Raw genomic sequence first — 57108 nt, forward strand, 5'->3', positions numbered from 1 at the left:
CCAGCAGGGCGACGAGGCCGACGAGCAGCAGTTCAGAGAAGCTGATACCAAACATTAGTCAGTGCTCACACGTCTTTGCGGATCGGCTCTTCGACTTTCTGCGCCTGCACGTCGATGGTGTGCGGCGGGTTGGCCTGAGCGGTGGCTTGCGGCTGCACCGGCGGTACCGGTTGCGCAGGCGTTACGGTCGGATCGGCGGCCGGTTTTTCGTCATCGTTCATGGCTTTACGGAAGCCCTTGATTGACTCGCCGACGTCGGTGCCGAGGTTTTTCAGTTTCTTGGTGCCGAACACCAGCACCACGACTACCAGAATGACGATCCAGTGTTTCCAGTCAAAAATGCCCATGTTGCTGTTCCTCTCTAAAAATTGTTCAGGCGGATGGACGCGAGGCTTTCTCGACGTGTCCGGACAGACCGAAGCGACGATCCAGTTCATCCAGCACGGCCTGCGGATGCTGCCCCAGTTGGGCGAGCATGACCATGCTGTGGAACCACAGGTCGGCAGTCTCGTAGATCACATCGCTGCAGTCACCGCTGATGGCGGCGTCCTTGGCGGCAATAATGGTTTCGACCGACTCTTCGCCGACTTTCTCCAGAATCTTGTTCAGGCCCTTGTGATACAGACTAGCTACATATGAGCTGTCGGCCGCTGCGCCTTTGCGCTCTTCGAGTACCTGAGCGAGGCGGGTCAGGGTGTCACTCATGTTTGTGTCCTGCGGAATAGATTGCGTGCGGGTCTTTCAAGACAGGGTCGACCGTTTTCCAGTCGCCGTTTTCGAAGACGCGGTAAAAGCAGCTTTGACGGCCGGTATGGCAAGCGATGTCGCCGATCTGTTCGACCATCAGGATGATCACGTCGGCATCACAGTCCAGGCGCATTTCATGCAGGGTCTGTACGTGGCCGGACTCTTCGCCCTTGCGCCACAGCTTGCCACGGGAACGTGACCAGTAGATTGCACGGTTTTCCGCAGCGGTCAGTTCCAGCGCTTCGCGGTTCATCCAGGCCATCATCAGCACGCGCCCGGTCTTGTGATCCTGGGCAATCGCCGGCACCAGGCCATCTGCGTCCCACTTGATCTCGTCCAGCCAGTTTTTCATCTTCGACTCCGACAGCGAACCCGTACTTCAATTGTCAGGTTCAGGCGTTGAAACAGTGTGCCAGCCGATCAGCAAACTGGCTATCGGCGAACGACCAGATACAAGCCGACTGCCACCATGATGCCCGCCGGCCAATGCCCCAGTTCGTGCAACGGGCCGCCGGCGGCGAGGATCGTCCCGCCAGCCAGATGCGCGCAACCGAGCAGGCGCAGAAACCAGTCGTCCTTGCGTTTGTGCCACGGTGGTGGCGGGTCGTAGGCGTGCGGTTGCGACATGCGTTCGAGCAGGTCGCGGGCCATGTTGGCCAGGTGCGGCAGCTGCTCGAACTGGCTCTGCACGTTGCCGAGCAAGGCTTTGGGGCTGACGCGCTCGCGCATCCAGCGCTCGAGGAAGGGCTGCGCGGTGTTCCACAGATCCAGATCCGGGTACAGCTGACGACCGAGGCCCTCGATGTTCAATAGAGTCTTCTGCAGCAACACCAGCTGCGGCTGGACTTCCATGTTGAAGCGCCGTGCGGTCTGGAACAGGCGCATCAGCACCTGGCCAAATGAAATATCTTTTAACGGTTTTTCGAAGATCGGCTCGCACACGGTACGGATCGCCGCTTCGAATTCATTGAGTTTGGTTTCCGCCGGCACCCAGCCCGAATCGATGTGCAATTGCGCCACGCGGCGGTAGTCGCGCTTGAAGAAGGCGAACAGGTTGCGCGCCAGATAGTCCTGGTCTTCCGGGGTCAGGCTGCCGACGATGCCGCAGTCGATCGCGATGTACTGCGGGCTCCACGGGTTGACGGTGCTGACGAAGATGTTGCCCGGGTGCATGTCGGCGTGGAAGAAACTGTCGCGGAACACCTGGGTGAAAAAGATCTCCACGCCGCGCTCGGCGAGCATTTTCATGTCGGTGCGCTGGTCGGCGAGGGTCGCCAGATCCGTCACCTGAATCCCGTAGATGCGCTCCATCACCAGCACTTTCGGCCGGCACCAGTCCCAATAGACTTGCGGCACATAGAGCAGCGGCGAGCCTTCGAAGTTGCGCTTCAACTGGCTGGCGTTGGCCGCCTCGCGCAGCAGGTCGAGCTCGTCGTAGATGGTTTTTTCGTAGTCCTGCACCACGTCCACCGGGTGCAGCAGGCGGGCGTCGGCGGAGACCTTTTCGGCGGCGCGGGCGAGGATGAACAGCCATGCCAGATCCTGGGCGATCACCGGTTTCAGGCCCGGGCGGATCACCTTGACCACCACTTCTTCGCCGGTCTTCAGTTGCGCGGCGTGCACCTGCGCCACCGAGGCCGAGGCCAGCGGCTCGACGTCGAAACGGCTGAACACTTCGCTGATCTTCTTGCCCAGCTGTTCTTCGATCAGCTTGATCGACAGCTGCGAATCGAACGGCGGCACGCGGTCCTGCAGCAGCATCAACTCATCGGCGATGTCTTCCGGCAGCAGGTCGCGGCGGGTCGAAAGAATCTGCCCGAACTTGATGAAAATCGGCCCCAGATCCTGCAGCGCCAGGCGCAGACGCGCACCACGGCTCAGCTCCAGCGGCTTGCGCGGCAACCAGCGCCACGGCAGCACGTAACGCAGCGCCAGGAGAAACCAGGGCAGCGGCAGCTCGAACAGCAGGTCATCGAGGCGGTAGCGGATCACGACGCGCTGGATGCGCAACAGACGGCGGACGGCAAGCAGCTTCATGCGTTATCGCTTGGGTCGAGGGATCGGGAAAGGCGCTCGAAACGCGCCTCGAGACGTTCCAGATCAAGTTTGATCCGGTCCAGTTCGCTGAATCGCGCTTCGGCTTCGCGCTGCCCGACGAGGGTGCGCGATTCTTCGGCGAGGTATTCGGCGAGGTTCTGGTTGAGGCTGGCAAATCCTTGTTGATACCAGCGTGCGCGGCTGCGCAGGTGACCGCCAATCAGTTGCGTGGCGACCGGTCCGAGCCAGCGCGAGAGTTCGTACTCCCAGTCCAGCTCGAGGTCCTGCAGCACCCCGGCCAGTTCCAGCAGCACGCCGCTGTCACCGTCGAGCTCGACTTCCGGGGCATGCAGCACCGCGGTCTTGTCTTTGCTCACGGCCAGTTTCACCAGGCTCGATGCCGGGGCGCGCAGCGTGCAGTCGACACCGGTTTCCCAGTGCGAGGCGAGCATCAGGCCCTCATCGCTGGGCAGGATGAACAGTTGCAGCGCCGGGCTGCGGCAATCGACGGCAATCACTTTGCCAGTCAGATGCGCCAGCCGCGGCAGCGCCGTGCTGTCGAGACGCAGCACCCGGTTCAGACCGAGTTCGACGCTGGCAAGCAGCCCGGTGAGCAACATCAGGGCTTGATGCCGCGGTGCAGGGCGACGATGCCTGCGGTCATGTTGTGATAGGTCACGCGGTCGAAACCGGCGTCGACCATCATCGACTTCAGGGTTTCCTGATTCGGGTGCATGCGGATCGATTCGGCCAGGTAGCGATAGCTTTCCGAATCGTTGGTGATCAGCTTGCCCATCAGTGGCATGAAGGCGAACGAGTAGGCGTCGTAGGCTTTCGACATCAGCGCGTTGGTCGGCTTGGAGAACTCCAGCACCAGCAGGCGGCCGCCGGGCTTGAGCACGCGCAGCATCGAGCGCAGGGCGTCTTCTTTATGCGTCACGTTGCGCAGGCCGAAGGCGATGGTCACGCAGTCGAAATGGTTGTCCGGGAACGGCAGTTTTTCCGCGTCCGCCTGAACGAATTCGACGTTGCTCGACACACCCAGATCCAGCAGACGGTCACGGCCGACCTTGAGCATCGATTCATTGATGTCGGCCAATACCACCTGACCGGTCGGGCCAACCAGGTGCGAGAATTTTTTGGTCAGATCACCGGTACCGCCGGCGATGTCGAGCACGCGGTTGCCTGCACGCACGCCAGACAGTTCGATCGCAAAACGCTTCCACAGACGGTGCATGCCGCCCGACAGAAGGTCGTTCATCAGGTCGTACTTCGCGGCTACGGAGTGGAACACCTCAGCGACTTTTTCCGCTTTCTGGCTTTCCGGAACGTTTTTGAAGCCGAAGTGAGTGGTGGGTTCGGCATCGCTGCCTTTGCGCTGATCAGTCATATCGCTGTCACCAAAAGAGAATGCGCGACATTCTAATCCCCAAGCCATGCTTTGTCTTGGAATGGCTAAAGGTAAGATGGGCGACCTTCGGGACGATTTGCCGCAGACGCGGTCAAGATTTACCGTCATCTATTCATCAAGCAGGAGTCATTCGATGGCCAAAATCAGTGTTGAGCGTGCCCACAGCCTGGGCAAGGAAGCCGCCCGCGAGAAGGCCGACAAGCTGGCGCAGAAACTCTCCGATCAATATGGCCTGGAGCCGCAGTGGTCGGGCGACACCCTGAACCTCAAGCGCTCGGGCGTGAAAGGCGCGGTGCATGTGGCCGACGACTCGATCCGTGTCGACGTGGAACTGGGCATCATGATGTCGGCCATGAGCGGCATGATCAAAGCCGAGATCGAGAAGGCTTTGGATAAAGCGCTGGTCTGATCGCGATTCTTCGGTAACCCGAGATCCCTTGTGGGAGCGAGCCTGCTCGCGAAAGCGGTGTGTCAGTCGACTCGAATATTGACTGATACACCGTATTCGCGAGCAGGCTCACTCCTACATTTGTTCTGTGGCGCTCCCGCTGTTTATGTCAGTTGTTAGGGTGCCGTTTCTAATTTTTCTCCCTACTTTGTGCCTGAGCCCGACACTTTTGCGGGCAGTTCCTCAAACCTTCTGCGCGTGAGGTGCACCATGGCCAAAGTCATTCTGAAGAAAAAAATCGACGCTTCGACTTCTGCTCTGAGCGACGTCAAATCCTATGCCCGCAAGATCTGGCTGGCAGGCCTGGGTGCCTACACCAAGGTCGGCCAAGAGGGCAGCGACTACTTTCAAGAGCTGATCAAGGCTGGTCAAACTGTTGAAAAGAAAGGCAAAAGAGTCGTCACCGAAAAACTCGAAGCCGCCAATGCCGAGATCGATGAAGCCAAGGATGAAGTCAGCTCGTTCAAAGGTCGCGTCGAAGTTCAGCTCGACAAGGTCGAGAAGGCGTTCGACTCCCGTGTAGCAAGCGCCTTGAATCGTATCGGCATTCCGTCTAAACATGACGTTGAGACACTCTCTGCTAAGCTCGATGAGCTGACGGCATTGCTCGAACGCGTCGCGCGTAAATCTTAAGGAGAACGGGATGGCTGGTAAAAAGAACACCGATAAAGAAGGCAGCTCGTGGATTGGGAAAGTCGAAGACTACTCCCGCAAAATCTGGCTGGCTGGTTTAGGCGTGTACTCGAAGATCGACACTGACGGCAGCAAGCTCTTCGAGTCACTGGTCAAAGACGGCGAGAAAGCCGAGAAGCTCACCAAGTCGGCAGTCGGCAAGAAAGTCGATGCCGCCAAGGATTCCGCTTCTTCGGCCAAGTCGCGCATCAGCGGTGTGAAAGATCGCGCACTGGGCAAGTGGGACGAGCTGGAAGGGGCTTTCGACAAGCGCCTGAACAGCGCGATTTCGCGCCTGGGTGTGCCTAGCCGCAATGAAGTCAAAGCGCTGCACAGCAAGGTCGAGACCCTGACCAAGCAGATCGAGAAACTCACCGGTCTGAAAACCCAACCGGTCGCGGCGAAAACCGCAGCGGCCAAACCGGCAGCCAAAACCGCCGCCAAGCCACTGGCTAAAGCGGCTGCGAAACCAGCTGCCAAAGCTGCGGCCAAGCCAGCGGCAAAAACCGCTGCCGCCAAGCCTGCTGCTAAAACGGCCGCTGCCAAAACAGCCGCCAAGGCTGCCGCGAAACCGGTTGCTGCCAAAGCGGCTGCGAAACCTGCGGCCAAGTCCGCGGCCAAGCCAGCCGCCAAGCCAGCAGCGAAAACCGCTGCCGCGAAACCGGCTGCCAAACCTTCGGCCAAACCGGCTGCGGCGAAAAAACCGGCAGTGAAAAAACCGGCCGCGCCGAAGGCCGCTGCGCCGAAGCCAGCTGCACCCGCAGCAGCCAAGCCAGCCACCCCGGCAACCCCGGCCAGCGCGTCGAACTCCGCCGCTGCACCGGCTCCGGTAGCCACCCCGACTGCTGCATCGACCCCGTCGACGCCAACCAGTCAGTCCTGATTTTTCAGGGCAAAACAAAACGCCCGGCCTGTGAAGGTCGGGCGTTTTTGTTTGTGCAGAGAATCGCTGGAACAGCGCCATTCTCCTGTGGGAGCGGGCTTGCTCGCGAAGGCGGTGTGTCATTCAGCATTGATGTTGGCTGAGCCACCGCTTTCGCGAGCAAGCCCGCTCCCACTGGGGGAGGACAATGTGTAGCCCATTCATTCGTGATCTTCGAGGTATTGCAGGGCCATCCGCTCCGTCGCCACTTTCACCGGCGGCAGCAGATGCGGCGCCACCAGCATCATGATCTGGTACACCACCAGTTTGACCTCGCCTTCACGATCGAGAATCCGTTGATAGTCCAGCGAGAACAGCAGGGTCAGGGTGATCTGTTCCACCAGTTGCCCCAACGCCTGGGTGTCACTGACCAGTTGCCCCGAAGCCTTCAACCGCGCCAGCAAGGACGCCAGCGTACGCTTGAGCGCGTTGAGCAGGTTGCGAATGCCCTTGGCCAGTTTCGGCAGGCGCCCGGCGAGGTTCGACAGGTCCTGGAACAGAAACCGGTACTGCGCCAGGCGCTCGACGATCAGGTGCAGAAACAGCCAGTAATCCTCCGGCGCCAGCTCGGCATCCGATGGCGGATCGAGCAGCGGCGCCAGTTCGTTCTGGAAGCGTTCGAACAGGCCGAGAATCAACGGCTCCTTGCCGTGAAAGTGGTAGTAGAGATTGCCGGGGCTGATCCCCATTTCGTTGGCAACTTCCATGGTGGAGACGTTGGGCTCACCCTTTTCGTTGAACAGTTGCAGGGCACATTCGAGAATCCGGTCGCGGGTTTTCATCCAGTCTTCTTAGAAAAGTTCGGTTAAGCGTCAGCGCACATGCACGTAGGTGCCGGGTGCTGCCTCCATCGGTGGATAATTCGGGTTGCCGAGGGTAAACGTGGTTTCGTGCTGCGTGCCGGAGCGCTGCTGTATCCACTCCAGCCACTGCGGCCACCAACTGCCGTCGACGCGCTTGGCGTCGTAGTACCAGGCGCGCGGATCGCTGCTCAGCTTGCCGTTCTCGACGTAATTGGCTTTCGGGTTGCTCGGCGGGTTGAGGATGCTCTGCACGTGCCCACTGTTGGACAGTACGAAACGCCGCTCGCCACCGAGCAGCAGGGTCGAGCGGTACACCGCGTCCCACGGCGTGATGTGGTCGTTCATGCCGGCCACGCTGAAGCTGTCGACGGTGACTTTCTGCAGATCGATCGGCGTACCGCAGACTTCCAGCCCGCCCGGGTGGGTCAGCGGGTTGTGCTTGAAGAAGTCCAGCAGGTCGCCGTGGAACGCGGCGGGCAGGCGAGTGTTATCGTTGTTCCAGTAGAGAATGTCGAAGGCCGGCGGCTCTTTGCCGAGCAGGTAGTTATTGACGAAGTAGCTCCAGATCAAATCGTTGGGCCGCATCCAGGCGAACACCTTGGCCATGTCGCGACCGTCGAGCACGCCTCGCTGGTAGGAGCGGCGTTTGGCCGCTTCGATGGTCTGTTCGTCGGCGAACAGCGTGGTCGGGGTTTCGATCTCACTGTCGAGCAGGCTGACCAGATAGGTCGCACTGGAGATCCGTCGCAGTTGCCGTTTCGCCTGCAGATGACCCTGCAGCGCGGCGATGGTCAGGCCACCGGCGCAGGCACCCATCAGGTTGACCTCGCGCGCGCCGGTGATCGCCCGGCAGATGTTCATCGCTTCTTCCACCGCTTCGACGTAGGTCGAGAGGCCCCATTCCCGGTGGCGTACGTCCGGGTTGCGCCAACTGATCATGAAGGTCTGCAGGCCGTTTTTCAGCGCGTACTGGACAAAGCTGTTCTGCGGGCTGAGGTCGAAAATGTAGTACTTGTTGATTTGCGGCGGCACCACCAGCAACGGCTTGGCGTACTGTTTTTCGCTCATCGGCTTGTACTGGATCAGCTCCAGCAGCTCGTTGCGAAACACCACCGCACCGGTGGTGGTGGCGACGGTCTTGCCGACCTCGAACGCCTGCTTGGTAACCTGGCGTGGCAGGCCATCGTTGTGCAGCAGATCATCAAACAGATGGCTCAGGCCGCGCACCAGACTCTGGCCGCCGGAATTGAACAGCTCCTTGACCGCCAACGGATTGAGCAAGGTATTGGAGGGCGCGACGGCATCGTTGAGCAGGGTGAACGCGAAGTGCGCGCGAGCGCGATCGTCCTCGCTCATGCTGCTTTCATCGATCCAGCTCTTGGCCTGTTTCTGCCAGGCCAGATACGCCTGCAGACTGCGCCGGTAGAACGGATTGAGGCTCCACGCCGGATCGGCGAACCGCGCGTCCTGCGGGTTGGTCGGGTGCAGGGTTTCACCGAGCAGCACGCGACCGAGCTGGCCACCGAGTTTCAAGGCGTGCTTCGCGCTGTGAATCGGGTTGCGCAGACCGTGGGCGGCGACGCTGCGCAAGGTCGAGAGCAGGTCCCGCCCACGCAGGCCGGTCATTGCACTTTGTGCATTGATGAACACGGCGGGACTGGGCACTACGCCCGTCGCAGGTTTGTCGCGCATGACTCAACACTCCTTCGTCTTCAGGTCAAAAACAAACTCACCGAACCAGAACACCATAGTCGCTGTTACGGGTTGCTGCCTGCGCGGCGTCCTGCCGCGCACTTTGTTCAAAACCTTGCATAAAGCCTGCCGCCGTGATTTATCCGCCCAGCGGGGTCGGGTGCGGGTGCATCACGGCGCGCTGCCGTTCCTCCTCAAGGAATTTCATGATGATCGGCGCCACGGCTTCGGCGCGGGTGATCAGGAACAGATGACCGTCGTCGATGATGTGCAGTTGGGCGTTGGGAATCCGCCAGGCGAGCATGCGCATGTTGATCAGCGGGATCAGTGGATCGTCGTCGCCGGCCAGCACCAGGGTCGGCTGATGGATCTTGTGCAGCCAGTGAATGCTGGTCCAGCCGAGGCCGGCGAACAGCTGCCAGTAGTAACCGAGCTTGCCCGCCGAACGCACTTTCGCCGCATGGCTGGCGGCCAGCGTCGGGTCGCGGCGGAACGAGCCGCCGTAGATCAACGGCGCAATGCGGATCACGTGCGATGGCTGGATGTAACGGCGTGGGCTGGCCATCATCCACAGCACTTTCGGCTTGCCCGGCACCATGAAGGCGCCGGCCGCGGTCGCCGCCAGCACCAGTTTCTTGCAGCGTTCGGGGTAGTCGTGGGCGAATTGCTGCGCCAGCGCACCGCCCCAGGACACGCCGATCACGTTGACCTGACCGTAGTCGAGGTAGTCGAGCATCCGCGCCGTCAGCTTCGCCAGCCCGGGAAAGCGATAAGGCCGGTTGGGCGTCGACGAGCCGCCGACACCGGGCACGTCGAAGGCGATCACTTCCAGATCCGGGTCCAGCGCCGCGACAAACGGAAACACCAGCTCCAGGTTGGCGCCGATGCCGTTGAAAATCAGCAAGGGCGTCAAATGAGGCTTGCCGGGGCGTACCGCGGTGCGGAGGGTCTGCCCATCCAGATCGACGGTACGGAAAATGAACGGTTGCGGCATGCTTCAGGCCCTGTGGGTCAATCTCAATATCACCTCCAATCCCTTGTGGGAGCGGGCTTGCTCGCGAAGGCGTCGTGTCAGCCAGCATCAATGTTGATTGCATGACCGCTTTCGCGAGCAGGCTCGCTCCCACAATGACAGGGTGGTGTCAGTTACCGCTCGTGAACATATGTGCCCGGCGATGCTTCACCTGGCGCGTACGCCTTGTTGCCGAGTTTGGTTGGTGCTTTTTTCAGATTACCCGAGCGCTCGGCCTGCCACGCCTGCCAGTACAGCCACCAGGAATCGGTGTGCTTGGTCGAGTTCTCTTGCCATTCGTCGGCATTGGCGGCCATGCCTTCGCTGGTCATGTAGCGCGATTTCGGGTTGCCCGGCGGGTTCAGGATGCTCTGGATGTGCCCGCTGCTCGACAGCACGAACTCGACCTTGCCGCCAAACAGCTGCGCCGACTTGTAGCAGGATTTCCACGGGGTGATGTGGTCGTTGGTGCCGGCCAGCGAGAAGATGTCGGCGGTAACCTGTTTGAGGTCGATCGGCGTGCCGCACACTTCCAGTGCATTGGGGCGAATCAGTGGGTTGTTTTTGAACATCTCGATCAGGTCGCCGTGAAACGCTGCCGGCAACCGGGTGGTGTCGTTGTTCCAGAACAGGATGTCGAACACCGGCGGCTCGTTACCGAGCAGGTAGTTGTTGACCCAGTAGTTCCAGATCAGGTCGTTGGGGCGCATCCACGCGAAGACCTTGGCCATGTCTTTGCCTTCGAGCACGCCGGCCTGATATGAGTGACGCTTGGCGGTCTCGAGGGTCTGCTCGTCGACGAACAGGGCGACGTCGCTGTCCAGCGTGGTATCGAGCACGCTGACCAGCAGGGTCAGGGCGTTGACCTTCTTTTCGCCGAGGGCGGCATAGTGGCCGAGCAGGGCGGTGCAGGTGATGCCGCCGGAGCAGGCACCGAGCATGTTCACGTCTTTGCTGCCGGTGATGGCGGTGACCACGTCGACTGCTTCCTTCAGCGCATCGATGTAGGTCGACAGGCCCCACTCGCGCTGGGCCTTGGTCGGGTTGCGCCAGCTGACGATGAAGGTCTGCACGTTATTGCGCAGGCAGAAGCGCGCCAGACTCTTGTCCGGGCTCAGGTCGAATACGTAGAACTTGTTGATCTGTGGCGGCACCACGAGCAGTGGCCGCTCATGGACCTGTTCGGTGATCGGCTTGTACTGGATCAGCTCCAGCACGTCGTTGCGAAACACCACTGCGCCTTCGGTCACGCCAAGGCTCTTGCCGACCTCGAACGCGCCCATGTTGACCTGGCTCGGCATGCCGCCGTTGTGCACCAGATCCTTGGCCAGATGCGAGAGGCCATCGAGCAGGCTTTTGCCGCCTGTCTCGAAGAAGCGTTTGACCGCCGCCGGGTTGGCGGCGGTGTTGGTCGGGGCCATGGCTTCGGTCATCAGGTTGATCACGAAGTGGCCGCGCGCGATGTCTTTGGGTGACAGGCTGCTATCGTCGATCCAGGAATGGAGCTCCTTGCGCCACGCCAGGTAAGTTTGCAGATAACGTTTGTAGAGCGGGTTCTGACTCCACGCCGGATCAGCGAAGCGACGGTCATCGCTGGCCGGTTGCAGTTCGGATTTGCCGAACAGCACATTCTTCAGTTCAAGACCGAAATGGGTCACGTGCTTGACGCTATGGATCGGTTGTTTGATGGCCTGGGTCAGCACCATTCGAGCAGAGGCCAGCAGATCCTTTCCGCGCAGCCCAACGACGGGATTAAGCCCCAGGGTGTTTTCCGAGGCTTGGTACTTCAGGTCATCGTTATTCTTGTTACTCATCTACGACGCTCCATTGTCCTGAGACGAGTACCCGTTTTCTGCTGTGCAGTTCCACAGCGAATGCCAGGTACTACTGCTCGGGTGACCGTTAATTCTGCATAGCTGCTTTACAGTCGTAGAGCACTGCAGGGAACTTGCCAGCTCCATTGGTTACCCGAGTTTAATTTTTTTCGCAAGCAGGCCGATCCTCGGCCACACAGCAGAGCATTCAAACAGATGAATTTAGAAAATGCCCTCTAAAGAGCAAGAGTCTCGGACTAGAGCATCAGCTTGACGATTGACTCGTCCGGATCGCGGGTTTTCCCGGCCGCTTTGAGCTCGGCCAGATAATCGGCCCAGAGTGCGTCATGACGTCGCCCCAGCTCGTAGAGATAATCCCAGGTGAACAGGCCGCTGTCGTGACCGTCGTCGAAGGTCAGTTTCAGTGCGTACTGACCGGCCGGTTCCAGGCCGCTGAGGCCGACATTGAGCTTGCCGAATTGCAGGATCGGTTTGCCGTGGCCCTGGACCTCGGCGGAAGGGGAATGCACGCGCAGGAATTCGGCGGGCAGGGTGTACTCCTCGCCGGACGCGTATTTGAGCGTCAGGGTTTTCGAGGCTTTGTGCAGTTTGATGTCGGTGGGGATCATGAGCAGGTTTCCGTCTTGTGCGGAACCTTGTGGGAGCGAGCCTGCTCGCGAATGCGGTGGTTCAGTCAACGCAACGGTTGAATGTACTGCCGTCTTCGCGAGCAGGCTCGCTCCCACAGTTCCATTACATCTGTAAGAGTGACCTACAGGATATAACGGGACAGATCTTCGTTCTGCGCCAATTCGCCCAGATGGCTGTTGACGTACGCAGCGTCGATCAGGATCGGCTTGTCGTCATGCGCACTGGCCAGGTCGCCGGCACTGAACGACACCTCTTCCAGCAGGCGCTCAAGCAATGTGTGCAGACGACGGGCACCGATGTTCTCGGTCTTCTCGTTGACCTGCCAGGCGATCTCCGCCAGACGCTTGATGCCTTCCGGCTGGAACTGAATGTTCAGGCCTTCGGTTTTCAGCAGCGCGCAATATTGCTCGGTGAGCGAAGCGTGCGGCTCGCTGAGGATGCGCTCGAAGTCTTCCGGGCTCAGCGCCTTGAGCTCGACACGGATCGGCAGACGGCCCTGCAGCTCCGGCACCAGATCGCTCGGCTTGCTCAGGTGGAACGCACCGGAGGCGATGAACAGGATGTGGTCGGTCTTGACCATGCCCAGCTTGGTGTTGACGGTGCAGCCCTCGATCAGCGGCAGCAGGTCGCGCTGTACGCCTTCACGGGACACGTCGGCGCCGCCGACATTGCCGCGCTTGGCGACCTTGTCGATTTCGTCGATGAACACGATGCCGTGTTGCTCGACCGCTTCCAGCGCCTTGGCCTTCAACTCTTCTTCGTTGACCAGACGCCCGGCCTCTTCGTCGCGCACCAGTTTCAGCGCTTCTTTGACCTTGAGCTTGCGAGCTTTCTTCTTGCCCTTGCCCATGTTGGCGAACAGGTTCTGCAGCTGGCTGGTCATTTCTTCCATGCCAGGCGGCGTGGCGATTTCGATGCCGGCCACTTCGGCGACTTCGATCTCGATTTCCTTGTCGTCCAACTGCCCTTCGCGCAGGCGCTTGCGGAACAGCTGACGGGTGTTGGAATCGCTGCTCGGTGCTTCTTCATTGCTAAAGCCCATGCGCGCCGGTGGCAGCAGTGCGTCGAGGATACGGTCCTCGGCAGCGTCTTCGGCACGGTGACGCACGCGGGTCATTTCCTGCTCGCGGAGCATCTTGATCGCGGCGTCGGCCAGATCACGGATGATCGATTCGACGTCACGGCCAACGTAGCCGACTTCGGTGAATTTGGTCGCTTCGACCTTGATGAACGGCGCGTTGGCCAGTTTCGCCAGGCGACGGGCGATCTCGGTTTTACCGACACCGGTCGGGCCGATCATCAGGATGTTTTTCGGGGTCACTTCAACGCGCAGCTCTTCAGGCAGCTGCATGCGGCGCCAGCGGTTGCGCAGGGCAATCGCGACGGCGCGCTTGGCATCGTCCTGGCCGATGATATGGCGGTTGAGTTCGTGGACGATTTCGCGGGGAGTCATGGACATAGTAATTGACGGTCCTCAAGCAGAAACAAGCCGTGGCACTTTGGCCGCGTCAGGCTTATTCAGCGAGATCCTGCTCCTCAATGGTCTGGGTGTGGTTGGTGAATACACAGATGTCGCCGGCGATACCGAGGGCAGTTTCGACGATCTCACGGGCCGACAGGTCGGTCTTTTTCAACAGCGCGCTGGCTGCGGCTTGCGCGTAGGCGCCGCCGGACCCCATGGCGATCAGGCCGTCTTCGGGTTCGACCACGTCACCGTTGCCGGTGATGATCAGCGAGGCGTCCTTGTTGGCGACCGCGAGCATGGCTTCGAGGCGGCTCAGGGAGCGGTCGGTGCGCCATTCTTTGGCGAGTTCGACAGCGGCGCGGATCAGGTGGCCCTGATGTTTCTCGAGCTGGCCTTCGAAACGTTCGAACAGGGTGAAGGCGTCGGCGGTGGCACCGGCGAAACCGGCGATGACCTGGCCGTGGTACAGGCGGCGAACTTTTTTCGCGTTGCCTTTCATCACGGTGTTGCCGAGAGAAACCTGGCCGTCGCCGCCCATGACGACTTTGCCGTGGCGGCGGACTGAAACGATGGTGGTCAAGGGAAGAGTCTCCACGCAGCGGGGCGAAAATGCCTTATGCCCATTCATATGGGGGTGCTGGATAGGATTTCAACCGGGGAGGGCGCAGGGGGACGAACGGCGGAGGACAGACCGGGAATATGTTGTGCCGGTTATGACGCCTTCGCGAGCAGGCTCGCTCCCACAGGGACTGCGTGATTCCTGTGGGAGCGAGCCTGCTCGCGAATGAACGATGACGCGATGCGACTGACGGAATCAGCGGCTCTGGCGTTGTTGTAACAACAGGTTGCTGAAGCCGCTGCCGGCCAGTTGTTTTTGCGCAGTCGTCAGCTGTTCGCGGTTGCTGAACGGGCCGACCAATACGCGGTACCAGGTTTCATCCTTCACCGTGCCCGACTCAACCGAAACAGCCTGGCCCAGCAGAATGATCTGCGCCCGCACCTTGTCCGCGTCCGCCTCTTTGCGGAACGAGCCGGCCTGGAGGAAGAACTTGGTCACCGGCGCCGCTTTCGCCACCGGTGGCGCTGGCGGCGGGGTAATACCTGACAGCGCAGCCTGCGCCCGCGCGGTGTCGATCTTCGCCGCTTCCGCCGGGGTGACCGGCGTGGTCGGCACTTGTGGCGTCGGCAGGGTTTTCTCCGGCACGGCATCCGGCGGCACGATCACTTCCGATTCCGGCAGCAAGGTGTAAAAGTCGTACTTCGGCTTCACCGGTTGCGTCGGGCTCGGCGGAGTCTTGTTGGCCTCGGCGATCTTCGACGCTTTCTGCTGCGCCTGCTCGACTTTCTCGCGCTTGACAGTGTCGCTGCCCTTGCCTGGCTCCAGTTTCATCAGGAATACGATGAACGCACCGACCGTCAGGCCGATGGCCATCCACAGCCAGCCCGGGATCGGTTGCTTTGCAGGAGCTTGGTAACGGCTGGCGCCACGCTTGGGTGCAGGTTTTTTCTTGGCAGCCAACTTACATTTGCTCCAGGACTTTCAGGCCCAGCAGCTCCAGGCCTTGTTTAAGGGTTCGACGCGTCAACTCGGTCAGACGCAGACGGCTTTGCATCTGTTCTGGTGTTTCAGCTTTCAGGATCGGGCAGTTCTCATAAAAGCTGGAGAACAGGCTGGCCAGATCGTAGAGGTAAGTGCACAGAATATGCGGAGTGCCTTTTTCCGCGACGCCGTTCAGCACTTCACCGAATTGTGCCAGTTTGGTGCCCAGCTCCTGTTCCAGCTCGGCTTCGAGGACAATTTGGCCCTGGACCTCGCTGAAGTCTTTGTCCAGTTTGCGGAATACGCCGGCAGCGCGGGTGTAGGCGTACAGCAGGTATGGCGCGGTGTTGCCTTCGAAATTCAGCATCAGGTCGAAGTTGAAGCTGTAGTCGCTGGTGCGATGCTTGGACAAGTCGGCGTATTTCACGGAGTCGATACCGACGACTTTCGCGATTTCGTGCAGAGTTTTGACCGGTAATTCCGGGTTCTTTTCTTGTACGAGTTTGAACGCCCGATCCTCTGCTTCGATCAGCAGGTCAACGAGTTTCACGGTGCCGCCATCACGGGTTTTGAAGGGACGGCCGTCGGCGCCGTTCATGGTGCCGAAGCCCATGTGCTCCATTTCCATCGGATGGGTGACGAAGCCGGCCTTGCGCGCCACGGCGAACACTTGCTGGAAGTGCAGGGCCTGACGCTGGTCGACGAAGTACAGCGCGCGATCGGCTTTCAGCTTGCCGCTGCGGTAGCGTACGGCTGCCAGGTCAGTGGTGGCATAGAGGTAGCCGCCGTCAGCCTTGACGATGATCACCGGCAGCGGGTCGCCGTCGGCGTTCTTGAACTCGTCGAGGAACACGCACTGGGCGCCGTTACTTTCGACCAGCATGCCCGCCGCTCTCAGGTCGTTGACCACGTTGATCAGGTCGTCGTTGTAGGCGCTTTCGCCCATCACGTCGGCCATGGTCAGTTTGACGTTGAGCCTTTCGTAGATGTCCTGGCAGTGAGAAAGGGAAATGTGGGTAAAGCCCTTCCATGCCTTGATGCACTCTTCATCTCCTGCTTGTAGATCGACTACCAGCTTCCTGGCGCGATCGGCAAACACTGGATCTTCGTCGAAACGTTTTTTCGCGGCGCGGTAGAATTCTTCCAGATCCGACAGTGCGCTTTTGAGCATGTCTGGATGATCTTCCAGCATTGCCATCAGCATGCCGAACTGGGTGCCCCAGTCGCCCACGTGGTTCTGGCGGATCACTTCGTCGCCGAGGAACTCAAGTACGCGCGCCACGCCGTCGCCGATGATGGTCGAGCGCAAATGACCGACATGCATCTCTTTAGCCAAGTTCGGTGCCGACAAATCGACCACGGTGCGCTGTACAGGACCAGCCTTGCGCACGCCAATGCGCTCGTCAGCCAAAGCGGCTTCGAGGCGATTGGCCAGCGCCTGAGTGTTCTGGAAGAAATTGATGAAGCCCGGACCGGCGATTTCGGCCTTTGTGACGTTCTCGTCGGCCGGCAGCGCAGCGATGATTTTCTCTGCCAGATCGCGCGGCTTCATGCCCGCAGGCTTGGCCAACATCATGGCGATGTTGCTGGCGAAGTCGCCGTGGGTCTTGTCACGGGCGTTCTCCACCTGAATCGCCGGCGACAGGCCTTCAGGCAACACACCTTCGTTGACGAGTTGGGTGAGGGCTTGTTGGATCAGCTGGCGAATGGTGTCTTTCATGGTCTTCTCTTTCGACCGCAAGCGCGGCGGCGCATCGATGCGCGGGTGGAAAAACTGGGCATTATCCGTTGCGAAGACGGGCTTGCCAACCTTAGCAGGCAGCTTATGGATATGTGGTGACAATTCGGGCCTCTTCGCGAGCAAGCCCGCTCCCACAATGGATCAGCGGCGTTCATTTGTCTGGCTCATACCCTGTGGGAGCGGGCTTGCTCGCGAAGGCGATTTTCAGATCAATACAGATCCACGGGATCGACATCCAGCGACCAGCGCACCGCCCGCCCGCTCGGCATCTGCTCCAGCTCCAGCAACCAGCTGGCGAGCAACCGATGCAGCGGGGCTCGGGCTGCCGCCTGCACCAACAACTGTGCACGATAGCGACCGGCGCGGCGCTCCATCGGCGCCGGCACCGGCCCGAGCAATTCGATGCCGCTCAGATTCTGCTCGACCAGCAAGCGTTCGGCCGCGCTGCATGCCTCATCGAGAAAACCTTCGGCCTGCCCCGGTTTGTGCGCTTCGGCACGCAACAGCGCCAAGTGTGAAAACGGCGGCAGTCCGGCGGCACGGCGCTCGCTCAAGGCCTGCTCGGCAAAGGCGAAGTAGCCCTGCTCAGTCAATTGCACCAACAAAGGATGGTCTGCCAGGTGGGTCTGGATGATCACTTTGCCCGGCTCTTCCGCCCGCCCGGCGCGCCCGGCCACCTGCACAATCAACTGCGCCATGCGCTCGCTGGCGCGGAAGTCGCCGGAGAACAGTCCGCCGTCGGCATCCAGAATCGACACCAGCGTAACCCGGGGGAAGTGGTGCCCCTTGGCCAGCATTTGCGTGCCGACCAGAATGCACGGCTGACCCTTCTGAATCGTTGCGAACAGTTGATTCATCGCGTCTTTGCGCGAAGTGCTGTCGCGGTCGACGCGCAGCACCGGGTAGTCCGGGAACAGAATCGCCAGGCGCTCCTCGGCGCGTTCGGTGCCGGCGCCCACCGGCCGCAGATCGACCTTGTTGCACTTGGGGCATTGGCGCGGCGTGCGTTCGACGTTGCCACAGTGGTGGCAGCGCAGTTCGCCGTAGCGCTGGTGCACGGTCATTCGCGCATCGCAGCGCGAGCACTCGGACATCCAGCCGCAATCGTGGCACAGCAACGTCGGCGCAAAGCCGCGCCGGTTGAGAAACACCAGCACCTGCTGGCCGGCCGCGAGGGTCTGGCCGATGGCTTGTTGCATCGGCCCGGAAATGCCGCTGTCCAGCGGACGGCTTTTCACGTCCAGCCGCAGGAAGCGCGGTTGCCTGGCACCGCCGGCTCGCTCGTTGAGACGCAGCAGGCCATAACGACCGGTGTAGGCGTTGTGCAGGCTTTCCAGTGAAGGCGTGGCGGACCCGAGGACGATCGGGATGTTTTCCTGTCGCGCGCGCACCAGTGCCAGATCCCGGGCGTGGTAGCGCAGGCCTTCCTGCTGTTTATAGGAGCCGTCGTGTTCTTCGTCGATGATGATCAGCCCCGGGTTCTTCATCGGGGTGAACAGCGCCGAGCGAGTGCCGATAATAATGTCGGCCTCGCCGTCGCGGGCAGCGAGCCAGGCGTCGAGGCGCTCGCGGTCGTTGACCGCCGAATGCAGCAGGGCGATGCGCGCATTGAAGCGCTGCTCGAAACGCGCCAGGGTCTGCGGGCCGAGGTTGATCTCCGGGATCAGCACCAGCGCCTGCTTGCCGGCTTCGAGGGTTTCGCGGATCAGTTGCAAATAGACTTCGGTCTTGCCGCTGCCGGTGACGCCCGCCAGCAGAAACGCGTGATAACTGTCGAACCCGGCGCGGATCGCTTCGTAAGCGGCGCGTTGTTCGGTATTGAGCGGCAGTTCCGGTTGCGCCAGCCAGTGTTCATGGCGCACGCCGGGGGCGTGCCGGCGGATCTCCACCTGCACCAGGCCCTTGGCCAGCAGCAGGTCGAGGCTGTCTTTGCTCAACATCAGTTTGCTCAACAACTGATGGGCGACGCCGTGCGGGTGCTGCGCCAGCGTCGCCAGCGCTTCCCGTTGCCGTGGCGCGCGGGCGATGCGCGGATCATCAAGGCTGGCGCCCGGCGCGACCGACCAGAAACGCTCCTGACGGGCTTCGGCCGGTTCGCCCTGACGCAGCAATACCGGCAGTGCCCAGCTCAAGGTGTCGCCGAGGCTGTGCTGGTAATACTGCGATGTCCACAGGCACAGCTTGAACAGCGCGGGCGGCAGCGGCGGCTCGGTATCGAGCAGGGCCAACGCCGGCTTGAGTTTCTCCAGCGGCACGTCGCTGGTATCGGCGATCTCGACCAGAATCCCGATCATCTCCCGCCGCCCGAACGGCACCCGCAGGCGCATGCCCGGCTGCAACTGGGCACGCGACACCCCGGCCGGGGCCCGATAATCGAACAGGCGGCGCAGGGGCGAAGGCAGGGCGAGGCGCAGAATGGCGTCGGGCACGCGGGGGATCTCGATCAGCAGGCGATTAAAAGGACTGCGTATATAACCTGTGGGAGCGAGCCTGCTCGCGAAAGCGGTGTATCAGGCGGCTGATATGCTGGCTGATAGATCGTCTTCGCGAGCAGGCTCGCTCCCACAGGGACAGCGCAATGGGCCGGGAGCCTAGCAGACGGTCGGTCTCAGGGACAGCTTGCGCGATTGACATTGTCTGGTAGAATCCGCGGCCTAATTACGTGCGGTATTCAACAATAGTGTTGGGTGGCGGCACGCTAGCTGAGGAAGACATCATGAAAGCTGATATCCACCCGAATTACCCAGAAGTTGCAGTAACCTGCAGCTGCGGCAACAAGTTCGAAACCCGTTCGACCTTCGGCAAAGCCCTGGCGATCGACGTTTGCAACGAGTGCCACCCGTTCTACACCGGTAAGCAGAAGACTCTGGACACCGGTGGCCGCGTTCAGAAGTTCGCCGACCGTTTCGGTGCCTTCGGCGCCAAGAAGTAAGATTGGTCATTCTGGAAAACTTCGACGGTTTCTCCAGGCTGATGAAAAAGGCGTCCCTTGTGGGCGCCTTTTTTGTGTCCGCGATTTGGCTGTCCGCTGCCCAGGCATTTTGCCCCACGCCTGCCGGCCTGAGCAGCGTCAGCGTCCAGCGCGTGGTCGATGGCGACACGCTACGCCTGAGCGATGGGCGCAGTGTGCGGATGATCGGTCTCAACACGCCGGAGCTGGGCAAGCAGGGCCGCAGTGACGAACCCTTCGCCGTGGCGGCGCGCAAACGCCTTGAAGTACTGGTGGCGGACAGCGGCGGTCGGGTCGGTCTGCTCCCCGGCAAGCAGGCCAAAGACCATTACGGTCGTACCCTCGCGCATGTCTACAGCACCAACGGCACCAATCTTGAAGCGCAAATGCTCGCCGACGGCCTTGGGTTTCAGGTGGCGGTGGCGCCGAATGTCGATCTTGTTGCCTGTCAGCAGGCGGCCGAACGCAGCGCCCGTCAGGCCGGTCGAGGCCTCTGGCGCCAGTCGCCTGTACTGAAAGCGGAGCAGATCCGCACTTCGGGTTTCGCCGTGGTCAGTGGGCGTGTGAGCAAGGTTCAGCGCAATCGCGGCGGAATCTGGATCGAGTTGCAAGACTCGGTTGTACTGCGCGTTGCACCCAATCTCGTCGGACAATTTGACAACGCCCGGTTGCAGACGCTGCAGGGAAGGCAGATCGAGGCTCGCGGCTGGGTCGTCGACCGTTCGCGGCGTGGCGGGTTGAAACCGGGTCAGCCGCGTTGGCTGCTGCCGTTGACCGATCCGTCGATGCTGCAAAGCGCGCGCTGAAGAAAAATTGTAGACATTTTTTATGTCGATTGTGAACAGTCAATCCCTTGTGCGCCGTGGCTCTTGGCCCAAAGTCGTAGGACAGGGCGCTTGACAGGGGTGACCGCTCAGTCTTGTGGGGACTTTGCGAGGCGCGTATCCTCGCTGACCAGTCTGTCCAACAGTAAAAAGCGGAATGCCAAAATGTCTGATCTGAAAACTGCCGCTCTCGAATATCATGCCAATCCTCGTCCAGGGAAGCTGAGTGTCGAGCTCACCAAGGCCACTGCTACCGCCCGCGACCTGTCGCTGGCCTACAGCCCCGGCGTAGCTGAACCAGTGCGTGAGATCGCCCGCGATCCTGAACTGGCCTACAAATACACCGGCAAGGGCAACCTGGTTGCAGTCATTTCCGATGGCACCGCGATTCTGGGCCTGGGTAACCTCGGCCCACTGGCCTCCAAGCCAGTGATGGAAGGTAAAGGTGTACTGTTCAAGCGCTTCGCCGGTATCGACGTATTCGACATCGAAGTCGACTCCGAAAGCCCGCAAGCCTTCATCGACACCGTAAAACGCATCTCCATCACTTTCGGCGGCATCAACCTGGAAGACATCAAGGCGCCTGAGTGCTTTGAGATCGAACGTGCTCTGATCGAGCAGTGCGACATTCCGGTATTCCACGATGACCAGCACGGCACCGCGATCGTGACCGCTGCGGGCATGATCAACGCCCTGGAAATCGCCGGCAAAACCCTGCCGGAAGCCAAGATCGTCTGCCTCGGCGCCGGCGCTGCGGCCATCTCCTGCATGAAGTTGCTGGTGAGCATGGGCGCAAAAATCGAAAACATCTTCATGGTTGACCGTACCGGCGTGATCCACTCCGGCCGTGATGACCTGAACCAGTACAAAGCCGTGTTCGCTCACGCCACCGACAAGCGCAGCCTGGCTGATGCTCTGAAAGGCGCTGACGTGTTCGTCGGCCTGTCCGGTCCGAACCTGCTGAGCGCTGAAGGTCTGCTGTCGATGGCGGCCAACCCGATCGTCTTCGCCTGCTCGAACCCGGATCCGGAAATCTCCCCGGAGCTGGCGCACGCCACCCGCAGCGACGTGATCATGGCCACCGGTCGTTCCGACTACCCGAACCAGGTCAACAACGTTCTGGGCTTCCCGTTCATCTTCCGTGGTGCCCTGGACGTTCGCGCCAAGCGCATCAACGAAGAAATGAAGGTGGCTGCGGCCAACGCCCTGCGCGAACTGGCCAAACTGCCAGTGCCACAGGACGTGTGCGACGCCTACGGTGGTGCGCCTCTGGAATTCGGTCGTGAGTACATCATTCCGAAGCCAATGGACAAGCGCCTGATCACCCTGATCTCCGACGCTGTGGCCAAGGCCGCGATCGAGACCGGTGTGGCGACCCTGCCGTATCCGAAGAACTACCCGCTGAAAAGCGTGGATGACGTGTTCAACGGCTAAGCCGTTGTAGCGCTTCAACGAAAGCCTCGGCTTGTGAGAGTCGGGGCTTTTTTGTGCCTGTGTGATTTGTGGTGTTCTTCAGTGCCTCTTCGCGAGCAAGCCCGCTCCCACAGGTTTTGTGGCTACAACTCGCTCACTGTGGGAGCGGGCTTGCTCGCGAAGAGGCCGGCCCAGACAACATAAAATCACAGCCATGAAAAAGCCCCGCACTTCAATCGAAGGCGGGGCTTTTCAATGACGCTGGATCAGAACAGATCGATCGGCGCCTGCTCATCCGCCGGCAGCGGACTGCCCGGTACGGCGCCGTTGCCCAGCTCATTCACCGAGGGCGGCGTGTCTTCGGACTTGAACAGCTCGAAGTAGGCGCCCGGCGTGCTCGGCGTTGCCGCACGACCGCTGACCGGATCCACCCGCAGGCTGAGGATGCCTTCCGGCTCAGGCTGCACGTGCGGCGGCTTGTCCTTGAGCGCGGCAGACATGTAGTTCATCCAGATCGGCAACGCCACGGTGCCACCAAACTCGCGGCGGCCGAGGCTTTCCGGCTGGTCGAAGCCGGTCCACACGGTGGTCACGTAATCGGCGTTGTAACCGGAGAACCATGCATCCTTCGATTCGTTGGTGGTACCGGTCTTGCCGGCGATGTCGCTGCGGCCCATGGCCAGTGCGCGGCGCCCGGTGCCGAGCTTGATCACGTCCTGCAGCATGCTGTTGAGGATGTACGTGGTACGTCCATCGACGATCCGCTCGGCCACGGCCGGCGCTTGTGGCGCAGTGGCAGCGCCCGGTGCTTCACCCGGAACCGGAGCGGCGTTGACGGTGATCGGCTGATACTCCGGCGCGGCAAGGCCATCGGTCGCCGAGCCACCCTGTGGCACGGTCGGCGGGTTGGCGACGAACAGCGTGTCGCCGTTGCGGCTTTCGATCTTGTCGATGATGTACGGGGTGATCTTGTAACCGCCGTTGGCGAAGGTACTCCAGCCGGTAGCGATTTCCATCGGGGTCAGGGTCGCGGTGCCCAGTGCCAGCGACAGGTTCGGCGGCAGATCCTGCTTGTTGAAGCCGAAACGGGTGATGTAGTCGATGGTCTTGCCCACACCCATCGCCTGCAACAGGCGGATCGACACCAGGTTACGCGACTTGTACAGCGCTTCGCGCAGACGGATCGGGCCGAGGAAGGTGTTGGTGTCGTTCTTCGGCCGCCAGACCTTGTCCAGGTACTCGTCGACGAACACGATCGGTGCATCGTTGACCAGCGTCGCGGCGGTATAACCGCTGTCCAGTGCAGCACTGTAGACGAACGGCTTGAAGCTCGAACCAGGCTGACGCTTGGCCTGCAGGGCGCGGTTGTAGTTGCTCTGCTCGAACGCAAAGCCGCCGACCAGCGAGCGAATCGCGCCGTTCTGCGGATCCAGCGACACCAGCGCGCCTTGCGCCTGCGGGATCTGGCTGAATTTCAGCGAATTGTTCGGCTGACGCTGCACGCGAATCAGGTCGCCGACCTGCGCCACATCCGACGGCTGACGCGGTGCGGCGCCCATGCTGTTGGTGTTGAGGAACGGCCGCGCCCATTTCATGGTGTCCCAGGCGACGTGTTCTTCGCCGGTACGGGTCAGCACCTGCAAGCCATTCTTGTCGACCTGGGTAACGATGGCCGGCTCCAGGCTGCTGATGGTGCGCTGCTTGGTCAGCTCTGTCGCCCAGGCTTCGTGAGTCTTGCCCGGCAGGCGCGACTCGGGTCCGCGGTAGCCATGGCGCTGATCGTAGGTCATCAAGCCTTCGTGCAGCGCGGTGTTGGCCATTTCCTGCAGGTTGCTCGGCACCGTGGTGGTGACGCGGAAACCTTCGGTGTAAGCGTCGCTGCCATAGCGACCGACCATTTCGGCACGGGCCATCTCGGCGATGTACGGCGCGTTCACTTCCGGGGTCGGCACGTGATAGCTGGCGTTCAGCGGCTCGTTGATCGCGGCGGTGTAGTCAGCCTCGGAAATCTTTCCGAGCTTGTACATGCGTCCGAGAATCCAGTCGCGGCGCTCCTTGCTGCGCGCCGGGTTGGCCAGCGGGTTGAAGCGCGACGGGGCTTTCGGCAGGCCGGCGATCATCGCCATCTGCGCCAGGCTGACATCACGGATCGACTTGCCGTAATACACCTGCGCCGCCGCCTCGATGCCATAGGCGCGGTTACCCAGGTAGATCTTGTTCACGTACAGCTCGAGGATCTCGTCCTTGGTCAGCTGCCGCTCGATCTGCAGGGCCAGAAGAATCTCGGTGGTTTTGCGCGAGAAGCTGCGTTCGCTGGTCAGGAAGAAGTTCTTCGCCACCTGCATGGTGATGGTGCTGCCGCCGGACTGAATGTGCCCGCTTTTCACCAGTTGGGTCGCGGCACGCATCAGGCTGCTCGGATCGACGCCATAGTGGTTGGCGAAATTGTCGTCTTCAGCACTTAGTAACGCATTAATGAAATTGGGTGGAATGTCGGCGAAACGGATCGGAGTACGGCGCATTTCGCCAAATTCTGCGATCAACTTGTTGTCGCTGCTGTAGACCCGGAGCGGAATCTGCAACTGAATGCTTCTCAGCGCCTCCACAGACGGCAAACCCGGACTAAGGTAAAGAAACGCGCCGCTGAGACCTAAAAGCAGTCCGCAGAAAACGGCGACGATGGACCAACCGAAAAATTTCAGCAGACGAATCAAGGCTTTTGAACATCCAGGGCAAAGAATGAATTGGGCGACAGGGTTCCGGTAACACACAGAACAACCTGGGCCGGCAGTAAAAAGCGGAAAAAAACGCTGGGCATTATAAGCACTTTTCTGCTGGGGGCGTCATTTGCGCTTCTGTCAAGACGGGGTGAAGGAACGCAATGCGTATTACAGAGTCCGTAACTCACGGAAAGTCATAGGGAATTGGTAGTGCTGGGACTCTTCAAGAAAAAGACCAATACGTTACTGGGGATCGACATCAGCTCCACTTCGGTGAAGCTGCTGGAGTTGAGCCGTCAGGGCGACCGCTACCGGGTCGAGGCCTACGCGGTAGAGCCGCTGCCGCCCAACGCCGTGGTCGAAAAGAACATCGCCGAGCTCGAAGGCGTGGGCCATGCCTTGTCCCGGGTGCTGGTCAAGGCACGCACAGGGCTCAAGAGCGTGGCGGTGGCGGTGGCCGGTTCTGCGGTGATCACCAAGATCATCGAGATGGACGCCGGGCTGACCGATGACGAGCTGGAAAACCAGCTGAAGATCGAAGCCGACCAATACATTCCCTATCCACTGGACGAAGTCGCCATCGATTTCGAAGTCCAGGGCGTGTCGCCGCGCAACCCGGAGCGGGTCAGCGTGCTGCTGGCCGCCTGTCGCAAGGAAAACGTCGAAGTCCGCGAGGCGGCGCTGGCGTTGGCCGGGCTGACCGCGCGAGTGGTCGATGTCGAGGCCTATGCGCTGGAGCGCTCGTTCGGCCTGCTCGCCACTCAACTGGCAGCCTCGCAGGAACGCCTGACCGTGGCGGTGGTGGACATCGGCGCGACCATGACTACCCTCAGCGTCCTGCATAACGGCCGCATCATCTATACCCGCGAGCAACTGTTCGGTGGCCGGCAACTGACCGAGGAAATCCAGCGCCGCTACGGCCTGACTGTCGAGCAGGCCGGGCTGGCGAAAAAGCAGGGCGGTCTGCCGGATGACTATGTCAGCGAGGTATTGCAGCCGTTCCGTGATGCTCTGGTGCAGCAGGTCTCGCGCTCGTTGCAGTTCTTCTTTGCCTCCGGGCAGTACAACGCGGTCGATCACATTCTGCTGGCCGGCGGCACCGCCTCGGTGCCGGGGCTGGATCGGCTGATCGAACAGCGTCTGGGCACCCCGACCCAGGTCGCCAACCCGTTTTCCGACATGGCCTTGAACAGCAAGGTCAACGCCGGGGCCCTGGCCAGTGACGCGCCGGCCCTGATGATTGCCTGCGGGCTCGCGCTCAGGAGTTTCGACTGATGGCGCGGATCAACCTTCTCCCCTGGCGTGAAGAGCGCCGCGAAGAGCGGCGCAAACGCTTTCTGCTGATTCTGATCGGGGTCTTCGTCGGCTCGGTGGGCGCGGTGTTCATCGCCGATCAGATCGTCGGCACCGCCATCGAGCGGCAGACAGCACGCAATGACTACATTGGCAAACAGATCGCCGTGGTCGACGAACGGATCAAGCAGATCAGCGAACTCAAGGCACGGCGCCAGCAACTGGTCGAGCGCATGCGCATCATCCAGGACTTGCAGGGCAACCGGCAGATCAGCGGGCGGATCTTCGACCAACTGGCGCGCACGCTGCCGGACGGGGTGTATTTCACCAGCGTGAAATTGCTCGGCAAGACGCTGTCGATCAGCGGCGCGGCGGAGTCGAACAACCGCGTTTCGGAGCTGATGCGCAATCTGGATGCTTCCGACTGGTTCGATGCGCCGAGTCTTAATGAAGTGAAAGCGACGACTGCCGGTCAGGTGGATCAGGCCAACGTCTTTCAGCTGACCGTGCGTCAGACCCAGCCAGCCGCGACGGAGGGCGACAAATGAAGCCGTCCGAATGGCTGCAAAGTCTGCGCAACATCGACTTCAACGATCTGGATACCAGCAACATCGGCTCCTGGCCGGCCGCGGTGAAAACTATCGCGGGAGCATTGCTGGCGGTGCTGGTGTTGGCGCTTGGCTATAACTTTTTCATCAGCGACATGGAAAACCAGCTGGAAGCCAAGCGTCAGGAAGAGGACACCTTGAAGGAGCAGTTCGCCAGCAAGGCGCACATGGCCGCCAACCTGGAGCTGTACACCCAGCAGATGAAGGAGATGGAGAACTCCTTCGGCGTACTCCTGCGGCAGTTGCCCAGCGACACCGAAGTCCCGGGATTGCTCGAAGACATCACCCGCACCGGGCTGGGCAGTGGTCTCGAATTCGAAGAAATCAAGCTGCTGCCGGAGGTGACCCAGCCGTTCTACATCGAGCTGCCGATCCAGATCACTGTCACCGGGGCTTACCACGACCTCGCGACCTTCGTCAGTGGCGTCGCCGGGTTGCCACGGATCGTCACCTTGCACGATTTCGAACTGGCACCGGCCAATCCCGACGGCGGGACGAAGCTGCGCATGAGCATTCTCGCCAAGACCTACCGCTATAACGACAAGGGGTTGGACAAATGACCCCGATCCGTTATTTCGCCCTGTCGGTGCTGTTGCTGGGTCTTGGCGGATGCTTTGGTGGAGATGACTTCAGCGACCTCGATGCCTACATGAACGAAGTGCGTCTGCGCCCGGCCGGCCGGATCGAGCCGACGCCGACGTTTCATTCCTATCCTACTTTTACCTACAGCGCGGCCAACCTGCGTAGCCCGTTCTCGCGCCAGGTGCGCGTCGATCTGGCCGGGCAGCAGCGTGGCTCGCGCAACGTCAAACCCGACCCCAACCGGGTCAAGCAATACCTCGAAGGTTTCAACATCGAGCAGTTTGAAATGGTTGGCACGATCTCCAATGCCAGCGGCTCCTTTGCCTTGCTGCGCGGGGCGGGTGCAGTGCATCGGTTGAAAGTCGGCGACTACCTGGGGCGCAACGACGGGCGCATTGTCGCCATCAGTGCCACTCAGGTCGATGTGGTCGAGATCGTGCCCGACGGCGAAGGCGCCTGGCTGGAACGTCCGCGCACCATTCCTTTGAAAGAGCACTCATAGTGGAAGTCGAACAATGAACAGGATTTTCTCCACCCTCGGTTTTTCGCTATGGATAGCGCTGCTTTCACCGATGGTTCAGGCGGCCAGCCTCAAGACGCTGGATGTCGCGGCGTTGCCGGGTGACCGCATCGAGTTGAAGCTGTCGTTCGACAGCCCGCCACCGCAACCCAAGGGCTACACCACCGAATCGCCGGCGCGAATCGCCCTGGATCTGCCGGGTGTCGCCAGCCAACTGACGAACAAGACCCGCGATCTGGGCAGCGGCAACGCGCGAACCGCTACAGTGGTCGAGGCCAACGACCGCACGCGCCTGATCATCAACCTGACGCAACTGACGCCGTATACCTTTCGGGTCGAAGGCAACAATCTGTTCGTGGTGGTCGGGCAGGGCGCCAAGCCTGCTGCGCCACGGCCAGCCGCTGTTGCGCCGCGACCGGTCGCGGCTCCAGCGCCGGCGAAGGCTTATACCCCCGTCGCCAAAACCATTCGTGGTGTCGACTTCCAGCGCGGCACTGCGGGGGAGGGCAACGTCGTCATCGACCTGTCGGATCCGACCATCGCCCCGGACATCCAGGAGCATGACGGCAAGATCATCCTCAGCTTCGCCCGTACGCAGTTGCCGGACAGGCTGCGGGTGCGCCTCGACGTCAAGGACTTCGCCACCCCGGTGCAGTTCGTCAATGCCGCCGCCACCGGTGATCGTGCGGTCATCACCGTCGAACCCAGCGGCACGTTCGACTATTCCACCTACCAGACCGACAACAAACTGACCGTCAGCATTCGCCCGATGACGGTCGATGACCTGCAAAAGCGCAACGCTGACCGCAACAGCTACAGCGGCGAAAAGCTTTCGCTGAATTTCCAGGACATCGACGTGCGTTCGGTGCTGCAACTGATCGCCGACTTCACCAACCTCAATCTGGTGGCCAGCGATACGGTGCAGGGCGGGATCACCTTGCGTTTGCAAAACGTGCCGTGGGATCAGGCGCTGGACCTGGTGCTGAAAACCAAAGGCCTGGACAAGCGCAAGATCGGCAACGTGTTGCTGGTGGCGCCGGCCGACGAAATCGCCGCCCGTGAACGCCAGGAACTGGAGTCGCAGAAACAGATTGCCGAACTGGCACCGCTGCGCCGCGAGCTGTTGCAAGTGAATTACGCCAAGGCCGCGGACATCGCCAAGCTGTTCCAGTCGGTGACCAGCGCCGAGGCGAAAATCGACGAGCGTGGCTCGATCACTGTCGATGAACGGACCAACAACATCATTGCCTACCAGACCCAGGATCGCCTCGACGAACTGCGGCGGATCGTGGCGCAACTGGATATTCCGGTGCGTCAGGTGATGATCGAGGCGCGGATCGTCGAGGCCAACGTCGATTACGACAAGAGTCTGGGCGTGCGCTGGGGCGGTTCGATCCAGAACAAGGGCAACTGGAACACCTCGGGGGTCAGCAATGGCTCGTCGACCACCATCGGCACACCGGGCAGTACCAGTACCAACTCGCCGTTCGTCGACATGGGCACGGTCGGTAATACCTCGGGGATCGGCATCGCCTTCATTACCGACAATGTGCTGCTCGATCTTGAGCTGACCGCCATGGAGAAGACCGGCAACGGTGAAATCGTCTCGCAGCCCAAAGTGGTCACCTCCGACAAGGAGACGGCAAAGATCCTCAAAGGCACCGAGATTCCGTATCAGGAGGCGAGCTCTAGCGGCGCGACGTCGGTGTCTTTCAAGGAGGCTTCGCTGTCGCTGGAAGTGACGCCGCAGATCACCCCCGACAACCGCATCATCATGGAGGTCAAGGTCACCAAGGACGAACCGGACTACCTGAACAAAGTGCAGGATGTACCGCCGATCAAGAAGAACGAGGTCAACGCCAAGGTGCTGGTGAACGACGGCGAGACCATCGTGATTGGGGGCGTTTTCTCAAATACTCAAAGCAAGGTCGTAGATAAGGTGCCATTTCTTGGCGATGTGCCGTATCTTGGCCGCCTTTTCCGGCGTGATGTGGTTTCGGAGAAAAAATCCGAGCTGCTGGTATTTCTCACTCCGCGTATCATGAATAACCAGGCGATTGCTGTGAGTCGTTGATTCTGTGCGAAATTTGATTCTTGTAGGACCGATGGGCGCTGGAAAAAGCACCATCGGCCGGTTGCTGGCCAAAGAGCTGCGCCTGCCGTTCAAAGATTCCGACAAGGAAATTGAACTGCGCACGGGCGCCAATATCCCGTGGATCTTCGACAAGGAAGGCGAGCCCGGCTTTCGTGACCGTGAGCAGGCGATGATCGCCGAGCTGTGCGCGTTCGACGGCGTGGTGCTGGCGACCGGCGGCGGTGCGGTAATGCGCGATGCCAACCGCAAGGCCCTGCACGCGGGCGGGCGGGTGGTGTATCTGCATGCCTCCGTCGAGCAGCAGGTCGGGCGTACGTCGCGCGATCGCAATCGTCCTTTGCTACGCACCGCCGATCCGGCGAAAACCCTGCGAGACTTGTTGGAGATCCGCGATCCGCTCTATCGAGAGATCGCCGATCTGGTGGTGGAAACCGACGAACGGCCACCGCGCATGGTGGTGCTCGACATTCTCGACCGTCTGGCGCAGCTGCCACCCCGTTAAAGCGCCGCCGGAAATGCGCTATCCTCGGCGTCCTGTCACAGTCGCCGAGGTTGTGGCGGATGGCGTGCGAGCGGCGTCAGATTCGCTATAGGCCGCAGACAACCAATAATTCAGGGCAGGACGCCTGCTTCCATCTTCACTGTGGGGACACATGCAGACACTCAAGGTCGATCTAGGCGAGCGCAGCTACCCGATTCATATTGGCGAAGGTTTGTTGGATCAGCCCGAGTTGCTGGCGCCGCATATCCATGGGCGGCAAGTGGCAATCATCTCCAACGAGACCGTTGCGCCGCTCTATCTCGAACGTCTGACCCGCAGCCTTGCGCAGTTCTCAGTGATCTCGGTGGTGCTGCCGGACGGGGAAGCCTTCAAGAACTGGGAAACCCTGCAACTGATCTTCGACGGCCTGCTGACTGCCCGTCACGACCGCCGCACCACGATCATCGCCCTCGGCGGCGGGGTCATCGGTGACATGGCCGGTTTTGCTGCCGCCTGCTATCAGCGCGGCGTCGATTTCATCCAGATTCCTACCACGCTGTTGTCCCAGGTCGATTCGTCGGTGGGCGGCAAGACCGGCATCAACCATCCGCTGGGCAAGAACATGGTCGGCGCGTTCTATCAGCCGAACGTGGTGCTGATCGATACTGCATCGCTGAAAACCCTGCCGGAGCGTGAACTGTCCGCCGGTCTGGCCGAAGTCATCAAGTACGGTCTGATCTGCGACGAGCCGTTCCTGACCTGGCTCGAAGACAACGTCGACGCTCTGCGCGCGCTGGACCAGAAGGCCCTGACCTACGCCATCGAGCGTTCCTGCGCGGCCAAGGCGGCAGTGGTCGGTGCCGATGAGAAGGAAACCGGCGTGCGCGCCACGCTCAATCTCGGCCACACCTTCGGCCACGCCATCGAGACCCACATGGGCTATGGTGTCTGGTTGCATGGTGAGGCGGTGGCCGCTGGCACCGTGATGGCGCTGGAAATGTCCGCGCGTCTGGGCTGGATCAGCGAGCAGGAACGTGATCGCGGCATTCGTCTGTTCCAGCGTGCCGGTCTGCCGGTGATTCCGCCGGAAGAAATGACCGAAGCCGATTTTCTCGAACATATGGCAATTGATAAAAAAGTGATCGACGGTCGTCTGCGCCTGGTGCTGCTGCGCCGGATGGGCGAAGCGGTGGTGACCGCCGATTATCCGAAAGAGGTTCTACAGGCCACGCTGGGAGCGGATTACCGCGCTCTGGCTCAGCTTAAAGGTTAATAAGATTCCGATGACTAGTTTGCATGCCGACGAGGCGTTCCTCGGCCATTTCCAGTTAAGTCACGACCCTTTCGCGCCGCGGGTGCCGGGCTTCAAATTCTTCCCGGCCCAGCGCAAACCGGTGCTGGGGCAATTGCACCACCTGGCGCGTTACAGCCAGTTGCTGCTGGTGGTCACCGGCCCGCAGGGCAGCGGCAAGACCTTGCTGCGTCAGGCGCTGGTGGCCAGCACCAACAAGCAATCGGTACAAAGCGTTGTCGTGTCGGCCCGTGGAGCTGGCGATGCCGCCGGCGTGCTGCGTCAGGTGGCTCAGGCACTGAACGTGGCTCAGGCCGAAGTTGGCGCGATTCTGGATCAGGTGGTGCAGCTCGCGCTTACCGGCCAGGAGGTCTATCTGCTGGTGGATGACGCCGAGCAGCTCGACGAATCCGCCCTCGAAGCGCTGATGGCGCTAGGGGCCGGTGCACCGGAAGGTCGCCCGCATGTGTTCCTGTTCGGTGAGTCGTCGCTGATCGCGCAACTGGAGGCCTTGCACCTCGAGGAAGAGCGCTTCCACGTCATCGAACTGCAGCCGTATACCGAAGAAGAGACCCGCGAATATCTCGACCAACGGCTCGAAGGTGCGGGCCGGGGTGTCGAACTTTTCACCGCGGATCAGATCTCTGAGATTCACGAAAGCGCCGAGGGTTGGCCTGGCAACATCAACCAGGTCGCTCGCGATGCACTGATCGAAGTCATGATTGCCAGCCGCTCTGCGGTCAAGCGTCCAAGTATGGGGTTCAACATGCCGAAGAAACACGTATTGGCGATTTCCGCCGTCGTTGTGGTCGCGGTCGCCGCCGCCTGGCTGATGCCGGGTCGCAACAAGGCGCCAACCACCGGCGCACCTGCCAACGAACAGGCACAACTGCCATTGGGCCAAGGCGCCAATGGCGGCGCACCGAACGTCGAGTTCGCCGGCAATACCCAGCCGATGCCGCTGCCGCTGGTCGGCAACTCGCAACCGGTGATGCGCGGCCCGTTGGCTGAAGCCGCAGGCGGCATCACTGAAGGTGACGACGGCGTGCCGGTCGAAGGCTCCAGCGCAACGCCGCCGACCGTCACGACTTCCGCACCACCGGCAGGTGTTCCGGCCGGCCCGGCTCCGACGCCAGTACCTGTTCCGGCGGCCAAGCCGACCCCGGCACCGACTCAGGTCGCCACCGCCAAGCCTGCTCCGGCAGCGCCAGCGGCCAAACCGGCTCCCGCCCCGGCCAAGCCTGTTGCTGCTGCCAAACCGGCCGAGAAGCCGGTTACCGTGGCCAAGGCTGCCGGTGGCAGCTGGTACGCCGGTCAGCCGACCAGCAATTACGTGGTGCAGATCCTCGGCACCAGCTCCGAAGCGACCGCGCAGAACTTCGTCAAGGAGCAGGGCGGCGAGTACCGTTATTTCAAGAAAGTCCTCAACGGCAAGCCTCTCTACGTGATCACCTACGGCAACTTCGCCAATCGTGATGCAGCCGTTTCTGCCATCAAGGCCTTGCCAGCGAAGGTTCAGGCTGGTAAACCTTGGCCTCGCACTGTCGCCAGCGTCCAACAGGAACTGGCAACAACTCGCTGAAGATTCGGCGGCCTTACCCAGGCCGCCTCTCCAAGCACCTCAAAATTTCTACGAGTGCGCGCCGTCTCTACAGACCGCGTGCCTTGTGGTGTCTGCGTCACAGTAGTCTTTGAGTCGTTGCAGTCAAAATTAAAAAAAGTTTTGACTAGCACAGCAGATCGCTTTAAACCTTTCACAAATGCGACATGAATTTGCGACATTTCGTCGTCAAATTTGTGAGCCTCTGTGTCGCTGTGTACAATGACCACCCTTTTGCCCCCGCAAAGCCGGCGTACGTTCGGCGCGGCAAGCAAGTGGTTGAATTGAAAAGAAATTTGCCTCGAAAAGAGGCAGCCTGGTGAGAAAGTGTCTATGAAAGCAGGTCTGTACAAACCAGATGAATTCAAGGATAACTGCGGTTTCGGCCTGATAGCCCATATGCAGGGCGAGCCCAGTCATATCCTTTTGCAAACGGCCATCGAGGCCCTGACCTGCATGACCCACCGCGGTGGGATTAATGCCGACGGCAAGACCGGTGACGGTTGCGGTCTGCTGATTCAAAAGCCTGACGCGTTCCTGCGGGCGATGGCCCAGGAAAACTTCAGCGTCGAGCTGCCCAAGCAATATGCCGTGGGCATGGTCTTCTTCAACCAGGATCCGGCCAAGGCCGAAGCCGCTCGCGAGAACATGAACCGCGAGATCCTCGCTGAAGGCCTGCAACTGATCGGCTGGCGCAAAGTGCCGATCGACACCAGCGTCCTCGGCCGACTGGCCCTCGAGCGCCTGCCGCAGATCGAGCAGGTGTACATCGGCGGTGAAGGCCTGAGCGATCAGGACATGGCGGTCAAGCTGTTCAGCGCCCGTCGTCGCTCGTCGGTGGCCAACGCCGCCGACACCGACCACTACATCTGCAGCTTTTCGCACAAGACCATCATCTATAAAGGCCTGATGATGCCGGCCGACCTGGCCGCGTTCTATCCGGACCTGGGTGACCAGCGCCTGCAAACCGCGATCTGCGTGTTCCACCAGCGCTTCTCCACCAACACCTTGCCGAAATGGCCGCTGGCCCAGCCATTCCGTTTCCTCGCCCACAACGGTGAGATCAACACCATCACTGGTAACCGTAACTGGGCACAGGCCCGTCGGACCAAGTTCAGCAACGATCTGATGGATCTGGAAGAACTCGGCCCGCTGGTCAACCGTGTCGGTTCCGACTCCTCGAGCATGGACAACATGCTCGAACTGATGGTCACCGGTGGCATCGACCTGTTCCGTGGCGTGCGGATGATCATTCCGCCAGCGTGGCAGAACGTTGAAACCATGGACCCGGATCTGCGTGCGTTCTACGAGTACAACTCGATGCACATGGAACCGTGGGACGGCCCAGCCGGCGTGGTAATGACCGATGGTCGTTACGCGGTGTGCCTGCTCGACCGTAACGGTCTGCGCCCGGCGCGCTGGGTCACCACCACCAACGGTTTCATCACCGTTGCGTCGGAAATCGGCGTCTGGAACTACCAGCCGCAAGACGTGATCGCCAAGGGCCGTGTCGGCCCGGGGCAGATCCTCGCCGTGGACACCGAAACCGGGCAGATCCTCGACACCGACGCGATCGACAACCGTCTGAAGTCCCGTCATCCGTACAAGCAATGGCTGCGCAAGAACGCTCTGCGTATCCAGGCGACCATGGAAGATAACGACCACGGTTCGGCGTTCTACGACGTGGATCAGCTCAAGCAATACATGAAGATGTATCAGGTCACGTTCGAAGAGCGTGATCAGGTGCTGCGCCCGCTCGGTGAGCAAGGCTACGAAGCCGTTGGCTCGATGGGTGACGATACGCCGATGGCCGTGCTGTCGCAGCGCGTGCGCACGCCGTACGACTATTTCCGCCAGCAGTTCGCGCAGGTCACCAACCCGCCGATCGACCCGCTGCGTGAAGCGATCGTGATGTCGCTGGAGATCTGTCTCGGTGCCGAGCGCAACATCTTCCAGGAATCGCCGGAGCACGCCTCGCGCGTGATCCTCAGCTCGCCAGTGATCTCGCCGGCCAAGTGGCGCTCGCTGATGAACCTCGACCGCCCGGGTTTCGAGCGGCAGATCATCGACCTCAACTACGACGAAAGCGTCGGCCTCGAAGCGGCGATTCGCAACGTCGCCGATCAGGCTGAAGAAGCCGTGCGCGCCGGGCGTACCCAGATCGTCCTCAGCGACCGCCATATCGCCCCGGGCAAGCTGCCGATCCACGCTTCGCTGGCCACCGGCGCGGTGCACCACCGCCTGACCGAAAAAGGCCTGCGCTGCGATTCCAACATCCTCGTTGAAACCGCCACCGCGCGCGATCCGCATCACTTTGCGGTGCTGATCGGTTTCGGCGCCTCGGCGGTCTATCCGTTCCTGGCCTACGAAGTGCTGGGCGACCTGATCCGTACCGGTGAAGTGCTGGGCGACCTCTATGAGGTCTTCAAGAACTACCGCAAGGGCATCACCAAAGGCCTGTTGAAGATCCTGTCGAAGATGGGCATCTCGACCATCGCCTCGTACCGCGGTGCGCAGCTGTTTGAAGCCATAGGCCTGTCCGAAGAAGTGTGCGAGCTGAGCTTCCGTGGCGTGCCGAGCCGCATCAAGGGTGCGCGTTTCGTCGACATCGAAGCCGAGCAGAAAGCCCTCGCTACCGAAGCCTGGAGTCCGCGCAAGCCGATCCAGCAGGGCGGTCTGCTGAAGTTCGTCCACGGCGGCGAATATCACGCTTACAACCCGGACGTGGTCAACACCCTGCAAGCCGCCGTGCAGCAGGGCGACTATGCCAAGTTCAAGGAATACACCTCGCTGGTGGATAACCGCCCGGTGTCGATGATCCGCGACCTGTTCAAGGTCAAGACCCTCGACAAGCCGCTGGACATCAGCGAAGTCGAACCGCTGGAATCAGTGCTCAAGCGCTTCGACTCCGCCGGTATCTCGCTGGGCGCACTGTCGCCGGAAGCGCACGAAGCCCTGGCCGAAGCCATGAACCGCCTCGGTGCGCGTTCCAACTCCGGCGAAGGCGGCGAAGACCCGGCGCGCTACGGCACCATCAAGAGCTCGAAAATCAAGCAGGTCGCGACCGGCCGTTTCGGTGTCACCCCGGAATACCTGGTCAACGCCGAAGTGCTGCAGATCAAGGTCGCGCAGGGCGCCAAGCCGGGCGAGGGCGGGCAACTGCCGGGCGGCAAGGTCAACGGGCTGATCGCCAAGCTGCGTTACGCAGTGCCGGGCGTGACCCTGATTTCGCCACCGCCGCACCACGACATCTACTCGATCGAAGACTTGTCGCAACTGATCTTCGACCTGAAACAGGTCAACCCGAAGGCACTGGTTTCAGTGAAACTGGTAGCGGAAGCGGGCGTCGGCACCATCGCCGCCGGTGTGGCCAAGGCCTATGCGGACTTGATCACCATCTCCGGCTACGACGGTGGCACCGGTGCTTCGCCGCTGACCTCGATCAAATACGCAGGCGCTCCGTGGGAACTCGGCCTCGCTGAAACCCACCAGACCCTGCGCGGCAACGACCTGCGCGGCAAAGTCCGGGTGCAGACCGACGGCGGCCTGAAAACCGGCCTCGACGTGATCAAGGCCGCGATCCTCGGTGCCGAAAGCTTCGGCTTCGGTACAGCGCCAATGATTGCCCTGGGCTGCAAATACCTGCGCATCTGCCACCTGAACAACTGCGCCACCGGCGTTGCGACGCAGAACGAGAAGCTGCGCAAGGATCACTACATCGGTACCGTCGACATGGTGGTGAATTTCTTCACCTACGTCGCCGAAGAAACCCGTGAGTGGCTGGCCAAGCTCGGCGTGCGTTCCCTCGAAGAGCTGATCGGCCGCACCGATCTGCTGGAAATCCTCGAAGGCCAGACCGCCAAGCAACACCATCTGGATCTGACCCCGCTGCTGGGCAGCGATCACATCCCGGCGGACAAACCGCAATTCTGCGGCGTTGAGCGCAACCCGCCGTTCGATCAGGGCCTGCTGGCCGAGAAAATGGTCGACATGGCGACGTCGGCGATCAATGACCTCAGCGGTGCCGAGTTCGAACTGGACATCTGCAACTGCGACCGTTCGATCGGTGCGCGGATCTCCGGCGAAATCGCGCGCAAGCACGGCAATCAGGGCATGGCCAACGCGCCGATCACCTTCCGCTTCAAAGGCACGGCCGGTCAGAGCTTCGGCGTGTGGAACGCCGGCGGTCTGAACATGTACCTGGAGGGCGACGCCAACGACTACGTCGGCAAAGGCATGACCGGCGGCAAACTGGTCATCGTACCGCCGAAGGGCAGCGTCTATCAGACTCAGAACAGCGCCATCATCGGCAACACCTGCCTGTACGGCGCCACCGGCGGCAAGCTGTTCGCCGCCGGCACCGCAGGCGAGCGTTTTGCCGTGCGCAACTCCGGTGCCCACACCGTCGTGGAAGGCACTGGCGATCACTGCTGCGAGTACATGACCGGTGGTTTCGTCTGCGTCTTGGGCAAGACCGGTTACAACTTCGGCTCTGGCATGACCGGTGGTTTCGCCTACGTGCTCGATCAGGACAACACCTTCGTTGACCGGGTCAACCACGAACTGGTGGAAATCCAGCGGATCAGCGGCGAGGCGATGGAAGCCTACCGCAGCCACCTGCAGAACGTGCTGAACGAGTACGTCAAGGAAACCGAGAGCGAGTGGGGTCGTGAACTCGCCGAGAACCTTGATGACTACCTGCGTCGTTTCTGGCTGGTCAAGCCTAAGGCTGCCAACCTGAAGTCGTTGCTTTCCAGCACTCGTGCCAACCCGCAGTGATATGCGCCTGAAGAGTTTGATGAGGTTTTAACAATGGCTGAACGTCTGAATAACGACTTCCAGTTCATCGATGTCGGGCGCAAGGATCCGAAGAAGAAACTGTTGCGTCAACGCAAGAAAGAGTTCGTCGAGATCTACGAACCGTTCAAACCCCAGCAGTCGGCCGACCAGGCCCACCGCTGCCTGGGTTGCGGCAACCCGTATTGCGAGTGGAAGTGCCCGGTGCACAACTTCATTCCCAACTGGCTGAAGCTGGTGGCCGAGGGCAACATCCTCCAGGCCGCCGAGCTGTCGCACCAGACCAACACCCTGCCGGAAGTCTGTGGCCGGGTGTGCCCGCAGGATCGGCTGTGCGAGGGTGCCTGCACCCTCAACGACGGTTTCGGTGCGGTGACCATCGGTTCGGTCGAGAAGTACATCACCGACACTGCGTTCGCCATGGGCTGGCGCCCGGACATGTCCAAGGTCAAACCGACCGGCAAACGTGTCGCGATCATCGGTGCGGGCCCGGCGGGTCTGGGCTGTGCCGACGTGCTGGTGCGTGGCGGTGTGACCCCGGTGGTGTTCGACAAGAACCCGGAAATCGGCGGTCTGCTGACCTTCGGCATTCCCGAGTTCAAGCTTGAGAAGAGCGTGCTGAGCAATCGTCGCGAAGTCTTCACCGGCATGGGCATTGAGTTCCGCCTCAACACTGAGGTCGGCAAGGACGTGACCATGGAGCAACTGCTCGCCGAATACGATGCGGTATTCATGGGCATGGGCACCTACACCTACATGAAGGGCGGTTTTGCCGGTGAGGATCTGCCGGGCGTCTACGACGCGCTGGACTTCCTGATTGCCAACGTCAACCGCAACCTGGGCTTTGAAAAGTCGCCGGAAGATTTCGTCGACATGAAAGGCAAGAAGGTCGTGGTACTCGGCGGCGGCGACACGGCGATGGACTGCAACCGCACCTCGATCCGTCAGGGCGCCAAGTCGGTGACCTGTGCTTATCGTCGTGACGAAGCGAACATGCCCGGCTCGCGCAAAGAGGTGAAGAACGCCAAGGAAGAAGGCGTGAAATTCCTCTACAACCGCCAGCCGATCGCGATCGTTGGCGAGGACAAGGTCGAAGGCGTGAAGGTGGTCGAGACCCGTCTCGGCGAACCGGACGCCCGTGGCCGCCGCAGCCCCGAGCCGATCCCGGGCTCCGAAGAGATCATCCCGGCCGACGCCGTGGTCATTGCGTTCGGTTTCCGTCCAAGCCCGGCACCGTGGTTCGAACAGTTCGAAATCCAGACCGACAGCCAGGGCCGCGTCGTCGCGCCTGAGCAGGGTCAGTACAAGCACCAGACCAGCAACCCGAAAATCTTCGCCGGTGGCGACATGGTGCGCGGTTCCGACCTGGTGGTAACGGCAATCTTCGAAGGCCGCAATGCGGCTGAAGGGATCCTCGATTACCTGGGTGTCTAACCTCGGATCCTGAACCAAACGCAATAACCCTGTGGGAGCGAGCCTGCTCGCGAAAGCGGTCTGTCAGCCAATTTCACTGTTGGATGTACCGGCCTATTCGCGAGCAGGCTCGCTCCCACAGTTGTTTCTCGGTGTTGCAAAATCAGTATTCCAACGCAATAAATTGACCCGATAGACAAAAGGCTGACCTGCATCCGTGCCTTTTGCGTCGCGCTCTGAGAAAATGCCCGCACTTTTTTTCCGGATGCCGACATGACTGCCCTGAAGAACGACCGTTTCCTCCGCGCCCTGCTCAAGCAACCTGTAGACGTCACCCCGGTGTGGATGATGCGCCAGGCCGGCCGCTACCTGCCTGAATACCGCGCCAGCCGTGCCCAGGCCGGTGATTTCATGAGCCTGTGCATGAATCCGGAATTCGCTTGCGAAGTTACGTTGCAACCGCTCGACCGCTACCCGCAACTGGACGCGGCGATCCTGTTCTCCGACATCCTCACCATCCCCGATGCCATGGGCCAGGGTCTGTACTTCGAGACCGGTGAAGGCCCGCGCTTCAAGAAAGTCGTCAGCACCCTGGCCGACATCGAAGCGTTGCCGATCCCTGATCCACACAAAGACCTCGGCTACGTGATGGACGCGGTCAGCACCATCCGCCGCGAGCTGAACGGCCGTGTGCCGCTGATCGGCTTCTCCGGCAGCCCGTGGACCCTCGCCACTTACATGGTTGAAGGCGGCTCGTCGAAAGACTTCCGCAAAACCAAGGCGATGCTCTACGACAACCCGCAAGCCATGCACCTGCTGCTGGACAAACTGGCGCAGTCGGTCACCTCGTACCTCAACGGCCAGATCCAGGCCGGCGCGCAAGCGGTGCAGATCTTCGATACCTGGGGCGGCAACCTGTCGGCGGCGGCGTATCAGGAGTTCTCCCTGGCGTACATGAAGAAAATCGTCAGCGGCCTGATCCGCGAGCACGACGGTCGCAAAGTGCCGGTGATCCTCTTCACCAAGAACGGCGGCCTGTGGCTGGAAAGTATCGCCGACGCTGGCGCCGACGCACTGGGCCTGGACTGGACCTGCGACATCGGCAACGCCCGCGCCCGTGTCGGCGACAAGGTCGCGCTGCAAGGCAACATGGACCCGACCGTGCTCTACGCCAAACCGGAAGCGATCCGCACTGAAGTCGGGCGCATTCTGGCCAGCTATGGCAAAGGCAGTGGCCACGTGTTCAACCTGGGTCATGGCATCACTCCGGAAGTCGACCCAGAGCACGCCGGTGCGTTCCTGCGCGCGGTGCATGAACTGTCGGCGCAGTATCACAAGTAAGATTTTGACACGACCGCCCGAATGCAATGTTCGGGCGGTAATTGATTTTTGTATGTTTAAGTTGAACGTGCAATAAACCTTGTTCGTAAAGATTGTTTACTTTGTGCAGTTTCTGTTAATGGTTTTCTCGTTGACGTTGATAATTAAGAGCCTTGTAATTGCGCCACTTGTTTATCAGGATGGTTGCAATGAAAAGGGTTGGATATTCGCGTCTCCAGATTGCTTTGCACTGGATATCTGCGGCAGTAATTTTATGGGCTCTGTTGTCTGGCTTCTATGTGTCAGTCATTAAAGTTGCAGCGGAAACAAAATCGATAGTCGGATTTATAAATGTTTCGGTGACGGCTTTATTTATTCCGATATTTATACTGAGATTGTATGTTTCTGTCAGAGGCTCTCACACCACTTGCGAGGTGGACAGGACCTTTGTGGAGCGTCTGGCGAGTTGGATGCATAAGTCTATTTATCTGATGACGGCGGTTGTCTTGCTCACAGGAATATTAATGATGGATCGACCGATCAATATATTTGATCTGGTTCTTATTCCGGCGCCGCTGAACGATCTACAGTGGATTGATCGGTTCTTCGTCATCCATGTTTGGGCGTGCGTGATGTTACTGGTTCAAGTAGCGCTACACATCGCAGCCGTTATCAAACACGAAATGTGTGGGCGCCGAATCCTGAAAAAAATGGTGTTCTGACTCAAGCGGGAGCGCTGCCACCGAGGGGCGGCAACTTCGCCAGTTTCAACGCCACCAACAGCGCGATCATCAACAGGGCGCCAATAAACAGGCCGATGCCATTCCACCCGCCGAGATGCCAGAACACCCCGCCAGCCGTGCCGGCAATACTCGACCCGGCGTAATAGCTGAACAAATACAACGACGACGCCTGGCCCTTGGCCTTGGTCGCACGCCGGCCGATCCAGCTGCTCGCCACCGAGTGCGCGCCGAAGAAGCCGAAGGTGAAGATCAGCATGCCGACGATCACCAGCAACAGCGGTGTAAACATCGTGAGCGCAAGGCCGGCGAACATCAGCGCGATGGTTGCCCACAGCACTTTGCGCCGCCCCAGTTTGTCCGCCAGTGAACCGATCTTCGCCGAGCTGTAGATGCCCGACAGGTACACCACCGACAGCAAACCGACGAACACCTGATCGAGGTTGTACGGCGCGGCCAGCAGGCGATAACCGATGTAGTTGAACAGAGTGACGAAGGCGCCCATCAGCACGAACGCTTCAAGAAACAGCAGCGGCAGGCCGGCGTCGCGAAAGTGCATGGTGAAGCCATCGAGCAGGCTGCGTGGGTGCAGCGAGCGCGAGCGGAAGTTGCGCGATTCGGGAAGGATCTTCCAGAACACCGCCGCTGCGACCAATGCCAAACCGCCGATCACCAGCATCGCCGTGTGCCAGCTGACAAAGTCGATCAGCACCCCGGTGATCAACCGCCCGCTCATCCCGCCAATTGCGTTGCCGCCGATGTACAGGCCCATCGCCAGACCGATGTGCTGCGGATGGATTTCCTCGCTCAGATACGTCATCGCCACCGCCGCCAGACCACTCAACGACAGCCCGATCAGCGCGCGCATGATCAGCACGCCGTGCCAGCTCGGCATCATCGAGCTGGCGATGGTGCACAACGCGGCGGCGAACAGTGCCGCGACCATCACCGGTTTGCGTCCGACCCGGTCGGAGATCGGCCCGGTGATCAACAGCCCGACGGCCAGCATGCCGGTCGCCACCGACAGAATCAGGCTGCTCTGCGCGGCGTTGATCGAATACTCGTGAGACAGCAGCGGCATCATTGGCTGCACGCAATACAGCAAAGCGAAGGTCGCGAAGCCACCGCTGAACAGCGCGAGCACCGTGCGCATGAACATCGGCGTGCCTTTTTCGATGTAGATCTCCTGCAGCTCGGCGATGACATCGTCCGTCGCGGCAGGCGGAACTTCATGGGCAAGAGGGGCGGCGGCGGTTTTCACATCAGACCTCGGAGGGCACGGCCAGGCAGGCAATGAAAAAATCATATAGCTGGCTAATGTTTCTATCCAATATATTGTTCGACCTGTTTGATAGCTTTAACGACCTAATGGGGTTTCCATGGAATTGCGTCATCTGCGCTACTTCATCGCCGTCGCCGAAGAACTGCATTTCGGCCGCGCTGCACAGGTACTGGGGATCTCTCAGCCACCGTTGAGTCAGCAGATTCAGGCGTTGGAGCAAGAGGTCGGCGCGCGGTTGTTCGAGCGCACCAATCGTCGGGTCGAACTGAGTGAGGCCGGCCGATTGTTTCTGCAGGAGGCGCGGCTGGTGCTGGCGCAGGTCGACAAAGCCGCGGATGTCGCCCGGCGTGCGCAACTCGGCGAGCTCGGCGAATTGAAGATTGGCTTCACCTCGTCGGCGCCGTTCAACTCGACCATTCCCCAGGCGATTTTTTCTTTTCGCCAGCGTTTCCCGGCAGTGCACCTGAACCTGCGGGAGATGAGCAGCACCATGGTCGCGGATGCGCTGGTGGATGAGTCGATCGAAGTCGGGATCATGCGCCCGCTGGGCCTGCCGGATTCGCTCAGTGTGGTGGAGCTGATGCGTGAGCCGCTGGTGGCGGTGCTCGGCTCCAAACATCCGTTGGCGCAGGGCAGCGAGGAAGGCTTGTTCCTCTCGGCGCTGGCGCTGGAGCCGTTCGTGTTCTTTCCACGCAGCTACGGCAGCGGGCTGTATGCGCAACTGCTCAGTCTGGCCCGCGATGCCGGATTCAGCCCGCACTTCGCCCAGGAGGCCGGTGAGGCGATGACCATCATCGGACTGGTCGCAGCGGGGCTGGGGGTTTCGGTGTTGCCGGCGTCGTATCAGCGGATGCGCATTGACGGTGTGGTCTATCGACCACTGCTTGATCCGGAGGCGGTGTCGGCGGTGTGGCTGGTGCAGCGCAAGGATCAGAAATCGCCGATGGCCAAGGCGTTCGTCGAGCTGCTGACGCGCAAGGTTGAGCCTTCAAAAGCTTGATTGCTGCGCAATCAAATCGCGAGCAGGCTCGCTCCCACAGGGGAACGCATTCCAAGGTGGGAGCGAGCCTGCTCGCGAAGGCGTCAACTCAAACACCAACGCCCCTCAGGGCAACCGCACCAGATCCCCCTTCAACGCCACCCGTGTCACAAACACTCCCGCACGGCACTCATAGGTATTCAAATCCTTGCGCACATGCTGGTCGTAATAACTGACGATATTGACCACCGCATTCGCCCCGACCCGTTTGGCATCGGCCTGCAACTTGATCAGGTTCGACTGCAGCACCCACTCGCAGGAGTCGTGATCGCTCTTGTTGAAACCGTTGGTGCGCAAATCACTGACCACATCCCGGCGTAACAACTGCTGCGTGCCCTGCGGCCCGTTGCCGATCAGATAGAACTTCACACTGCCATCCAGCCGCCCGGCGCGGATCGCATCCGAGAGCACGGTTTCGAACGGCATGTACATCAGGTTGGTGGCGTGGCTGGCGATGGGCAATAGCCCGAGGAGTGCGGCGGCGATCAGGGCTTTCACTTGCATGGTCATCTCCTTGACTTTGCGAGTCAGCATTCAACGATTTAACGAGTGTAGACACCGTACGTCGGTGCAGAAAAAACCATCTGGAACATGTGTAGCTCAAGGGCTACACTTCCGAGCATGCCCGAGATTATTCGAAGTTCAACATTCTCCAGCTGGCTTTTGAAGCTGGCTGACAGCCGCGCCAGGATGCGTATTCAGGTGCGCATTGATCGTATGGCCGATGGGAATTTTGGTGATGTCAAAGTCGTCGGTGAGGGGCTCAGCGAAGTCAGAATTGACTATGGCCCCGGATATCGAGTCTATTTCATGCAACAAGGTCGGCAAGTGGTCATCCTCCTTTGTGGTGGAGACAAGAGCAGCCAACCCCGAGATATCAAGCAAGCCAAGCTCATCGCGGAGTCTTGGCAGGAGCAAAACCCATGACCGAACAATTCACTCGTTGGGACTCAGCCGAGTACCTCAAGACAGAAGAGGACATGGCCAATTATCTGGATGCCTGCATGGAGGAGGCTGGAGATGATCCTGCCTTTATCGCCAAGGCACTGGGCACCATTGCGAGAGCGCGAGGCATGACCCAAGTCGCACGTGACGCCGGGCTGTCTCGAGAAAGTCTCTACCGTGCACTGTCAGGTGAAGGAAATCCTGAGTTTGGAACGATTCTGAAAGTGGTGAAGGCGTTGGGCTTGAAGTTACATGCCAGCACTTGAGCTGAACTGAATAGCAAAGGGCGCCGCAAGGCGCCCTTTGTCGTTTCTACAGTTCAATCAATCAACGTGCGCCAAATCCCCACGCAACGCCACGCTCGACACCACAAGGCCGGCGCGGCACTGGAATTTCTCGGTGTCTTTGTACAGGTCGCGCTGGTCGACGCTGGCGATGTTGATCACGGCGTTGGCGTCGGCTTTTTTCGCGGCGTTCTGCAGGGTGGCGAGAGCCGACTGCAGGGCCCAGAAGCAGGCGTCGGCGTCGGATTTGTTCGAGCCATTGGTCTTGCGGCTGCTGCTCACGGTGTCGAGTTTGCGCACTTGCTTGGGCAGGGTTTCGCCGGCCAGGTAGAACTTCACGCTGCCGTCGAGCAGGCCGGCGTCGGTGGCGCGTTTGACGCCCTCGCGAAAGCTCAGGTAGGTCGGTTCGTCGGCGCCTTGCTTGACGATGCCCAAGTCGTTGACGAACTCGATGTCCGGGTTGATCGACAGTTCCTTGAGCACGTTGTCGCGCAGGCGGTTGACCCAGCGATTGTAGTTGCCGTGGATCTTGCCGTCCTTGGCGTCGAGGCCGTAGCTGCTGCGGTAGTCGATTTCAAACGAGGTCGGGCTGAACGGGATGTCGACTTCGGCGTGGTGACGGCCGCGTACGGTAATCGCCGCTTTGATCATGCCCGGGCGCACCGACTGCACCACCCACTGGCGATCATTGAGTGCGGTGACGATGGCGCGGCTCATCTGTTGCTGGGTGAAGCCGAGGTTGGGCGAGAACTCTTCCTTGGCGTTGTAAACCGGTTTGCTGGTGCAACCGCCGAGCACAAAGGCCAGGGCCAGCAGGGCGGCGATGCGGTGAAACTGAGTCATTCCCTTCACTCCAAAGGTGTTGCGGTCAGTGCCAGCGGCGGAAAATCAACGAGGTGTTGACGCCACCAAAAGCGAAATTGTTGTTCATCACGTACTCGTGATGCATCTGGCGGAATTCGCCGCGCAGGTAATCGAGCTTGCCGCAGTGCGGGTCGACCTCGTCGAGGTTGAGCGTGTGCACATACAGGTCGCGATTCATCATCTCGATGCTGAACCATGACTCCAGCGCCCCGCAGGCCCCCAGCGTGTGGCCGAGGAAACTCTTCTGCGAGCTGATCGGCATGTGTTCGCCGAACAGACTGCTGGTCGCCAGTGTTTCGGCAATGTCGCCCTGTTCTGTAGCGGTGCCGTGACCATTGACGTAACCGATGGCATCCGGCGTCAGCCCGGCGTCTTCCAGCGCCAGTTCCATGGCGCGGCGCATGGTCACCTGCTCGGGGCGGGTGGTGTGCTGGCCGTCGGCGTTGCTGCCGAAACCGACAATCTCGGCGTGGATCCGCGCACCGCGCGCCAGCGCATGCTCCAGCTCTTCGAGCACCAGCATGCCGCCGCCTTCGCCGATCACCAGACCGTCGCGGCCCTTGTCGTACGGACGTGGGCTGGTCTGTGGCGCGTCGTTTTTCAGGCTGGTGGCGTACAGCGCGTCGAAGACCATGGCTTCGGTCGGGCACAGCTCTTCGGCACCGCCGGCGAGCATCAGCGGCAGCCGTCCGAACTTGATCGCCTCGTAGGCGTAGCCGATGCCCTGACTGCCGCTGGTGCAGGCGCTGGACGTCGGGATCAGGCGTCCGGTGAGGCCGAAGAAAATGCTGATGTTGGCCGCGGTGGTGTGCGGCATCATCCGCACGTAGGAGTTGGCGTTGAGGCCTTCGGCCACCGAGTTGAGCAGCATGTTGCCGAACGCCTTTATCTCGTCGGTGCTGCCGGTGGATGAGCCGCAGGCCACGCCCATGCGCCCGTCCTTGATCGATTCGTCACCGAGCAGGCCGGCGTCAGCCAGCGCCTGTTCCGCCGCACCCACCGCCAGCCGTGACACCCGGCCCATGCTGCGCAGTTGCTTGCGGGTCCAGTGCGGCGGTACGACAAAATCATCTATCGGCCCGGCCAGACGGGTGTTGAGTTCGCTGAAGCGGTCCCACTCGTCCATCCGGCGGATGCCGCTGCGGTTGGCCGCGAAGTTGCCGGCGATGGTCTGCCAGTCGCTGCCCAGCGAGGTGATGCCGGCCATGCCGGTGACGACAACGCGCTTCATCAGCACAAGCCTCCGTTGACCGCCAGGACCTGGCGGGTGATGTACGAGGCTTCCGCCGACATCAGGAAATTCACCGCAGCGGCAACCTCTTCCGGGGTGCCCATGCGTTGTGCGGGGATCATTTTCATCAGCTCTTCCACCGGCACGTTTTCGTCGAGCATCGCCGTGTCGATCAGGCCCGGCGCGACGCAGTTAACGGTGATTTTGCGCTTGCCCAGTTCAATCGCCAACGCTTTCGCCGCACCGATCACCCCGGCCTTGGAGGCGCTGTAGTTGACCTGGCCACGGTTGCCGATCAAACCCGACACGGAAGTGATGCAGACGATCCGACCGGCGGCGCGGCGGCGGATCATCGGCATCATCACCGGGTGCAGGACGTTGTAGAAACCATCGAGGTTGGTGCGCAACACCACGTCCCAATCGTCATCGCTCAACGCCGGAAAAGCGCCATCGCGGGTCAGGCCGGCGTTGAGCACCACGCCGTAATAGGCACCGTGGGTTTCGACGTCGGCTTCGAGGATGGTTTTGCAGGTTTCGCGGTCGGCGACGTCGAATTGCAGGATGCGCGCGTTGCGGCCCAGCGCTTCGACTTCGGCTTTCACGGCCTGGGCTTCAGCCACTCCGCTGCGGCAATGCAGGACGATGTCATGCCCGGCCTGCGCCAGACGCAAGGCAATGGCGCGGCCGATGCCACGGCTGGAGCCGGTGACCAGTACGGATTCAGTCATCGTTCGACTCTCTGTTTTGTTCAAGGTATTGGCTGGGCTGCGGCGGGCGGAACACGTTCAAGCGTGCACTGGCCTCGATGCCGGGGGCGTTGATGTGGCATTCGAAAACACCCATGCCGTTGTCGTCTTCCAGCGAACGGATGCCATGGATAGTCAGTTCGCTGCCGGCCGGAAACGCCTCGACGTTGCACTCGAATTTACGCGTGCCGAGGAGGAAGCCGAGCTCGACCGGTTTGCCCTTCAAGCGAGCATGACAACCGGCGAAGGCGGCGACGCTCTGCGCCATCAACTCGATGCCGACCCACGCCGGCAGGCTGCCGTCGGGCAGGTTGAACAAGCCGTCGGGCTTGACCGTGAGGCGGGTGTGGATCTGCTCCTCGTCGAAGCTGAGGATGCGGTCGAGCAGAATCATGTCGCCAGCGTGGGGCAGCAGTTCGGCGAGCGGCCAGTCGTTCATGGGGCGTCTCCGATAATCAGGCTGACGTTGTTGCCGCCGAAGGCAAACGAGTTGCTCATCAGGTAGCGGGGTGCAATGGACGACAGGCGTTCGCTCGCGGTCACCCACTTCAACGCCGGCAAGTCGGGGTCGGGCTGGGCGTCCCAGACGTGTGGCGGCAGGGCGTGCTGCGGGTTGTCGGCGCTCAGGCTCAGCCAGCAGAACGCCGCTTCGAGGGCACCGGCCGCGCCGAGGGTGTGGCCGGTCATCGGCTTGGTCGACGAGCAGGCCACGCCGTCGGGGAACAGCGTGGCGACCGCCAGACTTTCCATCGCATCGTTGTGCTGGGTCGCGGTGCCGTGCAGGTTCAGGTAGCTGATTTGCGCCGCTTGCAGCTGTGCGCGGCTCAAGGCTTTCTGCATCGCTTGCAGGGCGCCGCGGCCGCTCGGTTCCGGCGCGGAAATGTGGTGCGCGTCGGAGCTGGCGCCGCTGCCGAGCAGGGCAATGGCCGGGCCGTCGCTGCGTTGTTTGCTCATCAGGAACAGCACCGCCGCTTCGCCGATGTTGATGCCGTTGCGGTTGGCCGAGAACGGATTGCAGCGCTGGTCAGACACCGCTTCCAGTGAACTGAAACCGTTGAGCGTCAGTTTGCACAGGCTGTCGACCCCGCCGCACAGCACCGCGTCGCACAGGCCCAGATCGAGCAGGCGCTGCGCGCTCATCAACGCCCGCGCACTGGACGTGCAGGCGGTGGAAATCACGTAGGCCGGGCCGCTGAGTTGCAGCCAGTCGGCGAGAAAATTCGCCGGGGCGCCGAGTTCCTGTTGCCGATAGTCGTACTCGGCCGGGAACTGCTGCTCACGAAGGTAGTGCGCCAACCCGCGACTGGCTTCGTCGATCCCCGAGGTGCTGGTGCCGAGCACCACGCCGATGCGCGCGCGACCATAGGTCTGGATCGCCCGATCGATGTCCTCGCGAATCTGCAGTGCGGCTTCCAGCAGCAGTTGATTATTGCGGCTGCTCTGGTCGGCCAGTTCGGCCGGAATCGCCGCCAGTTCACCGTGCACCGCCGCCACCGGCAACTCACGCCCGGCCACCCAGCCGGACTCGCGGCGCATGCCCGAGCAGTCACCGGCAAACAGGTTGTGAGCGACCTGGTGCTTGTCGCGACCCAGCGCGCAGATCACGCCGAGGGCATTGAGGTAGGCAGTCATGGCGTCGGTTCACCGAGAGGAGAAACCCGATAGTGCGGGCCTTGGGGCAGATTCAATTGGAAACTCAACGGTTGTGCATAACGGATCGTCCAGCGCGGCGCCAGCGTGCGTTGCTCGCCCTGCTGCTGCGCGGCGGGGTAATTGCGCGCCAGTTCGCCGGAGGGGGTCAGGGCGAACAGCAGCGCGGCAAACAGCTCCCGGGCTTCCGGGTTGGGCGGCAATAGCCCGTCGGCCTGCCAGCGACCGTCGATCAGTTGTTGACGCGCCTGGGGGATGCCCAGCGGGTCCATCATCGACCAGCGGATGCCGGAGCCTTCGCGCTGGATCACCAGCAGCCAGTCCTGGCGTTGATCGGCCTGTTGGCGTTCGATGTGCAGTTGCAGCGGTAACGGCAGCGTCGGGTTGCTCGCGGGCAGCGGGGCCTGGCTGGCGCAACCACTCAACAGGGCGAACATCACCAACATCAGCCACACCGCAAACCTTGTAGTAGTGAGCCTGCTCGCGATGACGGTGGCACATTCGAAAAACATGTCGGCTGACCCACCGCTATCGCGAGCAGGCTCACTCCTACAGGTTATGTGTCGCATCAGAGACCACCTTCAAGCGGCTTGCGCGCGACGACATTCACCAACGTTTCCTCACGCTCGCCAAACGGCTTCGGCCGGCGCAACCCGAACCGCTCCAGCAAGCCGAAATCCTTCGAACGACTCCACCACAAATACGGGTACGAGACATTGCGTTCGCCAAACTCGAAACCCTGCTGGCGAATCATCTCCAGGTACTGCGCCGCGCTCTTCTGCACATGCATCGGATGGCGGAACAGCCAGCGAATCACCCAGGTATCAATGTAAGCCTCGGTGGACTCGGCGAACAGCAGATAACCGCCCGGTTTGAGTACGCGGTAGAACTCGGCGAGGGCTTTTTCCTGTTCAACCAGATGATGAAAGGTCTGGTGGCAGAACAGCAGGTCGACACTGGCATCGGCCACATTGAGCGTTGCGCAGTCGCTGCCGATCAGCTCGACATCGAAACCCTGGCGCGCCGCTTCTTCGGCGCTCAGTTGCAGGCTGTGCGGATCGGCATCGACGCCGATCAGACGCTGTGGGGCGAAGGTCTGGTGCAGGTGGCGGAACGATTTGCCCTGACCGCAGCCGGCATCCAGCAGCACCGGATGGGCCGGCAGCGACTCGCTGAACAATCCGCGCAAATCGTTGATCGCCACGCGCAACACATGGTGCTGCCAGGTGTGGCTGCGCAGGAACCAGAAACCGAAGCGGGTTTCCTCGACGTAGCTGTCGCTCAAGTAATTCATGGGGCGTCCTTTGCACAGAGTTCGGAAATCATCTTCAACCGGCGGCGCGCTTCGCTGACGAACGGGTTGCGTTCATCCCAGGCATAACCGGCGAGGATCGAGCAGATCATTCGGCGAATCTCCGCCTGACTGTCTTGATAAAAAATCACGTCCTGAAAGGTGCCGGCATACCAGCCTTCGACGTAGCAGCGGAAGGTGTCGACCCCACGTTTGAGCGGTTCGGCGAATTCGCGCTGCCAATCGACGGCTTCGCCCTGCAACTGCCGGTGCAGGACGGCGGCGGCCATGCTCGCCGAACGCATGGCGATGGTCACGCCGGAGGAGAACACCGGGTCGAGAAATTCCGCGGCGTTGCCGAGCAGGGCGAAGCCGGGGCCATGCAGGGTTTTCACATTCGCCGCATAACCACCGAGGGCGCGCGCCGGAGTGTCCCACACCGCGTTGTTCAGCACGCCGGCGAGGCTTGGGGTTTCGGCGATGAAGCCGCGCAGGCAGGCGTCCAGATCGCTGTCGCGACCCTTGAAGTGTTCGGCGGCAGCGACCACGCCCACCGAGCAGCGCCCGTTGCTGAACGGGATCGTCCAGAACCAGATGTCGCGGTGCTCGGGGTGGGTGGTGACGAGGATCTTCTCGCGGTCGAAGGCCGGGTTGTCGATGTGATCTTCAACGTGGGCGAACACCGCCTGGCGCACCGGGAAATTCGATGGCGCTTCCAGATCGAGTAAACGCGACAGCACGCGCCCGTAGCCGCTGGCGTCGAGTACGAAATCCGCTTCGACGCGGTACTCGCTGCCGTCTTCGCGTAGCACGTCGAGCTGCGGTTTGGCCCGGTCGAAATCAACGCGGACGATGGCATCGCCGTAACGGATCTCGGCACCTTGCAGTGCAGCCTGATCGGCCAGCAGCTTGTCGAAATCGGCGCGCTGCACCTGGAACGTGGTGGGTTTGCCTGCGGTGAAGGTGTCGCTGAAATCGAAGGCGCTGTAGCGCTCGCCCCAAGCGAACGCAGCACCGGTCTTGCGCTGGAATCCGGCGGCGTTGACGGCGTCGAGCATGCCGGCTTCTTCGACGAAGTCCAGGCAATGGCTGAGCAGGCTTTCACCAATGGAAAACCTCGGGAAGTACTGGCGCTCGAGCACCAGCACATCGTGGCCCTTGCGCTTGAGCAGGGCGGCGGCGATGGCGCCGGACGGGCCGGCACCGATGATCACTACCTGACGACGTTGCATTTCAACGGTTGGCACGTGAACTCCCGGGCACAGTGGCGGTGGTTTTCAGAGGCGCGCGGTGCAGGCCGATCAGGGCCGGCAACAGCGTCGCGATCAGGCCCATCAGCATCAGCGCGAAGTACAGCGCCGGGCTGATCAGCTGTTGTTGCAGCAACAGGTTGAGAAAGACGATTTCACTCAGGCCACGAATATTCAGCAGCACGCTTTCACGCCAGCGGCTGGCGCCTTCGAACGACGCACCGGCCCAGCCCAGGCCCAGCCAGTTGCCGAGCAGTTTACTGGCAATCGGCAACAGCAGCAGCGCCGCCCATTGCACCGCGCCGAGGCTGGCGAGGGCGCTGTGCACGTCAATCTGCACGATACCGAAGGTGAGGATCAGCGGGATCGCGATCCATGTCTGCAAACGGCTCATCCACCGCGCCGGCAATGGCAGCACCAGCGGCACTTTCAGCAAGGCCATGCACAGCAGATAACCGATGCCGAAAATCAGTGCGTTGAGTTTGTAGTGCTCGGCCAGCACCAGCAGCGCAAAGAAACCAAGGCTGTAGGTCAGCGGTCGACGCACGCGCAGCAGATGCAACAGCAGCGGCACGCAGGCCAGTCCCAGCGGCAGCAACAGACTGCTCAGATGCAGACTGCCCTGAGCGAGACCGAACAGCGTCCAGCAGGTCAGGTCGATGAGGATGGCGGTCTGCACCAGACGCCGGGTGGCGGCGGGCGGATAGTCGATGTGGCGCAGGTACAGGTACAGCACCGGGATCGCCGTGATCGCGAACACCAGACCGATCGCCAGCGAGTTCAGCCACGGTTGCGCTGGCAGCAACCAAGCGGCGGCCGCCAGACCGGAGGCAAATGGCACGGCAAAACTCGGCACGGCGATTTTCACGCTCTGGCGGTCCAGACGCAGGTCGATCACATCACTGAGAATGTGCCCGAGCAACAGCGCGAAACTCAGGCTGTAGAGGTCTTTCAGCCACACCGGCGCAATCAGCTCGGCACCGCTGAGCTGCCAGCCCGGTTCGATCCAGAAATACATCAGCAGCGGCAACCCGAAGCTGGCCAGCAGCAACTGGCTGACGATCGGGATCAGGCCGAAATGCCGACCGACACGGGTCGCCACAGCGAACAGCGCCAAGGCCATCAGCCAGAAACCGACGACCATCACGCTGCCGGCTCCACGACGGCGGCGCGGTGGACGTGACGTCCGGCCCACGGCGCCAGAATGAAACTGAAGGCCAGCCCCAGGCTCACCGACAGGCCGAAATTGCTCACCGCCGGCGTGCTCGACACCGCCAGCAAACCGAACGACAGCCAGGTCGTCAGCGCTGCCAGCAAGGTGCCCAGCAAGCTGACAGCCGCACCGCCGACCTGCTCACGCATGAGGATCGCGTAATCGACGCTGATCGCCGTCACCAGCAGCAGGCCGAACAGGCTGAACAGGGTCAGCGGCTGACCGAGCCAACCGAGACTGGCCAGGCTGCACAGCGCCGCCAGCAGCGGCAAGGCGACGATGCGCAACGCGCCGCCGAAGCCGAACGGCACGGTCAGCACCAGCACAATCAACACGCAGGAGGCGAGTTTTAGTTCGGCGGCGCTGATCTGGGTCGCGGCGAACACGTTGTTCAATTCGCCGAGACGATCCACCAGCATCACCCCCGGCAAGTCCAGGGCTTGCACCCGCAGCAGTGACGGATTGTTCAGGCCTTGCAGGCTGGTCATCGCCGCCACGCCGTCAGCGGTCGGGCCGAGCCACAGCGTACGGTAAGGCTCGCCTAACGGCCCGGCCAGTGCCGCGTCGATGTCTTCGGCAGGCAGGTTCTGCAACTGCTGCAACTCGGTTTGCAACGCCGCGAGCGGTACGCCGAGCTCGAGCAGTGGCTGCCAGTATTGCGGCAGTTTGCTCAGCGCTTCGCGAACCTGCTGTTGCTGGCTCGGCGGACTGAGCAGTTGATCGAGGGCCAGATAGCCTTGCAGTTTGTCGAGGTTGACCAGTTGCTGCAGACGCTCGCTCAACGCGGCCTGACGCTCCAGCAGTTGCTGCTGATTGGCGCCGCGCACGAGGAAGAACTGGCTGGTCGGCTGATAGCCAGTGATGCGCGCGATGGTCTGCGCTTCATCGGTCAGGCGTTGTGGCGCACCGACCCACTGGCGGATGTCGTTCTTGCTTTGCAGCTGCACCAGACCGCCAGCGCAGAACGCGATCAACAGCGCCAGCAGCACCGGGGTGCGCACGTGTTCGAGCAGGGTTTCGCGCAGTTGCACCAAGCGCTCGGCCAGGCGCAGCGGCCATTGCGCCGGTTGCAGCTCAACGTTGTTCAGCAGGGCCGGCAGCAGGCACACCGCCGACAGATAGGCACCGAGCAATCCTGCGGCAGAGAACACCGCGATTTGTGTCAGCGCCGGGAAGGGCGTCCAGGCCAGCGCCAGATAACCGATGGCGCTGGTGATCAGGCTCAGCGTCAGTCCGGAGAGTGTCAGGCGCAGCGCCGGCCAGCTGCGCCACGGCTTGAGGCTCCAGCTTTTCGACAGATAGTGCAGCGGGTAATCCACCGCCACGCCGATCAGGCTGGAGCCGAGTACCAGGGTCATCACGTGCATGTGGCCGAACAGCGCCACGCAGGCCACCGCGCCGAACAGCATGCCCACCAGCACCGGCACGAACGCCAGCAGCACCCGCCAGCGGCGAAACGCCAACAGCAGCAACAACAGAATCCCGAGAGTGGCGCCGCCGCCGACCCAGGTCATTTCGCGGGTGGCTTGTTGCTGGCCGTTGGCGGCGTACAGCAGACCGCTGGCGGCCAACAGTTGTACGTCGGATTTCGCCGCCTGCTCGCGACTGTGCTGCAGCAGATCAGCGACTTTCAGCGGCAGGTTCATGTCGAAGGCATTGCCGGTGGTGCGCGCGCGCAGCAGCACCCAGCGCTTGCCGTCGGCATCGGCGACCAGTGCGCCGCTGCCGATGTCCAGTTGCACCGCGCCGTGTTTCGGCTGGCTGTTCTGAATGCGTCCGGTCAGGCCCAGCCAGTCGTCCTGGCTCGGCACCAGGGTGAAACCGTTGAACGGGTCGAACAGCGCCTGCACCCGTTGCTGAATGAACGCATCGGGATGCTCGCTCAGCAGTTGCCGGTCATCTGCCGAGAGCATCGCCAGCCGCCCTTGCAGCAGTTGCGTGCGCAGCGCCGGCAGATCCGCCTGCAGGTTCCACTGGACCTTTTCGAACAGACCGCTGGCCTGCCATTGCTCGCCCAAAGTCTGGGCCATGGCCACCGCTTGCTGGCGATCAGTGTGACCGACCAACACCAGCATTTCCCGATTGAGCGGCTCCTGCATGCGCTGTTCGGCGCGCAGTTCGAGGGCGTCAGGGTTGGTTCCGGGCACCAGCTCCATGAGGTTGGCCGACAGTGGCGCACCGTCGCGCCACTGCCACCCGGCCAGCGCGACGACTGCCAGCAGCAGGATCAGAAACAGCCACGGCAGCCTGCGCTCACTGGGCAAAGTCATGTTGCTCCGCTTCGCTCAACGGTTGACCGGAGGTGCTGTCCTGCATGCGCAGCACGGTGCTGTCGCCCTGGGTTTCCAGCAGCTCGATGGTCTGCACCAGCTCACCGCCGTCGATATTGATCTGATTGAACACTTGCTTGAGCAGCACTGAACGCGGGGTCAAGGTGAGTTTCCACCGCTGCGCATCACCGCTCAGGGCCAGTTCGAAATCCCGTTGCAAACCGCTGCTGTCGCCTTGCAGCACAGCGAGGAACAAGCGGTTCTGTTCGGCACCGGCGCTCTTGTTCGGCAGCAACTGCCAAGCGTTGCCGTCACGACGGGCGATGCCGTTGGCGGTGATGCGGTAATCCTGTTGCAGCGGGGTCTTGAGCAGCCAGAGCAGGCCGTGATTTTTCGCCAGCACGAAGCTGCCCTTGCTGATCAACGGCTGAGGCAGCGCGCGCAGATGTTTTTCCTGAATGAACTGGCCGTGGATCACGTCCGGTTTCGCCAGTTGCTCGCTGAGCTGTTGCAGGTCGAAGGCGTTGGCCAGCGTCGACACGGCGAGCAGCGCCATCGCGCCAAGGCATTTGCAGAACAGGTTCATCGCAGCATCCTTTCCACCGCATCGGTGAACACTTTGGGTGAGGCCAGTTGCATCTCGCGGCTGCTGATCTCGACCGCCACCTGCACCGAGCTGGCACGGGTCAGGCGTTCGCCGGTCTGCAGGTCGGTGATCAGATAATTGATCTTCAAGCGGTTCTCCCACTCCACCAGACTGGCGCGTACGTTCAAGCGCTGGCCGAACACCGCGCCGCGCACATAACGCAGTTGCAGGTCGATGATCGGCCACGCGTAACCGGATTCGGACATCTGCGTGTAGTTGTGGCCGATCTGGTCGAGCAGCGCGCAGCGCGCCACTTCCAGGTATTTGACGTAATGCCCGTGCCAGACCACGTGCATAGTGTCGACGTCGAAAAACGGTACGAGGATTTCCGTGTCGGCGTGCAGCACTCCGGCGCTACGCATGCAGCCTCCAGTGTTGCTCGGCGATACGTTGCAGACACAGGCGCAATTCGCCTTCGAGTGCACGGTCTTCGATGACCGGCGGGAAGTCCTTGGCCAGCTCTTCGTGCATGGCGGCCAGCGAAGGTGGCAGCGCGCGTGCGTCTTCATCGCGACCGCGCAGCCAGACGCCCTGATTGGCCGCGAGCAAGGTGGCGGCGGCGACCTGCTCGGTCAGCTCCAATACGCGGATCGCGTCACGGGCGGCGATGGTGCCCATGCTCACCTTGTCCTGGTTGTGGCACTCGGTGGAGCGTGAGAACACGCTGGCCGGCATGGTGTTTTTCAGCGCTTCGGCGGTCCAGGCGCTGGTGCCGATCTGCACAGCCTTGAAACCGTGGTTGATCATGGCGCGATCCGCCGGGGCGCCGGACAGGTTGCTCGGCAAACCGTGGTT

The 57108-nt window shown here is 61.3% G+C and carries 54 protein-coding genes (2 of these 54 cut by a window edge); 21 read left to right on the top strand and 33 right to left on the bottom strand.

Annotated elements, in window-relative coordinates; genetic code table 11:
- The 7 genes from tatB to ubiE all read right to left on the bottom strand — a co-directional run.
- Positions 1-55: the 5' end (the start) of a Sec-independent protein translocase protein TatB gene (tatB, locus tag H043_RS29625; protein ID WP_081730189.1), read on the bottom strand. 386 nt of this gene lie to the left of the window's left edge; the window shows 55 of its 441 coding nt (coding positions 1-55); the start codon lies at positions 53-55; the stop codon falls past the left edge of the window.
- A gap of 10 nt (positions 56-65) precedes the next feature.
- Positions 66-347 (bottom strand): twin-arginine translocase TatA/TatE family subunit, encoded by a 282-nt coding sequence (locus H043_RS0107285; RefSeq protein ID WP_003220847.1) that lies wholly within the window; start codon positions 345-347, stop codon positions 66-68.
- A 25-nt stretch (positions 348-372) separates the two neighbouring features.
- Positions 373-705, bottom strand: a complete 333-nt coding sequence (locus tag H043_RS0107290) for a phosphoribosyl-ATP diphosphatase (protein ID WP_003220849.1) — start codon at positions 703-705, stop codon at positions 373-375.
- Complete coding sequence (gene hisI, locus H043_RS0107295) at positions 698-1099, bottom strand: phosphoribosyl-AMP cyclohydrolase (RefSeq protein WP_007909357.1); 402 nt, start codon at positions 1097-1099, stop codon at positions 698-700. Before hisI ends, H043_RS0107290 begins: the two co-directional genes overlap by 8 nt.
- An 80-nt stretch (positions 1100-1179) precedes the next feature.
- Positions 1180-2784: a ubiquinone biosynthesis regulatory protein kinase UbiB gene (gene ubiB, locus H043_RS0107300; protein ID WP_027611297.1), complete on the bottom strand. Its 1605-nt coding sequence runs from the start codon at positions 2782-2784 to the stop codon at positions 1180-1182.
- Positions 2781-3404, bottom strand: coding sequence for an SCP2 domain-containing protein (locus tag H043_RS0107305; RefSeq protein ID WP_003220855.1), 624 nt, complete (start codon positions 3402-3404; stop codon positions 2781-2783). Before H043_RS0107305 ends, ubiB begins: the two co-directional genes overlap by 4 nt.
- Positions 3404-4174: a bifunctional demethylmenaquinone methyltransferase/2-methoxy-6-polyprenyl-1,4-benzoquinol methylase UbiE gene (ubiE, locus tag H043_RS0107310; protein ID WP_027611298.1), complete on the bottom strand. Its 771-nt coding sequence runs from the start codon at positions 4172-4174 to the stop codon at positions 3404-3406. The genes H043_RS0107305 and ubiE overlap by 1 nt, the downstream gene beginning before the upstream one ends.
- A gap of 154 nt (positions 4175-4328) precedes the next feature.
- Here ubiE and H043_RS0107315 point away from each other — a divergent pair, with 154 nt between their 5' ends.
- From H043_RS0107315 to H043_RS0107325, 3 genes are all read left to right on the top strand, one after another.
- Complete coding sequence (locus H043_RS0107315) at positions 4329-4604, top strand: polyhydroxyalkanoic acid system family protein (RefSeq protein ID WP_003220859.1); 276 nt, start codon at positions 4329-4331, stop codon at positions 4602-4604.
- A gap of 249 nt (positions 4605-4853) precedes the next feature.
- Positions 4854-5276 (top strand): phasin family protein, encoded by a 423-nt coding sequence (locus H043_RS0107320; protein WP_027611299.1) that lies wholly within the window; start codon positions 4854-4856, stop codon positions 5274-5276.
- A 10-nt stretch (positions 5277-5286) separates the two neighbouring features.
- Complete coding sequence (locus H043_RS0107325; protein ID WP_027611300.1) at positions 5287-6198, top strand: phasin family protein; 912 nt, start codon at positions 5287-5289, stop codon at positions 6196-6198.
- Positions 6199-6398: 200 nt separating this feature from the next.
- On the opposite strand, the gene H043_RS0107330 is transcribed toward H043_RS0107325, so the two are convergent.
- From H043_RS0107330 to H043_RS0107375, 10 genes are all read right to left on the bottom strand, one after another.
- A complete protein-coding gene (locus H043_RS0107330; RefSeq protein ID WP_027611301.1) occupies positions 6399-7019 on the bottom strand; it encodes a TetR/AcrR family transcriptional regulator in 621 nt (206 codons plus the stop codon).
- 30 nt (positions 7020-7049) lie between these two features.
- Entirely contained in the window at positions 7050-8732 is a 1683-nt protein-coding gene (gene phaC / locus H043_RS0107335; RefSeq protein WP_027611302.1) for a class II poly(R)-hydroxyalkanoic acid synthase, read from the bottom strand.
- A gap of 139 nt (positions 8733-8871) precedes the next feature.
- On the bottom strand, positions 8872-9726 hold the full coding sequence (gene phaZ, locus H043_RS0107340) for a poly(3-hydroxyalkanoate) depolymerase (RefSeq protein ID WP_027611303.1): 855 nt from the start codon (positions 9724-9726) through the stop codon (positions 8872-8874).
- A gap of 152 nt (positions 9727-9878) precedes the next feature.
- Entirely contained in the window at positions 9879-11558 is a 1680-nt protein-coding gene (phaC, locus tag H043_RS0107345; RefSeq protein WP_027611304.1) for a class II poly(R)-hydroxyalkanoic acid synthase, read from the bottom strand.
- Between the two features lie 257 nt (positions 11559-11815).
- Positions 11816-12187, bottom strand: a complete 372-nt coding sequence (locus H043_RS0107350) for a gamma-butyrobetaine hydroxylase-like domain-containing protein (RefSeq protein WP_027611305.1) — start codon at positions 12185-12187, stop codon at positions 11816-11818.
- A 143-nt stretch (positions 12188-12330) separates the two neighbouring features.
- Positions 12331-13668: an ATP-dependent protease ATPase subunit HslU gene (gene hslU / locus H043_RS0107355; protein WP_007968354.1), complete on the bottom strand. Its 1338-nt coding sequence runs from the start codon at positions 13666-13668 to the stop codon at positions 12331-12333.
- 55 nt (positions 13669-13723) lie between these two features.
- On the bottom strand, positions 13724-14254 hold the full coding sequence (hslV, locus tag H043_RS0107360) for an ATP-dependent protease subunit HslV (protein WP_007968352.1): 531 nt from the start codon (positions 14252-14254) through the stop codon (positions 13724-13726).
- 234 nt (positions 14255-14488) lie between these two features.
- Positions 14489-15193, bottom strand: coding sequence for an SPOR domain-containing protein (locus tag H043_RS0107365; RefSeq protein ID WP_027611306.1), 705 nt, complete (start codon positions 15191-15193; stop codon positions 14489-14491).
- A gap of 1 nt (position 15194) precedes the next feature.
- Positions 15195-16934 (bottom strand): arginine--tRNA ligase, encoded by a 1740-nt coding sequence (gene argS / locus H043_RS0107370; RefSeq protein WP_027611307.1) that lies wholly within the window; start codon positions 16932-16934, stop codon positions 15195-15197.
- A gap of 230 nt (positions 16935-17164) precedes the next feature.
- The gene (locus H043_RS0107375) at positions 17165-19384 is read right to left on the bottom strand and encodes a primosomal protein N' (protein ID WP_027611308.1); all 2220 of its coding nucleotides are present in this window, start codon (positions 19382-19384) and stop codon (positions 17165-17167) included.
- 287 nt (positions 19385-19671) lie between these two features.
- Here H043_RS0107375 and rpmE point away from each other — a divergent pair, with 287 nt between their 5' ends.
- The 3 genes from rpmE to H043_RS0107390 all read left to right on the top strand — a co-directional run bounded on the left by rpmE (position 19672) and on the right by H043_RS0107390 (position 22163).
- Entirely contained in the window at positions 19672-19887 is a 216-nt protein-coding gene (gene rpmE, locus H043_RS0107380; protein ID WP_007968345.1) for a 50S ribosomal protein L31, read from the top strand.
- A 41-nt stretch (positions 19888-19928) separates the two neighbouring features.
- Complete coding sequence (locus H043_RS0107385; RefSeq protein ID WP_049827819.1) at positions 19929-20711, top strand: thermonuclease family protein; 783 nt, start codon at positions 19929-19931, stop codon at positions 20709-20711.
- Between the two features lie 183 nt (positions 20712-20894).
- Positions 20895-22163: a malic enzyme-like NAD(P)-binding protein gene (locus tag H043_RS0107390; protein ID WP_003220889.1), complete on the top strand. Its 1269-nt coding sequence runs from the start codon at positions 20895-20897 to the stop codon at positions 22161-22163.
- Between the two features lie 245 nt (positions 22164-22408).
- On the opposite strand, the gene H043_RS0107395 is transcribed toward H043_RS0107390, so the two are convergent.
- Positions 22409-24856 (bottom strand): penicillin-binding protein 1A, encoded by a 2448-nt coding sequence (locus H043_RS0107395; protein ID WP_027611310.1) that lies wholly within the window; start codon positions 24854-24856, stop codon positions 22409-22411.
- A 216-nt stretch (positions 24857-25072) separates the two neighbouring features.
- Here H043_RS0107395 and H043_RS0107400 point away from each other — a divergent pair, with 216 nt between their 5' ends.
- From H043_RS0107400 to H043_RS0107455, 12 genes are all read left to right on the top strand, one after another.
- Entirely contained in the window at positions 25073-26137 is a 1065-nt protein-coding gene (locus H043_RS0107400; RefSeq protein ID WP_027611311.1) for a pilus assembly protein PilM, read from the top strand.
- Positions 26137-26703, top strand: a complete 567-nt coding sequence (locus H043_RS0107405; protein ID WP_027611312.1) for a PilN domain-containing protein — start codon at positions 26137-26139, stop codon at positions 26701-26703. Before H043_RS0107400 ends, H043_RS0107405 begins: the two co-directional genes overlap by 1 nt.
- Complete coding sequence (gene pilO / locus H043_RS0107410; RefSeq protein WP_027611313.1) at positions 26700-27323, top strand: type 4a pilus biogenesis protein PilO; 624 nt, start codon at positions 26700-26702, stop codon at positions 27321-27323. The genes H043_RS0107405 and pilO overlap by 4 nt, the downstream gene beginning before the upstream one ends.
- Positions 27320-27847, top strand: a complete 528-nt coding sequence (locus H043_RS0107415) for a pilus assembly protein PilP (protein ID WP_027611314.1) — start codon at positions 27320-27322, stop codon at positions 27845-27847. Before pilO ends, H043_RS0107415 begins: the two co-directional genes overlap by 4 nt.
- A 13-nt stretch (positions 27848-27860) precedes the next feature.
- Complete coding sequence (pilQ, locus tag H043_RS0107420; RefSeq protein WP_027611315.1) at positions 27861-29939, top strand: type IV pilus secretin PilQ; 2079 nt, start codon at positions 27861-27863, stop codon at positions 29937-29939.
- A 4-nt stretch (positions 29940-29943) separates the two neighbouring features.
- Positions 29944-30462 (top strand): shikimate kinase AroK, encoded by a 519-nt coding sequence (aroK, locus tag H043_RS0107425; RefSeq protein ID WP_027611316.1) that lies wholly within the window; start codon positions 29944-29946, stop codon positions 30460-30462.
- A 151-nt stretch (positions 30463-30613) separates the two neighbouring features.
- Positions 30614-31714 carry a 3-dehydroquinate synthase gene (gene aroB, locus H043_RS0107430; protein ID WP_027611317.1) on the top strand — a complete coding sequence of 367 codons (1101 nt, stop codon included), beginning with the start codon at positions 30614-30616 and terminating at the stop codon, positions 31712-31714.
- A 10-nt stretch (positions 31715-31724) separates the two neighbouring features.
- Positions 31725-33314 carry an AAA family ATPase gene (locus H043_RS0107435; RefSeq protein WP_027611318.1) on the top strand — a complete coding sequence of 530 codons (1590 nt, stop codon included), beginning with the start codon at positions 31725-31727 and terminating at the stop codon, positions 33312-33314.
- 351 nt (positions 33315-33665) lie between these two features.
- Entirely contained in the window at positions 33666-38111 is a 4446-nt protein-coding gene (gene gltB / locus H043_RS0107440; protein ID WP_027611319.1) for a glutamate synthase large subunit, read from the top strand.
- Positions 38112-38144: 33 nt separating this feature from the next.
- The gene (locus H043_RS0107445; protein ID WP_003220910.1) at positions 38145-39563 is read left to right on the top strand and encodes an FAD-dependent oxidoreductase; all 1419 of its coding nucleotides are present in this window, start codon (positions 38145-38147) and stop codon (positions 39561-39563) included.
- Between the two features lie 252 nt (positions 39564-39815).
- On the top strand, positions 39816-40883 hold the full coding sequence (gene hemE / locus H043_RS0107450) for a uroporphyrinogen decarboxylase (protein ID WP_027611320.1): 1068 nt from the start codon (positions 39816-39818) through the stop codon (positions 40881-40883).
- A 188-nt stretch (positions 40884-41071) separates the two neighbouring features.
- The gene (locus H043_RS0107455; protein ID WP_027611321.1) at positions 41072-41584 is read left to right on the top strand and encodes a cytochrome b; all 513 of its coding nucleotides are present in this window, start codon (positions 41072-41074) and stop codon (positions 41582-41584) included.
- A 1-nt stretch (position 41585) separates the two neighbouring features.
- On the opposite strand, the gene H043_RS0107460 is transcribed toward H043_RS0107455, so the two are convergent.
- Positions 41586-42863, bottom strand: coding sequence for an MFS transporter (locus H043_RS0107460; protein WP_027611322.1), 1278 nt, complete (start codon positions 42861-42863; stop codon positions 41586-41588).
- Positions 42864-42981: 118 nt separating this feature from the next.
- Between H043_RS0107460 and H043_RS0107465 the strand changes: the two genes are divergently transcribed.
- The gene (locus H043_RS0107465) at positions 42982-43884 is read left to right on the top strand and encodes a LysR family transcriptional regulator (protein WP_027611323.1); all 903 of its coding nucleotides are present in this window, start codon (positions 42982-42984) and stop codon (positions 43882-43884) included.
- A gap of 105 nt (positions 43885-43989) precedes the next feature.
- Here H043_RS0107465 and H043_RS0107470 read toward each other — a convergent pair whose 3' ends face one another.
- A complete protein-coding gene (locus H043_RS0107470) occupies positions 43990-44427 on the bottom strand; it encodes a hypothetical protein (RefSeq protein WP_027611324.1) in 438 nt (145 codons plus the stop codon).
- A 117-nt stretch (positions 44428-44544) separates the two neighbouring features.
- On the opposite strand from H043_RS0107470, the gene H043_RS0107475 reads away from it, so the two are divergent.
- Positions 44545-44850 carry a type II toxin-antitoxin system RelE/ParE family toxin gene (locus tag H043_RS0107475; protein WP_027611325.1) on the top strand — a complete coding sequence of 102 codons (306 nt, stop codon included), beginning with the start codon at positions 44545-44547 and terminating at the stop codon, positions 44848-44850.
- Positions 44847-45134 carry an addiction module antidote protein gene (locus H043_RS0107480; RefSeq protein WP_007943750.1) on the top strand — a complete coding sequence of 96 codons (288 nt, stop codon included), beginning with the start codon at positions 44847-44849 and terminating at the stop codon, positions 45132-45134. Before H043_RS0107475 ends, H043_RS0107480 begins: the two co-directional genes overlap by 4 nt.
- Before the next feature lie 57 nt (positions 45135-45191).
- On the opposite strand, the gene H043_RS0107485 is transcribed toward H043_RS0107480, so the two are convergent.
- The 13 genes from H043_RS0107485 to hutH all read right to left on the bottom strand — a co-directional run.
- Entirely contained in the window at positions 45192-45995 is an 804-nt protein-coding gene (locus tag H043_RS0107485; protein ID WP_027611326.1) for a hypothetical protein, read from the bottom strand.
- A 25-nt stretch (positions 45996-46020) separates the two neighbouring features.
- Positions 46021-47247 carry a beta-ketoacyl-ACP synthase gene (locus tag H043_RS0107490; RefSeq protein WP_027611327.1) on the bottom strand — a complete coding sequence of 409 codons (1227 nt, stop codon included), beginning with the start codon at positions 47245-47247 and terminating at the stop codon, positions 46021-46023.
- The gene (gene fabG / locus H043_RS0107495) at positions 47247-47975 is read right to left on the bottom strand and encodes a 3-oxoacyl-ACP reductase FabG (RefSeq protein WP_027611328.1); all 729 of its coding nucleotides are present in this window, start codon (positions 47973-47975) and stop codon (positions 47247-47249) included. Before fabG ends, H043_RS0107490 begins: the two co-directional genes overlap by 1 nt.
- Positions 47968-48432 (bottom strand): hotdog family protein, encoded by a 465-nt coding sequence (locus H043_RS0107500; protein WP_027611329.1) that lies wholly within the window; start codon positions 48430-48432, stop codon positions 47968-47970. Before H043_RS0107500 ends, fabG begins: the two co-directional genes overlap by 8 nt.
- A complete protein-coding gene (locus H043_RS0107505) occupies positions 48429-49625 on the bottom strand; it encodes a beta-ketoacyl-[acyl-carrier-protein] synthase family protein (protein WP_027611330.1) in 1197 nt (398 codons plus the stop codon). The genes H043_RS0107500 and H043_RS0107505 overlap by 4 nt, the downstream gene beginning before the upstream one ends.
- Entirely contained in the window at positions 49622-50089 is a 468-nt protein-coding gene (locus tag H043_RS0107510; RefSeq protein ID WP_049827820.1) for a hypothetical protein, read from the bottom strand. The genes H043_RS0107505 and H043_RS0107510 overlap by 4 nt, the downstream gene beginning before the upstream one ends.
- Positions 50090-50211: 122 nt before the next feature.
- The gene (locus H043_RS0107515) at positions 50212-50937 is read right to left on the bottom strand and encodes a class I SAM-dependent methyltransferase (protein WP_027611332.1); all 726 of its coding nucleotides are present in this window, start codon (positions 50935-50937) and stop codon (positions 50212-50214) included.
- Positions 50934-52181, bottom strand: coding sequence for an NAD(P)/FAD-dependent oxidoreductase (locus tag H043_RS0107520; RefSeq protein WP_027611333.1), 1248 nt, complete (start codon positions 52179-52181; stop codon positions 50934-50936). The genes H043_RS0107515 and H043_RS0107520 overlap by 4 nt, the downstream gene beginning before the upstream one ends.
- Positions 52168-53331 carry a hypothetical protein gene (locus H043_RS0107525; RefSeq protein WP_027611334.1) on the bottom strand — a complete coding sequence of 388 codons (1164 nt, stop codon included), beginning with the start codon at positions 53329-53331 and terminating at the stop codon, positions 52168-52170. The genes H043_RS0107520 and H043_RS0107525 overlap by 14 nt, the downstream gene beginning before the upstream one ends.
- Complete coding sequence (locus tag H043_RS0107530) at positions 53328-55667, bottom strand: MMPL family transporter (RefSeq protein ID WP_027611335.1); 2340 nt, start codon at positions 55665-55667, stop codon at positions 53328-53330. Before H043_RS0107530 ends, H043_RS0107525 begins: the two co-directional genes overlap by 4 nt.
- Positions 55651-56253 (bottom strand): outer membrane lipoprotein carrier protein LolA, encoded by a 603-nt coding sequence (locus H043_RS0107535; protein ID WP_027611336.1) that lies wholly within the window; start codon positions 56251-56253, stop codon positions 55651-55653. Before H043_RS0107535 ends, H043_RS0107530 begins: the two co-directional genes overlap by 17 nt.
- The gene (locus H043_RS0107540; RefSeq protein WP_027611337.1) at positions 56250-56675 is read right to left on the bottom strand and encodes a thioesterase family protein; all 426 of its coding nucleotides are present in this window, start codon (positions 56673-56675) and stop codon (positions 56250-56252) included. The genes H043_RS0107535 and H043_RS0107540 overlap by 4 nt, the downstream gene beginning before the upstream one ends.
- Positions 56668-57108: the 3' portion of a histidine ammonia-lyase gene (gene hutH / locus H043_RS0107545; protein ID WP_027611338.1), read on the bottom strand. Its footprint extends 1104 nt past the window's final position; the window shows 441 of its 1545 coding nt (coding positions 1105-1545); its start codon lies beyond the right edge, outside the window; its stop codon occupies positions 56668-56670. Before hutH ends, H043_RS0107540 begins: the two co-directional genes overlap by 8 nt.

The sequence above is a fragment of the Pseudomonas sp. URIL14HWK12:I6 genome, from assembly GCF_000514195.1.
Classification (GTDB): domain Bacteria; phylum Pseudomonadota; class Gammaproteobacteria; order Pseudomonadales; family Pseudomonadaceae; genus Aquipseudomonas; species Aquipseudomonas putida_A.

Bases quoted from the DNA above. Each gene is read 5' to 3' on its own strand.
- H043_RS0107285 (WP_003220847.1), bottom strand. From the start codon at position 347: ATGGGCATTTTTGACTGGAAACACTGGATCGTCATTCTGGTAGTCGTG.
- H043_RS0107290 (WP_003220849.1), bottom strand. From the start codon at position 705: ATGAGTGACACCCTGACCCGCCTCGCTCAGGTACTCGAAGAGCGCAAA.
- hisI (WP_007909357.1), bottom strand. From the start codon at position 1,099: ATGAAAAACTGGCTGGACGAGATCAAGTGGGACGCAGATGGCCTGGTG.
- ubiB (WP_027611297.1), bottom strand. From the start codon at position 2,784: ATGAAGCTGCTTGCCGTCCGCCGTCTGTTGCGCATCCAGCGCGTCGTG.
- H043_RS0107305 (WP_003220855.1), bottom strand. From the start codon at position 3,404: ATGTTGCTCACCGGGCTGCTTGCCAGCGTCGAACTCGGTCTGAACCGG.
- ubiE (WP_027611298.1), bottom strand. From the start codon at position 4,174: ATGACTGATCAGCGCAAAGGCAGCGATGCCGAACCCACCACTCACTTC.
- H043_RS0107315 (WP_003220859.1), top strand. From the start codon at position 4,329: ATGGCCAAAATCAGTGTTGAGCGTGCCCACAGCCTGGGCAAGGAAGCC.
- H043_RS0107320 (WP_027611299.1), top strand. From the start codon at position 4,854: ATGGCCAAAGTCATTCTGAAGAAAAAAATCGACGCTTCGACTTCTGCT.
- H043_RS0107325 (WP_027611300.1), top strand. From the start codon at position 5,287: ATGGCTGGTAAAAAGAACACCGATAAAGAAGGCAGCTCGTGGATTGGG.
- H043_RS0107330 (WP_027611301.1), bottom strand. From the start codon at position 7,019: ATGAAAACCCGCGACCGGATTCTCGAATGTGCCCTGCAACTGTTCAAC.
- phaC (WP_027611302.1), bottom strand. From the start codon at position 8,732: ATGCGCGACAAACCTGCGACGGGCGTAGTGCCCAGTCCCGCCGTGTTC.
- phaZ (WP_027611303.1), bottom strand. From the start codon at position 9,726: ATGCCGCAACCGTTCATTTTCCGTACCGTCGATCTGGATGGGCAGACC.
- phaC (WP_027611304.1), bottom strand. From the start codon at position 11,558: ATGAGTAACAAGAATAACGATGACCTGAAGTACCAAGCCTCGGAAAAC.
- H043_RS0107350 (WP_027611305.1), bottom strand. From the start codon at position 12,187: ATGATCCCCACCGACATCAAACTGCACAAAGCCTCGAAAACCCTGACG.
- hslU (WP_007968354.1), bottom strand. From the start codon at position 13,668: ATGTCCATGACTCCCCGCGAAATCGTCCACGAACTCAACCGCCATATC.
- argS (WP_027611307.1), bottom strand. From the start codon at position 16,934: ATGAAAGACACCATTCGCCAGCTGATCCAACAAGCCCTCACCCAACTC.
- rpmE (WP_007968345.1), top strand. From the start codon at position 19,672: ATGAAAGCTGATATCCACCCGAATTACCCAGAAGTTGCAGTAACCTGC.
- H043_RS0107385 (WP_049827819.1), top strand. From the start codon at position 19,929: ATGAAAAAGGCGTCCCTTGTGGGCGCCTTTTTTGTGTCCGCGATTTGG.
- H043_RS0107390 (WP_003220889.1), top strand. From the start codon at position 20,895: ATGTCTGATCTGAAAACTGCCGCTCTCGAATATCATGCCAATCCTCGT.
- H043_RS0107405 (WP_027611312.1), top strand. From the start codon at position 26,137: ATGGCGCGGATCAACCTTCTCCCCTGGCGTGAAGAGCGCCGCGAAGAG.
- pilO (WP_027611313.1), top strand. From the start codon at position 26,700: ATGAAGCCGTCCGAATGGCTGCAAAGTCTGCGCAACATCGACTTCAAC.
- H043_RS0107415 (WP_027611314.1), top strand. From the start codon at position 27,320: ATGACCCCGATCCGTTATTTCGCCCTGTCGGTGCTGTTGCTGGGTCTT.
- pilQ (WP_027611315.1), top strand. From the start codon at position 27,861: ATGAACAGGATTTTCTCCACCCTCGGTTTTTCGCTATGGATAGCGCTG.
- aroB (WP_027611317.1), top strand. From the start codon at position 30,614: ATGCAGACACTCAAGGTCGATCTAGGCGAGCGCAGCTACCCGATTCAT.
- H043_RS0107435 (WP_027611318.1), top strand. From the start codon at position 31,725: ATGACTAGTTTGCATGCCGACGAGGCGTTCCTCGGCCATTTCCAGTTA.
- gltB (WP_027611319.1), top strand. From the start codon at position 33,666: ATGAAAGCAGGTCTGTACAAACCAGATGAATTCAAGGATAACTGCGGT.
- H043_RS0107445 (WP_003220910.1), top strand. From the start codon at position 38,145: ATGGCTGAACGTCTGAATAACGACTTCCAGTTCATCGATGTCGGGCGC.
- hemE (WP_027611320.1), top strand. From the start codon at position 39,816: ATGACTGCCCTGAAGAACGACCGTTTCCTCCGCGCCCTGCTCAAGCAA.
- H043_RS0107455 (WP_027611321.1), top strand. From the start codon at position 41,072: ATGAAAAGGGTTGGATATTCGCGTCTCCAGATTGCTTTGCACTGGATA.
- H043_RS0107465 (WP_027611323.1), top strand. From the start codon at position 42,982: ATGGAATTGCGTCATCTGCGCTACTTCATCGCCGTCGCCGAAGAACTG.
- H043_RS0107470 (WP_027611324.1), bottom strand. From the start codon at position 44,427: ATGCAAGTGAAAGCCCTGATCGCCGCCGCACTCCTCGGGCTATTGCCC.
- H043_RS0107475 (WP_027611325.1), top strand. From the start codon at position 44,545: ATGCCCGAGATTATTCGAAGTTCAACATTCTCCAGCTGGCTTTTGAAG.
- H043_RS0107480 (WP_007943750.1), top strand. From the start codon at position 44,847: ATGACCGAACAATTCACTCGTTGGGACTCAGCCGAGTACCTCAAGACA.
- H043_RS0107485 (WP_027611326.1), bottom strand. From the start codon at position 45,995: ATGACTCAGTTTCACCGCATCGCCGCCCTGCTGGCCCTGGCCTTTGTG.
- H043_RS0107490 (WP_027611327.1), bottom strand. From the start codon at position 47,247: ATGAAGCGCGTTGTCGTCACCGGCATGGCCGGCATCACCTCGCTGGGC.
- fabG (WP_027611328.1), bottom strand. From the start codon at position 47,975: ATGACTGAATCCGTACTGGTCACCGGCTCCAGCCGTGGCATCGGCCGC.
- H043_RS0107500 (WP_027611329.1), bottom strand. From the start codon at position 48,432: ATGAACGACTGGCCGCTCGCCGAACTGCTGCCCCACGCTGGCGACATG.
- H043_RS0107505 (WP_027611330.1), bottom strand. From the start codon at position 49,625: ATGACTGCCTACCTCAATGCCCTCGGCGTGATCTGCGCGCTGGGTCGC.
- H043_RS0107510 (WP_049827820.1), bottom strand. From the start codon at position 50,089: ATGTTGGTGATGTTCGCCCTGTTGAGTGGTTGCGCCAGCCAGGCCCCG.
- H043_RS0107515 (WP_027611332.1), bottom strand. From the start codon at position 50,937: ATGAATTACTTGAGCGACAGCTACGTCGAGGAAACCCGCTTCGGTTTC.
- H043_RS0107530 (WP_027611335.1), bottom strand. From the start codon at position 55,667: ATGACTTTGCCCAGTGAGCGCAGGCTGCCGTGGCTGTTTCTGATCCTG.
- H043_RS0107535 (WP_027611336.1), bottom strand. From the start codon at position 56,253: ATGAACCTGTTCTGCAAATGCCTTGGCGCGATGGCGCTGCTCGCCGTG.
- H043_RS0107540 (WP_027611337.1), bottom strand. From the start codon at position 56,675: ATGCGTAGCGCCGGAGTGCTGCACGCCGACACGGAAATCCTCGTACCG.